We start from the raw sequence: 50863 nt of genomic DNA, 5'->3' as shown, positions 1-50863 counted from the left end.
ATCAGCTTTATCTTGAGCTTTTTCTGATGCAGGACGAGCAGCATCAGCTTTTTCTGCTTCATCGATTTTTGCTTTTAAATCAGCAGGAAGAGAGTTTTTATCACCAGAAGTTGCAGGTGTAGTAGGTCCTTCAACTCCATTCACATCATTTTCTGATGGTAATGCATCTGCAGCATCAGTTGCTTTAATATCACCAGCTTCGATAGCTTTTAATAAATCTTCCTTACCAATAGTAGCTTTAACTTCTTCAATAGCTTTAGCTTTATCTGAAATTTGTGCATTATTGTTAACTTTTTCTACAGCATCTTTCTCGAGTTTTTCTAAAGCAGCTGTTAATTCAGCTTTAGTATCGGCTTGTTTTTTAGCTTCATCTGCTTCTTTTTTAGCTTCTTCTTTAGCTTTAGCATCAGCTTCAGCAGCTTTAGCTTTAGCAGCTTCTAAATCAGCATCAGCAGTTTTTTTAGCTTCAGCAGCTTTAGTTTTAGCAACTTCAGCATCAGCAGCTTCTTTTTTTTCAGCTTCTAGTTTAGTAGCAGCTTCGTTAGCTGCAGTAGTAGTTGTATCTACCTTTGCTTGAGCTTCAGTAACTCTAGCTTCAGCAGTTTTAGCGTCAGCTTCAGCTTGTTTGATTTCTGGACTTGTAACTTCTGATTTAGGAGTTTCAGTAGTTCCAGATGCGTCTGTACTTCCAGATGCAGGTGCAGTTGCTACAGGTTGAGTTTCACTAGTAGTTGTGTCAGAAGCATGAGCTACAGCAGCACCAGTAGTAGCAACACCGATACCAACAAGAACAGAGGCTACACCAACCTTAAATTTACGTAATGAATATTTTCTTTGAGTTGTCATAAAATAAATCCCCTTTTTTCATATATTTTATATAATAATGACTATGTTTTTATAATGTTCAATTTAATCGTGTAGAAAGAACATCCATAGACAATTAGTGTATTCATAATTTCTATTATACTAGAAGGAAAAACAGAAAACAAGGACTTTAGTAACCTATGTAACTTTATAACCGTATAGTAAACCAAAAACTATATAATTATAAAATAAATATAATTATATGAAAAAACGAACATAAATTAGTGAAATATAAAATGAAATCATATTAATACAGTTTTTTATAGTAATAGAGTGCATTGATAAAAATAAAAATATAATGATTAAAAAGAGGATGTAAATGTATAAAAAATAAAATATTAAATTTCTGTTACAAAAATTATGTGAACTATAATTTTCTTTTATTAAGGTGGGAATTTATGTAAATAAAGTAAATAGCAAAACTATATACAGAGAAATTTATGTATTTCTATAAAATTACATAAAATTTATAGATTTATCTATAAAAGAAAGTGATGTTAAAGAAGAAATTCAAGAACAAAGATGTTTGAATCTAAATTTTTGAATTTCTTCTAAACTATATAATTTAATAATTTTCTTCTAATTTTCTAAATTCATCCCTAGTGTGTTGTGGGAGTGAACGACCATAGTCCATCATAAGGACGATGTCTTTAAATGCAGCTTTTGGAATAGCTAGGCGATCTATATCTTCAACTCCAACATTTAGATTTATATCTTCTATATGATTCGCTTTTAGTTTTTCAACGAAATCTGGTTCTGCGACAAAAGGAGAAGATAAACCAATCATATCAGCATGTAAAATTGCAGCTTCACATTTTTCTACAGTGTTGATACCACCTGACGCGATTAAAGGTATTCTTCCATTTAAGTGTTCATAGACTACTTCGTTAATAAGTTTTCCATGATGAGGACCTTCTGCACGCACTGTATTTAGATAAATATTTTGCCCCCAGCTTGCGATTGCCATGTATGATAGTGTCACTCTTTCTAATAACCAGTCGGTAAGTTGATTAAATTCTTCTACAGTATAACCAACTTCTTCACCACGAGTTTCTTCAGGGGTTGCACGATAACCGAAGATAAAATCTGCCGGAGCTTCTTTTTTTATTACTTCGTATACCTCTTCAAAAACTTCAAGGATGAAACGTGAACGGTTTTCTAACGTATCTACTCCGTATTCATCGTGGCGTTCGTTTGAGAAGGTAGAAAAGAATGTTTGAAGTAAAAGACGTTGAGCACTAGATATCTCGATACCATCAAAACCAGCTGCGATTGCACGGCTTGCTGCACGCTTATAGTCTTCTTTTATTTTTTGTATATCTTCTATAGAAAGAGGATGAACGATGTGTTCTACAGGCGAGTTTAATTCCATATAACTTGGGCCGACGGCGCGTTTGTTGGTAGTAACATAGTGATTAGCGAAACGACCAGCATGAGTGAGTTGCAAAATAGCTTTTGCTCCACCAGACTGCATAGCGTTCGCCATTTTTGTTAAACCTGGAATACATGCATCATCATGTACACTAAAACCATATTCAAAAAGTTGTCCCTCAAGATTTATATAAGCAGCACCGGTAATTTGCAAAGGTGCTGTATTTTTTCGTCTTTTAGCGTAAAGAAGATCTTCTTCTGTAATGAAGCCTTCTGCGGTAGATGAGTTTGTAGTCATCGGAGAAAGGACAAAGCGATTCTCAAGTTCTATTCCATTAGCCAATTTGACAGGTGTTAATAATTTTGATTCCATAAAAAATACCTCTTTAAGTAATGTAAATAACATACAACTATACCAGAAAATGTACAACAATAAAAAATAATATAGAAAATAAACTGCTGATATTATCTAAAATTATGTAAATTAAATGCAGATTCAGTAGATTAAGTTACCATAATTTTTTTATAAAAAAAATTCAAAGTAATGGTACTAGGTATGTGTACTTTTGCTGAAAATATGATATAATAAGTTCGTAATTTCAGAAAAGGTTTTCTTATAATTTATTATATCAGATTATTAAGTATATAAAAAGGTAAAAATAAATTGAAGAGTGTAAAATAAAATACTAAAAAGAAGAAACTAGATATTTGAAGTTATATAAAATAAGATAAAATATAAGAGGATAATACTATGAAACTTAGTATTTTAGATTATGCTATTGTAGATGAAGGGAAAACTGCATTAGAAGCTATAGAAGAAAGTACGGAGCTAGCTTGTTTAGCAGAAAGGTTGGGGTATAGTCGTTTTTGGATGGCTGAACATCATCAGGTACCAGCACTTGCGAGCAGTAGCCCAGAACTACTTATGTTGCATCTTTTGCAAAATACAGAAAAAATACAAATAGGTACAGGTGGAATAATGATTCCTCACTATTCACCATATAAAATCAGCGAATGGATAAAACTCCTTAGTGCTTTGTATCCAAATAGGGTGAATTTAGGAATAGGTAATAATCCTGGAACTAAAGTAGTTCAAAAACTGATGAATACGACGCCGATAACACGAGATGAATACAATGAAAGTTGTACAGAATTATTGGAGATGTTAACAGGAACTGAAACATTGGTGCAACCACCAGAAGCGAAGGTTGGTCCAATGTGGCTACTATCAACTAGTGAGAAAAGTGCGAATCTAGCTGCAGAGTTAGGGCAAAACTATGTATATGGTCTATTCTTTAATCAAGCTGTAGATTATATAGAAACAGCAAAGAGATGTTTACAAACTTATCGTACAAAGATGCTTGAACAACAAAAAACACCACAAGATGTAGTTGCGGTATTTATAGCGATAGGGGAAGATGAGCAAGAGGCAAAAGACTTGGTACGTTGTTTAGATGTATGGCTTCTTGGTAAGAAAGAATTTACAGAATTCAATAGATTTCCTAGCATAGAAACAGCAAAAGAGTATGAAATTGCTGAAATTGATAAAGAAAAAGTAGAAAAAAATAGAACACGTTTAGTTTGGGGTACAAAGGATATTGTAGTAGAAAAACTTAGAGATTTAGCTACAGAATTAGAGTTGGAAGAACTTATGTGTATACCTTTAGTACCAACTATAGAAAGAAGAAAAAATATTATTGAGATTTTAGCAAAAGAGCTAATGACCAAAAAGGAGAAAAATTAATGACTTGGAAGGCGATAGAGTTAGAAGAAAACAATGCCGAAAAATTAGCGCAGTTAATAGAAGAAGCTGAGGCGATAGTCATAGGAATAGGAGCTGGAATGTCAGCTGCGGATGGATTCACCTACATAGGAGAAAGATTCACGAGTAACTTTAAAGATTTTGTAGAAAAATATAAATTTTTAGATATGTTACAGGCGAGCCTATTTGATTTCCCTAGTTCACAAGAATATTGGGCGTTTCAAAGTCGTTTTGTTTTGTTGAATTACTTTGATCAACCTATTGGGGCAAGTTACGCAGCCTTAAAAAATATTCTAAAAGATAAAAACTACCATATTATTACGACTAATGCGGATAATGCGTTCGATGTTGCGGGGTATGATATGGATAAAGTCTTCCACATTCAAGGGAAGTACGGGCTTATGCAGTGTAGTAAACATTGCCATGCGAAGACGTATCAAGATGAAGCTTTAATGCGTAGACTAGCTGTGGAACAGGAAAATATGGAAGTTGACTACAGGTCTATTCCACTATGTCCAAAATGTGGAGCTCCGCTTGAAGTTAATAAACGTAATGCTGAAAAAGGAATGGTAGAAGATCCAATCTTTTTTGAACATCTAGATAAGTATAATGAATTTTTAGAAAAAAATCGTGATAAGAAAACATTGTTTATAGAGATAGGGGTAGGGTTTACGACACCTCAGTTTATAAAATATCCATTTTATAGAGAACTTGATAAAAATCCACAGGCGTTGATGATTACTATGAATCAGAAGAAATACCAATTCCCAGAAAGAATTGCTTCAAGGGTATTGTGGTTTAATCAAAATAGCAAAGATTTAACGTTAGAAGTGGAAGAGTTGTTGGAAAAATGGGAGTGACTCAAAAATCGTGATTTCGAGAAACAAGATTTTGTCGAGTTACCTCCGTACAGTTTATTAGATATCTAAAAAACTTTTCTAAAGCGATTTTAGATATCAATAAACAACTGCGTCTATGAGTTTCCATATACACTTTGTTAAAATTTAGGCAATTTGGGTCAGCCCCGTAATAAATTTTCGGGTAGTGCGCATCAAGTGCATAACATAGATTGTGAAAAAATTCGCAATTAGATTTTATAGTATTGCAGATTAAATTATGCTAAGAATGCAATAAAAAATAACATTAGCTAAAAAATACATTAACAAAAATTAACAAATAAAGGAGAATATATTATGTATTTAATAGAACCAATTAGAAACGGAAAATATTTACCAGATGGAGCGCTAGTAATGGCGATGCAAGTTTATGTACTTAACAACATCGATATCGATGAGACTGTAATCTTCCCATATTACTGCGAACCAAAAGTAGAAATTGGATTATTCCAAAATGCTGAAACTGAAGTAAACCACGACTACATGAAAGAAAAAGACATCATCTTAGTACGTCGTGATACAGGTGGTGGTGCTGTGTATGTTGATAACGGTGCTGTTAACGTATGTTTCTTAATGCCTGGGGATACAGATGTATATGGAAACTACAAAAAATTCTACCAACCAGCAGTAGACGTACTTCACAGCTTAGGAGCTACAGAAGTTGAACAAAGAGGACGTAACGACTTAACTGCTCGTGGCAAAAAAGTAAGTGGAGCTGCGATGACATTAGTACGTGGTAAAATTTACGGAGGATATTCATTACTTCTTGATGTAAACTACGAAGCGATGGTTAATGCTTTAACTCCAAACCGTAAAAAAATTGAATCAAAAGGTATTGAATCAGTAAGAGCACGTGTAATGGGTATGCGTGAATTATTAAAACCTGAATACCAAAACGTAACAATCGATGAGTTCAAAAACTTAATCATCTGTGGATTAATGGGAATCGAAGATATTAAAGATGCGAAAAGATATGAACTAACAGATGAAGACTGGGCTGCAATTGAAAAATTAGCGGATGAAAAATATCGTAACTGGGATTGGAACTATGGAAAATCACCACGTTACAACTACAACCGTGATGCCCACCTTGCAATCGGAACAGTTGATTTCAGTTTAGAAGTTGAAGAAGGACGTATCACAAAAGCGAAAATCTATGGAGACTTCTTCGGAAAAGGAAATGTAGCTGATGTAGAAGAGAAATTAATCGGAGTAAGGGTAAAAGAAGAGGACTTACTAGAAGCTCTAGGAAGTATTGATTTAGCATTCTACTTTGGAAATGTAGAAGCGAAAGAATTAGTAGACTTAATCTTAAGCTAGTTTTACAAATTATGTAAAAGAGGTGTGAGTTTATGGAAAAATTATTGACTCCCATAAAACTAGCAAATGGTGTTCAGTTAGAAAATAGGTTCGTGCTGTCGCCGATGACGACTAATTCTTCTACAAAAGATGGAATTATCACAAAAGAAGACTTGGATTATGCATTAAGACGTGCCAAGTCAGCACCGCTACAGGTAACAGGGGCAGCTTATGTCGATGTTGACGGGCAGTTGTTCGAGTTTGGTTTCGGTGCACATAATGATAGCTGTATTCCAGGACTTACTAAGATGGCGGACGCTATGCAAGATGCTGGAGCAAAGGCTATTTTGCAACTGACTTATTCAGGAGCGGGTGCTAATTACTATGGGGTACGCCATAAGGTTTATGGACCAAGTAAGTTAAAGTTGCATCTTCCGTTTGAACATGAGGTAGAAGAGTTGTCTCATGAGATGATAGATGAGATTAAACAAAAATATAAAGATGCGACGAGAAGAGCGATAAAAGCAGGTTTTGCTGGAATAGAAATATCTACAGCGCAAAAGTTAATGTTACAGACGTTTTTCTCAACAGTATCGAATAAACGCCATGATGAATATGGTGTAGATTTATTAGAAAATAGAGCTAGATTCATTCTTGAAGTGTTTGAAGCGGTGTATGAAGTTATAAAAGACGAAGCGCCTGAGGATTTTATTTTAGGATATAGAGCGACACCAGAAGAAACACGTGGTGCGATAATTGGTTATACTGTTGAAGAATTCAATCAACTTACGGATTGGATACTAGAAAGAGTGCCGTTATCTTATATTGCGATAGCGAGCTGGGGGCAAAATATTTATCTAAATAAAGTCCGTGCTGAAGGTCCTAATGAAGGTCGTTTGATTAATGAGGTAGTTCATGAACATCTAGCGGGACGTGTTCCTTTGATGGCGACTGGTGGAATTAATAGTATAGAAAAGAGCCGTGAAGCTATTATGCACGCTGAGATGGTAGGTTTATCTAGCGTCTTTGTGGCTGAACCAGATTTTGTAGCTAAATTCCAAGAAAATCGTGAGGGAGATATTAATCTGGATGTAGGTGTGGATGATATCGAAAGACTAGCGATACCCAAAGCCGCGTTTAAGGATATTGTGCTTATGATGGACTACGGTAAGAGTCTGCCACAACACACGAGAGATGAATTTAGAAAATTAGAAGAAAATTATTAAGAAGCTCTCCAGAGGAGTGAAAGTAGTAATTAAAGAACGAAAGACTATTAAGATGAAGCGGCTACTGTTATATAAGGATAGACTTAAATAATAGTAGTCGTTTATATTATGATGCTTTAGAAAATGAGGAGTGCTTATGTATTTAATAGAGCCGATAAGAAATGGACAATATATTTACGATGGGGCAGTAGCTTTAGCGATACAAGTACATGTTTTGAATAAATTAAACTTAGATGAGGATATAATATTTCCTTATTGTTGCAAACCAAAAGTACAGATTGGTCTTTTCCAAAATGCCGAAAAAGAGATTAATCATGAGTATATGAAAACTCACGGAATTACCCTTGTTAGACGCGATACAGGAGGGGGAACGGTATTTTTAGACGAAGGAGCTGTGAATATCTGCCTTATTATGAATGGTGATAGTAATGTCTATGGTAATTTTAAAAAGTTCTATGAACCTGCGGTAAATATCCTACGTGATCTGGGAGTAAGTAAGGTTGAACAAACAGGACGAAATGACCTTGTTGTTGATGGGAAAAAGGTAAGTGGAGCTGCGATGACTCTTGTTAATGGAAAAATTTACGGGGGATATACGCTACTTCTAGATGTCGATTATGATGCGATGGTCAATGTACTAAGACCTAATCGTAAGAAAATTGAGTCAAAAGGAATAGATTCGGTAAGAAGTAGAGTTATAGGTCTTAGAGAGTATTTAGATGAGGAATATAGAAACTTATCTGTAGTAGATTTTAAAGATTTATACTTATGTCGTTTGTTTGGTTGTGAAAATCTTGAAGATATAAAACGTTACGAACTGACAGAAGATGATTGGCGAGAAATTGATGAGTTGCTTGCTAAAAAATATCAAAACTGGGACTGGAACTACGGGAAATCACCACGCTATAATTACAATAGAGATGCTCGTCTTGGGATTGGGACTGTCGAGTTTAACTTGGAAGTAGAAGCGGGAAGAATTACAAAAGCTAAAATTTACGGAGACTTTTTCGGAAAAGGTAATATCGGTGATATTGAGGAAAAACTAATCGGAGTAAGGGTAAAAGAAGAAGACTTGCTAGAAGTATTAGAAAGTATAGACTTAGCTCATTATTTCGGAAAAGTAGAAGCGCAAGAATTGGTAGATTTGATATTGAGTTAAGAGAATGGTTTAATATATTAAACTAATTGAAAATTAATATCACTTTTATTATTATTTTAGTTGATTTTTAATTTTATTAAATGTATAATGTATCTTTGAGTAAAAATCGATGATGAAATAAGGTCATCGATACTTAGAAAAAATTATAAAATAAAGAAAGAGGTTGTAAAATGAAAAAATTAGCAAAAGCTTTATGGATTGAAAAAAGCGAAGGTGTATATATTATTGGACCAACTGCAGAATTACAAGATGACGTTGGTACTGTAGGATTTGTAGAATTCTCAAAAAAAGACAAATTAGAAAAAGATGATGTTATCTTACGTTTAGAAGCATCAAAAACTGTATTAGACATCAATACTCCATTAGCAGGGGACGTTGTAGAATACAACAAAAAAGCTGAAGAAGAGCCTACAGTTTTAAACTCAGCTGATCCAAAAGAATCTTGGATTGTTAAATTAACAAACGTTGATGAAGCTGAATTCAACAAATTTGTAGAATACAAATAATAACTTTGGTTATACAATAGATTCGAAGTATGAGGGTTTCCTTATACTTCGAATTTTTTGTTTCAGCAAAGATGAGCCCCGATATAACCTTTTAAAATAGCTATTATCTAATAGTTATTAGAAATTACATTTTAGAAAATGAGTTAATAAGAAGATAGTTGAAAAAGCTTAGTCAGTGCTTGAAAAAATGCCTTAAATATAGTAATATAGAATGGTATGTAATAACTTTCTGGCTACATTGTGGCGAGGAAATTTTACTAAAATGGAAAATTTTATAAAAAGAAAGAGAGATTAAAAGACTATGGGTCGTAAATGGAATAATATTAAAGAAAAAAAAGCGGCAAAAGACGCTAATACTAGTAAGATTTATGCTAAGTTTGGACGTGAAATTTACCAAGCTGCAAAAACTGGAGAACCAGATCCAGAAAGTAACAGAAATCTAAAAGTAGTTTTAGAAAGAGCGAAAACTTACCGTGTTCCTAAAAACATTATTGACCGTGCTATTGAAAAAGCAAAAGGTGGAAGTGAAGAAAACTACGATGAATTACGTTATGAAGGTTTCGGTGTAAGTGGAACAATGGTTATCATCGATACACTTACAAACAACGTTAACCGTACAGCAGCTGAAGTACGTACAGCATTAGGAAAAAACGGAGGTAACTTAGGTGTTACTGGTTCTGTTAACTACATGTTCGACAACACTGCAGTTATCGGTGTTGAAGGTAAGAGTGCAGACGAATTATTAGAAATCCTTATGGAAGCTGATATCGATGCTCGTGATATTATCGAAGAAGATGAGTTAACATTAGTATATGGTGAACCAGAAAACTTCCACGAAATCCAAGAAGCTCTTAAAGCAGCTGGAATCGAAGAATTTGAAGTTGCTGAAATTTCAATGATTCCTCAAAATGAAGTAACATTAAGCGAAGAAGATAAAGCTAAATTCGAAAGAATGTTAGAAATGCTTGATGATTGTGAAGATGTTCAACAAGTATACCACAACGTTGACTTAGAAGCCTAGGTGAACTATGGTTAAGAAAATTAAAAAAAATAGTTCATACAGCTATAATGATAGAAATATAAAACCAACACTAAGCGATGCTTCAGCGCCGGTTGAAACACCATTATTAGATGTTTATGGAGAAGAAGCTTCACCTGTAAAACGTCTAATTGCTTATTTAATCGACTTAGCAATCTACTTACCGATAGCGATTATTTTCCAATATTCTACTGTGAACTTACGTGCACAAGGTGGAGCGGAAAACGAAAGAAATGCATTATATATGACACTTTCAATAGTTATTTTCGCAGTTCTATTATATGGATACCTTCCACATAAATGGCAAGGGCAAACTATCGGGAAAAAACTTCTTAAAGTACGAATAGTGCCTACAGATAACAAAAAAATTGAATTTTCTAGATATTTAATTAGAGAATTCTTAATTAAAGTTACTATTGGATGGGGTGCAGTACCAGTTTCTGCAATATTCTGGTTATATGAGAAATATGTGCTTAAACGTAAGAACCCAATAATGCTATACGATAAACTTCTGAATATGCGAGTTGTCGCGGCTACAGAACAACCAAAAGTAGAAAAAGTAAAAGAAGATAAAGAAAAATAATGAATAAGAACTAGTTGTTTGAGGGCTACTATAGTCTAAAAGCGGCTAGTTTTTTGTTTTTATGTTAGATTTAACGTTCGTTTTGATAGTTATTTTATGTTTTCTGTTTTATATTTTCGAAAAAAGTGTTAAAATATAAATGGTAAATTTATATTTTAGAGTGGAGAAAAAATGTTAAAAATAGACAGACATAGTTATATCTTAAATGAATTAAAAAACAAACATTTAGTACGTGTTAGCAATCTTGCTCATGACATGAATGTTACAGAGATGACAATTCGTCGTGACTTGCAGGAGTTGGAAGATTATGGGCATCTTACTAGAATACATGGTGGAGCGAAATTAAAACCGAAAAACTTCTATCAAGAGGATAATTATAACAAGAAAATCTCTGTAAATGTTGAAGAGAAAAAACAAATCGCTAGGAAAGTATCAGAGCTTATAAAAGATAATGAGACTATTTTTATAGGACCAGGTAGTACTACGAGTTATTTAGCGGAGTATCTTCAAGATAGAGATATCAATATTGTGACGAATTCATTAACAGTATTCGAACAGTTTAAAGACAATCCATCTTGTGATCTTATTTTTATCGGAGGAAGATACCGTCAAAAAACAAAAGGATTTATCGGGTTCTTCACGCAAGATGCGCTTAGTAAAATAAGTGTAAATAAGGCGTTTGTTGGGGTGAATGGAATAGATTTAGAGAAGGTTACTATCTCTGATGAAGAAGAAGGACGTTGTAATGAAACGATTCTTAATAATGCAACTGAACGTTATGTTCTTGCAGACCACAGCAAATTTTCAACACACGCATTTTATACATTTTTCCAACTAAAAGACCTTACTGCAATTATCAGTGACGATGTTCTTGATGAAAATATTAAAGATCAATATAAAAAAGAAGTAGATATAATATAAAAAGATAAATTCAGGACTAAGTTTTAAGTCCTGAATTTTTTCATGTTTAATTATGAGGTTTACGTAATTTCAACATATATTTTACTTTACAAAGAAACATATCTCAAACATCAAAAAACCTAGATTTAGAAAATTCTAAATCTAGGTTTTTGTTGTTTGAATTATGATTTGAAGATAGAAGTTTTAAAGCTATTTGTTTGTTGAAGAAGTTTTTTGTATATTTTCTCTTTAAGAGCAACGGTGTTGTCAGATTTAACTGATCCATTTTTAAGAGTAGCTTTATCTTTTTCAACAGCTGCAGCAAATGCATTCTTCAAGTCTTCATAACTACTGTATGTAGTACCGTCAATTGTAACAGGGTTAAATCCTGCTTTAGCTTTATCTACAACTTCTTTGAAGTATGCTTTCTTCCAAGCTTCTAGAGAAGTGAACTTACCATCAGAAATTTTCTTGATGATGAAGTCATCACCTAAAGTAGCATTACCAGCTTGTTTAGACTCATTTTTCAGCATGTTAGAAGCATAGTTTAAGAATCCTTTTTCGTATCCGTAGTAACCCCAAATTCTAAATGTGTTATGTTTGAATGACATAGAACCAGGAGCACCTTCACTTGTGTTACCTCCGTAGATACCTGCAGTGATAGGTACAGTTACGTAGGCAGTTCCAAATCCAGTTGGATCATATATAGCATTACCTGGACCGTGTTTAGTCATGAAGTTGTGATCTACTAAGTCGTCAACAGAGTTTAATGCATAACCTTTTTCTTCTTCGTTAAGATCTCTAACTTCATCGTATTGGTTCTTCGTATTAGCCCCACGTAATTTCTTAGCAACTTTCTTGAACCAAGCGTTGTTTAATTCTTTGCTTCCTTTACCAAGTACGGCTTCTCCTTCAAGATAGTCAAGAAGCATTAGAGTATCGTTGAAACCTTTCATGTAATGATCGATTTCTTCTCGAGATGCAAGATCATTTGGATTAGTGTTATACCATTGATTTCCATCATTTGGACGTTCATATGCCATGTTTAGTCCTAACGCTTTAAAGTCACCATTTGGACTTGTTTCAGCAGGAGATTGTAACATACCTTGTGCGAATGCTTCTAAGTCAGTTCCTTCACGGTGTCTTGAACCACCTAAGTAAACCATACGGTCATTTACGTGAGTAGTTTCGTGAGTAAATGCGGAGATACCGAAGTCACTAATCATACTAGTAACCATGAAGAATACTGAATCATCTTTATAAGGGTTACCATAAACACGAGCGACGGCTCCCATACGCCAGTCTGTTGCGTGATAACGATCTGTTGGTCCGTACAATTCACGAATAGGAGCAACATCTTTACCACTAGCAGTGTGACCGTATTTGTCAGTACCTTCTGGATAGTTTTGGTTATCTAATACTGGTGTTGGTACCATGTTGTTGCTCTTAAGTAGTTGATTACGAACTTTATCTAATGATAAACGAGACCAGAAGTCTAGGTAATTTTGTTGAGCTTTTGCTACTTTATCGATTTCTTTCTTGAATGCCTCACGCTCTGCTGCTGTGTTCTTACCGTATTTCTCGAATGAACTGTAAGCCATAGTGTTATACGTTGAGATTAAGAACATATGAGCATCTTTTAGGTTTAATAGTGGAAGGATCATCTTACCGTGAACATCATTATTTAATCCTTCATAAGCTCTGTGTTTCTTATCTGCAAATGCAGGATTTGTAGTTGTTGGTTCAACAACATATACATTATCTTTAGTTGCTTTTATGAACCAATCGTTTAAGTCTGTGTCACTTGTGAATAGTTCCATATTGTATTTTAAGAATGCATTTAGGTCACCTTTACCAGTAGCGCCGGCGATAACTTCGCGGTATGCATCTTGAGTACGGTTACCTTTTACATTGTTTTCTTTAGAACCAATATTGATAATTCTATCTAAGACACTAACATTCTTACCATAGAAGTCAGGTTTGAATAACATTAACTCTTTAATGTTAAAGTCATCGAATTTAACTCCATAGTAGCGGTTTAAGTAAGCTAAACCAAGAAGAACTGCAGCCTTATTGTCATCAATTTTCTTAATTAATGCACGTTTAGCAGCTTCATCGGTGTTAAGTTGGTGATCTTCATTTTGAACTAATTTAGTTACGAATTTATTAAGATTTTCTTTAACGTATGCGAAGCTTTCTTCTAAGTAAAGGTTCTTAACTGCGTTAACTTTTCCATCGCCATTTCTTCCGAACAATTTGTAAACAGCATCAGATTGTAATTCAACAGGGCTTAATTTAGCTACGATATCATTAACTAATCCGCTGCGATCTTTATCAACGATATTAGGAGTATAAACAATTTCTCCAAGTTCAGCAATACTGTATTCTTTAACTTGTTTCACTTGAGATTCTTTAGGTGAAATGTTAAAGATTTCTTTTGTCTTATCAGCGTAGTGAACGATAATACGGTTGGCATCAGCAAGTTCAGTTACGAATTCATTATCTTTCATTGCAGTGACAGATAATACTTCTTTAGTTAATAGATTTGATCCAGCTGGGATTTTGTTACCTTGGTTAACAATCCACTCTTTATTGTAGAATGGTTGAAGTTTTTCAATGTTACGGTAAGCAAGTTCGCGAGATGCGTCGTAGTCATCGATGTTTTTGTATTGATCATCTTTGTTTACAATGTTATTAAGTTTGTCTTCGACAGTTTTTGTGCTTGTGAATTCATGAGCGGTAATTCCCATCTTAGCGATTTTTGCATTAGCTTCTTCTTGAGAAACACCTTTCCATTTGTTAGAACGTGGATAAGATTTCGCACCTTCACTCACGTCGTTAACTGTAACGTTATCGTTTTTAACCCAGTTAGCACCGAAATAATCATCTTCTTGAATATCTTTTGAACCATAAAGGATTTCTCCGCCGTTTTTAACTTTCATCATAGTTACGTTGTTTTCAACAAGTCCCCATGACCAGTTAGAGTGAAGTAGTCCTCCTGTTTCAACAGGCTCTTTAAGATCGATTGTTCCTTTGGCAACAGAGTTTTTCAGACGACCACGTTTACCAACGTCATTCGGATTTCCACCGTGATCTAATTTGGCAACAAGTCCACCGACTTTAGCTTTGTTACCTGTAATATCAGCTTCGACATAAGAATTGTCTGTGTTACTTCTCCAGCTTTCACTTACAAGTCCACCAGCCCACCAGTTTTTATTACCTTGGATATGGATTTTACCGATGAATGCAACGTTAGTCATATCTGCTTCATCCATTTTGTTAACCATACCAGTTACATCATTAGCACCAGTTACATTACCAGTTACTTTAATGTTTTCAATAGTTGCTTTCTTAACAGTATTAGCTAATGGGGCAACTTTATCAGTTTCAGGCATATTAATATTAACATTTTCAAGTAGTACATTTTTAACTGTACCACCCTCAATATTAGAGAATAGAGGTCTAGAAATATTGTGAATTGCGAATTTATTACCGTCTGTACTTGTTAATGTACCTTTGAATAAGTTAGTTACATATGATTTTCCAGCTGGGTTAACGTTCGCTGCATTCATATCGCTACCAAGTTTAAATGTACCAGTAGGGTTAGCTTGCATAGCTTTTACAAGTTCGTTGAAGTCATAGTATACATCACCTTCGTGTGCTTTTGGTTTAGCGAAGTAGTGAGTATATGTCTCGCTAAGTTTATTTTCACCGTTACGTTGAACTAAATCAGGTGCTGTTGCAGTAACTTTGTATAGAGTCTTACCTTCTATAGTAACTTCTTCAATCTTATCAACAGATAGTCTTGTTACTTTGTTATCGTGAGTTGTAACTTTTAAGTAATATGGAGTTACATCGCCTGGAACAGATGATAAGAAACTACTGTCAGTTTCGTTACCTTCGGAATCAACGCTAATTAAGCTTGTTTCTTTAATGTTTTTAATTTCAACTTTTTTAAGATCTAATTGAATTGGTTGATCTTCTAAAGTTTCAGTTTCTTCACCGTTACCTCTATCGTAAACCATAGTTGTTGATAGAGTATACTTTTGGAAGTATTTTAGATTATCTAATAATGCATTTAGATTATCTTCTGTTAGATTTACAGTCTTAACAACTGCTCCGTCTTTTTTCAGAGTAGCTGTAATTGATTTAATTTTTGTCTTAGTTGGATTTTCCAGAGAATACTTAGCAACTACTTCTTTATCTAATACTTTCTTGTCAGTATCTACAAATTTTAGTATTGGTTTTTCAGTTAATGGAACTAAGTTTTTGATAGCTTCTTCTAATCTTTCAGTAGCTGCATTTACTTTGCTTTGAGTAGTAGCTTTATCTGCGTTTACAGTGTTTGCTGCTGCAAGTGCTTCTTCTAAAGCTTTCCATGTTTGAGTAGTGTATTCTTCTTTACGTTTGCTGTTAGCTGTATTAATAGCATTTTGTAATGCAGTTTTATCAACAGCAAGAGCTTTTATAGCGTCTTGAAGAGCTTTAGTAGCTGCATCTATTTCACTTTGTTTAGGAAGTGGAGTAGTTTGGTTGTTGATTTCTTTAGCTTTAATTTCAGCATTTTTGAATTCATTCCAAGTTGTAGGGCTATAGTCAGCTTCTTGTTTAGTAGCTGCATCTTTAGTTTGTTCTTGTAATTTTGTTTTGTCAACATTTAATGCGTCGATAGCGGCTTTAAGTTTTTTAGCGGCTTCATCGATTTGAGCTTGTGTGGCAGTTGCGTTATCTTCTACAGCTTGAGCTGCTTTTTTAGCTTCTTCTAATGTAGACCAAGTTTCAGGACTGAAGTCTGTAGAGACTTTAGAGTTAGCATCTGCTAGTTGTTTTTCAAGTTCAGTCTTATCTGTGTTTAATCCTGCGATAGCTGCTTTAAGTTTTTCATTGATGTGATCAACTTCGCTTTGTTTTGCTGCTGGATTGTTTGTAACTTTTTCAGCTTCAGCTAATACAGATTGAAGATTAGCCCAAGTTGCATCACTGTAGTGATCTTTAGTTTTTGATTTAGCATCTGCGATAGTGTTGTTTAAGTCTGTTTTGTCAATATTAAGAGCATCAATAGCTGCTTTAAGTTTCGCAGTTTCACTATCTACCTCAGGTTGTTTAACACTATCAGAAGAGTAGACGTTTTGTGCAGCTTCTAAAATTGGTTTAAGAGCGTTGTAGCTTGCTGCAGAATAATCAGAAGGAATAAGAGCAAGAGTTCTATCGATTTGAGCTTTTAGTGCAGTTTTATCTACTTTTTCTTCTGGTTTAGTTTCCTCAGGTTTTGGAGTTTCCGGCTGAGGAGTAGGTTTAGTTTCCTCAGGTTTTGGAGTTTCCGGTTGAGGAGTAGGTTTAGTCTCCTCAGGTTTTGGAGCTTCAGGAAGTTCAGGTTGAGTTAAAGCTTGCCCTTCTTTACCAGTTTCTTGAGTTCCTTTAACTGCTACAGGCTTTGGAGCTTCTGGTTTATTTTGGTTAACTTCGACTGGAGTAGGTGCAACTTCCTCTTTAGTACCAACAGCAATTACTCTATTTACAGGTTGTTTTGTAATTGAAGTTTTGATAACTTTGCTAGATTGTTTACCATCAATAGTAGTTACTTCGCTGAATACGATTTGTTCACCGTTAACTCCTTCTTGAACAACTTTAGTTTGTCCTTTAGGTAAAGTAGCATCAGGTTGCTCGATAGTTTGGAAAGGAACAACTTCAGTAGTTGATTTAAGTTCAGGTTTGTTTTCAACTGGTGCTTTAGGTCCTTCATCAGGAGTTATTTTGTGGTCTACTGCAGGTGCTGGAGCAGGTTGTGTTGGTTCAACTGTTGGTTGTGTTGGTTTTGGAAGAAGCTTTTCTTCACCTTGTGGTAAAGCGCCTAAATCACTAAGTGTGAAGTAACCAACATAGCGATAACCATCGATATTAATTACACCATTCGCAAGTTCTGCAGAATTAGCCACTGTTGTTTGTGTGTTGTATTGCACTAATTCTTTGTTTTCAAAGGCAAATGATTGATAAGGTATAACGATGCTTTGTCCCATAGCCCCGATTAACACAATGCTAAGAACTTTGTTTCTGTGTTTTTTTGACATTAAAAGAACCACTAATACTGCGGTACCGATTCCAAGTCCTGCTACAGGAAGTGAACTTTGTCCAGTATTTGGTAATGATTTTAATTCTGTAGGTTTAGCGGAAGTTTGTGCTTCTTTTTTATAAACCATGTAGTATGTTTCGTTGTTTTTTACATCGTTCGGAATACTTCTTTTAATTAAAGCTTTCTCGGTTTCGGTCAATTCATTTTCAGCTAGATAAGTATATTTAACACTTGTGCTGTTTTCGTTGGCAAGTGCTTCACTTGGTGCATAACTTCCAAAAAATAAAGCCCCGATAACGACCGGTGCTGCACCAAGAGATAATTTTCTAATTGAAAACTTTAAAATTTTATTATTATTTTCATTTTTCAATCGCATGAAATTATTTTCTCCTATATATTTTTTTATTACTTCTTAAATTTTATCAAAAAACCAAGTTTAAAGCAATTAATAGACCTCGGAAAATAGTATGTAAAGTGTATTAATTTTATATTTCTATAACAACTTTAGTATAAAAATATTAGATATTTGTATGATAATAATACAAATATAACACTAAAACATAACTGTACTAATACTATAAGGTAGTAAGTGGTAAAATATAAATATAATTAATTTTATTTTTTAAGAAATTATTTAGGAGTGGTATCTTTCTCGGGTGTTGATGTGGAGGGGTTAGATTGAGATAGATTTGTCTTATCCTGAAAATTTTATAATAGTAATTTAGTTTAATTAGTTTCGGAATTGTTGAAATAGTTGCAAGGATAAAGAATCTATGATATAATATTTACATAAGTTGTATTAGTACAGTTTAAAATATGTAAACTTTTGAATAAATTTTTAAAATAAAATCAGAAAGGACGATTTTTATGGGTGAGGATACAACCAAGAAAAAGAAAATCAAACAAAATTCAGTGGTAAAAAAAGCAATAAGCCTAGAGACATTTGTCTTCTTAGCTATATTTTTCCTAATATTTGGTCTGATGGCTAGAAAAATGGGAACACCACTTATGTTTAAAACGATGATGGCAACAGCCCATGATTTACTGCTTAATACAGTATTTTTCATTATGGCAATGGCGGTTATCGCAGGTGCTATAAGTGCACTTCTATCAGAATTTGGTGCGATAGCATTAATCAATAAAATATTTGCACCTCTTATGAAACCACTTTGGGGAATGCCTGGGGCGAGTGTTACAGGTGCAGTAGCTACGTATTTATCAGATAACCCAGCTATTATTCCATTTGCAAAAGATAAAAGATTTACATCTTTCTTTAAAAAATATCAAGTGCCAGCCTTATGTAACTTAGGAACAGCTTTTGGTATGGGGCTTATCGTAACGATGTTTATGATGGGGCAAGGAGAAGGATTTATTAAAGCAGCAATCATCGGTAATGTTGGAGCAATCCTAGGTAGTATTATAAGTGTTCGTTTAATGTTAATAGAGACTAGAAAATACTACGGAGATGAAGCAGATGAGCCAGCAATTGAAATGGGTGAGGCAGATGAAGCATCGGATAAGGTAAGAATAATACGTGATGGAAATATGTTCCAACGAGTATTAGATACTGTTTTAGAAGGTGGCAAAACAGGGGTAGAAATGGGTCTAGCAATCATTCCAGGTGTACTTATAGTTTGTACTTTCGTAATGATGTTAACATTCAAAATGCCAGCAGGAGGATACACAGGTGCTGCATATGAAGGTGTAGGATTCTTACCTTGGTTAGGAGAAAAACTAACATTCATTCTAGAACCACTATTTGGATTCCACTCAGCAGAAGCAATTGCCTTCCCGATTACAGCTTTAGGAGCGGTAGGTGGAGCAATTTCATTAGTCCCAGAATTCCTGAAAAGTGGACTAATTGGAGCAAATGACATTGCGGTATTCACGGCGATGGGGATGTGTTGGAGTGGATACTTAAGTACTCACATCGGTATGATGGATGCTCTTGGAGTACGCAAATTATCTTCAAAAGCAATCGTATCACATACGATAGGTGGTCTTGCCGCTGGAGTTATAGCTCACTACTTATTCTTGTTATTAGGATAAAAAAGTAAACGATAAATGATTAAATTAAGACGTAACTTTTGTAGTTGCGTCTTTTTTAAAATCTGATGATTTATTATTTTTATTTCGTGTAATCTTGAATACAGGTAATGTAGATAGTATAATTAAACTATAAATAGTTTTTATTAGATAAATATACAAAAGGGGAAACTCGTATGGAAAGATTCAAGAGTGTTAATTTTTATTATACCTTAGGTATAATGTTGATTATTTCGTTAGTAGCAAAATATCTTGCTCAAGTTCCTGCGTTAAAGTTGTTTGGACATTTGGTAATAGCACTTGTTATAGGTATGTTACTACAAACAGCAAAAGGATTAAAAGAGCAGGTTAAGGCGGATATTCCATTTATAAGTAATAAATTTTTACGACTTGGAATAATTTTATTAGGATTCAAGTTAGCGTTAGATAGACTTCTATCAGAAGGAAAAAAGACGTTGATTGTAGCGTTCTTTATCGTGTTATTCATGGTGACTTTAACCTACTTTATGTGTCGAGTTTTCAAGGTGGATCATGAGCTTGCGTTACTTTCTTCATGTGGTTGCGGTATTTGTGGTGCTGCGGCAGTTATGGGGGTAAGTGGTCAACTTCGAGCGAAAACAGATAACAGCGTACTTGCGGTTGCGGTTGTTGCGATACTAGGTACAGTGTTTACCTTAATAGAAGTAACCTTACAACCACATCTAGGACTCGATGCTTATAACTACGGAGTATTTACAGGAGGAAGTCTTCATGAAATAGCTCACGCAGTTGCGGCAGGAGGAGCAGGTGGACAAGTGGCACTTGATGCTGCGATTCTTACTAAACTATCACGTGTTCTTATGCTTATTGTAGTAGCGGGTGTATTGATTGTGGTTAACAAAAAAACTCAAGATGAAACAAAAGGAAAAGTTCCGATGCCGTACTTTATTTTAGGGTTCATTTTTATGAGTATTTTAGGAAGTTATGTTACTTTCTTAAAACCGTTAGCTCCGTTTTTTGTAGATGCAGCGTATGTATTCTTAGGTATGGCGATGGCGGCTTTAGGAATGAGCGTTAACTTCAAAGTTATTAAGGAACGCGGTGTGAGAGTATTTACGGCTTGCTTCTTGTCATCAGTGATATTGATGATAGTTAGTTATTTAGTGGCGAGATTTATCTTCTAACAGAAAAGCGAAGATTATTATATAAAATATACAGAGGAGAACAATTATGACGATTACAAAATTATTAGGGATAAAGTATCCAGTATTTCAGGGAGCTATGGCTCAAATAGCTAGACACGAACTTGTTTCGTCGGTATCAAATGCGGGAGCGTTAGGTATTTTAGCTTCAGGAGGAGTAAGTCCAGAAGAACTTCGTAAAGAAATTCAACAGTGTAAAAAACTTACAGATAAACCTTTCGGTGTCAACCTTATGCTTATGATGCACAATATAGATGAAATAATCGATGTTGTTATCGAAGAAGGGGTAAAAATTGTTACAACAGGAGCAGGTACTCCGAGAAAATACATGCCGCGCTTAAAAGAGGCAGGAATAAAAGTAATTCCTGTAATTCCTTCGGTAAAAGCTGCGGTGAAAATGGAAGAATTAGGTTGTGATGCGATTGTTGTAGAAGGGATGGAAGCAGGAGGACACGTAGGAACTAGTACTACGATGGCATTGCTACCACAGGTGACTGCTGCGGTAAAAATTCCCGTTATTGCAGCTGGAGGAATTGCGGATGGTCGCGGTATGGCAGCTGCATATTGTTTAGGAGCAAGTGGAGTTCAGATGGGAACTATATTCTTAGCTTCTGAAGAGTGTCCGATTTCTACAGAGTATAAAAACATGATTTTAGAAGCGGTTGACACATCGACTACCTTAACAGGAGAAAAGTTTGGAGCACCTGTTCGTGGTATTAAAAATGAACTTACGAAAAGATATCATGAATTAGAAGAAAAATCTTCAACACTTATGGAGTTAGAAGAATTAACTCTAGGTTCACTAAGAAGAGCGGTTTATGATGGTGACGTAGAAAATGGTTCTGTTATGGCAGGACAAATCGCAGGTTTAGTGAATGGAGTTCGACCGGTTAAAAGTATAATAGAAGAAACTATAGCGGAAGCAAAAGAAGTTTTACAAAGAACAGAAATATAATGATAGAAGAACAACTTAGGTTATTTATAGCCTGAGTTGTTTTTTTATGTACAATTGGGCATGAGTTTGATGCATGTGATAGTGTTTAGAGGATGTAATCAAGATATTATAGGATAAATTAAAATGAAATTTTAGTTTTTAGATAAGTGTTATATTTAGTGTAATTTTATTTATTTTCAAAAGTGATAGTACGAACGGATGTATGAATTTTATATTAATGACAATTTAAAATTTAAAAAGAAGAAAAATAGAGTAAAATTTACATGCTTTAACCATGTTTCAATTGACTATAATGGGTGTTTATTATATTATAGTTATATATTTATTTAATTATTTTATAGGAGGGGTTTTATGATAGACCAAAGATATAGAAAAGTTAGTTTTGGTACTGCAGTTACAGACTTCTTTAAAGGTTCTGTAGATTACACAGGATTTACATCAAGAGCTGGTCACTGGTTTCCTGTAGGACTAATCTATCTTATTTTCGCTGGTGTGTACACAGGTATTTTTGCTAGTGTATACAAAAAATATAATTCAATAGGATTCTTTAAAAATGTAATTGGTTTTTCAGATGCAGCTGAATTATACTTAAGAAATAATAGTGAATTCGCTTCGTTATTATACATCATTACAGCATTATTTATTTTATTACACATTCCAATCGCAGCAAGTTTTTGTAGAAGATTAAGAGATGTAGGTTTCACAACTCTATTTGCTTCAATTCTAATTGCATTATACGTAATTTTAGCATACTTCTATGTAGCATTAATTACACCTGTATATGTTATTATTTTCTTCTTTATTTTAATGTCATTACCAGCGAATAAAGTTGAAACGAATAATAATGATGAGTTTTCTAAGTTTTTATTTAGGCAATCATTCCAAGCACAACAATATTACGCACAATTCAACAATCAACAGTATGATCAATTTGGAAATCCAATTCCAAATCAACCAAACTTTAACAATGATATGAATCAAGGATTCAATCCGCAAGGACAAGGACAACCAGGATTCAATCCAAATGCGCCACAAGGACAACCAGGATTTAATCCAAATGCACCGCAAGGGCGTCCAAACCCAGAATTCCAAGGGCAACCACAAGGATTCAATCCACAAGGACAACCAGGATTCAATCCAAATGCACCGCAAGGGCGTCCAAATCCAGGGTTCCAAGGACAACCGCCACAAGGATTTAATCCACAAGGACAACCAGGATTCAATCCAAATGCACCGCAAGGGCGTCCAAATCCAGGGTTCCAAGGACAACCGCCACAAGGATTTAACCCACAAGGACAACCAGGATTTAATCCAAATGCACCACAAGGACACCAAAATCCAGGGTTCCAAGGACAACCGCCACAAGGGTTTAATCCACAGGGACAACCTCAACAAAATGTAAATCCAAATGCACCGCAAGGAGAGCAAAATCAGGGTTTTAATCCAGTTGGGGAACAAGAACAACAAGCTCCAGAAGTAAAACAGGAAGAGGTTGTTGTTGAAGAGCGAAATGCAGAAGTAACACCACAAGTAGAAGCTACTCCAGTAGTAGAAGTAACACCACAAGTGGAAGATGCTCCAGCAGTAGAAGAAGTACCGCAAGTAGGAGATACTAAAGAAGTAAAAGTTGAAGCTGCAGGTGGAGCTAGAAGCAGAAGACTTCAAAAGCTGAACAAAGCTGAAGAAGAAGCTGTATTCAAAAAAAGAAGATAAAAAAATGACCTAATAGATCAAAATTAAGAGGTTCAGGTAGAAATACTCGAACCTCTTTTGTATTGGGTTAATATAGCTAGATTCAGAACTATAACTATAGGTATTTCATTTTTTGATAATTTTACTACTCTAAAGTATAATACTCACGAGTAGTAAAATTCAATTACAGAAATTTTGAAAGTTAATTATCGATTGAGCGGAACAATAATATTAAATTGCTCATCATTGCACAGGAAAAAATCCTCGGTGATAATTTCAAAAATCGATTTGAACTATGCTGGCTAATGTTTTATGAAAAATTTTTAGAAATCACTCTGAAAACAGAGAAACGCTCATCATTTAGAAAAACAATCAAATACAAAAATAAAAACACTCATTTTAATCATTTATTTTGATTATTTATGAGTGTTTTTGCTTGATTTTGATTGAATAGCTATATTATATTAGATATAATAATCATGGGAGTTAGGAGAAGAGAAATTGGTAAACGAAAGATGGAATAAAATTTTAGATTTGTTAGATGAAAAAGGTTCGTTGAACCTAAAGGAGTTGATGGAACATTGTAATGTTTCGGAAGCTACGATAAGACGAGATCTTACAAACCTAGAAGATAAAAATTTATTGTATAGAACTCACGGTGGTGCGATGAAACGCTCAGCAGCACGTGGTAGCGAAGAAAGTGTTGAAGCTAAACGTGAAGAATATCTTCAGGAGAAAAGAGCGGTTGCAAAGTACCTTTGTGATAATATCTTACAGTCAGGGCAGACGATTTATCTGGATGCAGGGACATCGACATATGAGATGATCGAACACCTTCGAGACAGAAGGATAACTGTTGTGACGAATTCAACATATCATTTACCTAAACTTATTAATAACAAAATTCATATAATAATATTAGGTGGGACATTGAAACATTCTACACAGGCGGTGATAGGATATTCAGCCGTTGAACAATTAAAGAAATACAGTTTTGACATGTGTTTTGTCGGCTGTAACGGAATAGATGAAAGTTTCGGTGTGACGACCGCAGAAGAAAATGAAGCTTTTATAAAAACGATAGCGATACAAGGTAGTAAGAAGAAATATATTCTCGCTGATAAATCGAAATTCGGTCATAGAAAATTCCAAAAATTTGCCGAACTAGATGACATAATTATAGTATCGTATGAAGTTCCAGAAGAATATAAGAAATTTAAAAATATAATAGAAGTAAAAAGTATGAAGGAGGACTAAAAGTGTATTATACAATTACTTTAAATCCAGCTGTTGACATGTTGATAACGGCGGAAAATTTCGCACTTGGAAAACTAAATAGAACACAAGAAGCGAAGTATGTAGTAGGTGGAAAAGGTATTAATATCTCAATTTTACTAAACAACGTTGGTGTTGATAGTAAGGCGTGGGGATTTGTCGCTGGATTCACGGGATATTTTATAAAATCAGAACTAGATAACCTAGGTGTAAAACATGATTTTGTAGAAACGCGCGGAGCGACTAGAATCAACATGAAATTAACTACAGAAACTGAGACTGAAATTAACGGTCAAAGTAGTAGTGTAAATCTAGATAACGTGAGCGACTTCTTTACTAAATTAGAAGTACTGACGAAAGAAGATGTAGTATTCTTATCAGGTAATGTTATCGCGGGAATGGGTGTAGAAGACTTTAAAGCAATCGCTAAGAGAGTATCGGCATCAGGAGCAACGTTAGTTGTAGATAGTAATAAGGAGTTAGTACTAGATACACTTCAGTACAAACCATTCGTAGTTAAACCAAATGAATTCGAACTTGGAGAAATGTTCGGGATGACTCTAAATGGTATCGAAGAAATCCTACAATATGCTGAAAAATTACAAGAGCGTGGTGCGAAAAATGTCCTTGTTTCACGTGGAGCAGATGGAGCGTTACTATTAACTGAAGACAAAGAAGTATTCGAAGTAAACGTAGCTAAAGGTAAGATAGTATCAACTGTTGCGGCAGGAGATAGTATGCTTGCGATGTTCGTTGCCAAATACAATGAAACAAAAGACTACCAAGAAGCTTTGCGCTATGCATCAGCAGCAGGTGGTGCAACATCATTCTCAGTAGGAGTAGGAAGTAAGAAATTAATAGAAGAATTACTACCACAGATTGATGTAAAAAAATTAAAATAAAATTCTAATAGGCAATGCCGGGAAAATTAGAAATCAATCCCTCAAACGAAATAAAAACAAATTGTTTGAAGAAAAATAAAATATTTCCTCGGAAATATGAAATTAACAAAGGAGAAAGAAATGAAATTAACAGATGTTCTAAATTATGACTTAGTTCAATTCGGATTCAGCGCAACTGATAAAAAAGAAGCTCTGGATAAACTAACAAGCATGTTAGTAGAAAAAAATATTATCGCAAGTAAAGAAAATTTCTTAAACGCATTACTAGCTCGTGAAGCTCAATCAACTACAGGAGTAGGAGAAAACGTAGCTATCCCTCATGCTAAAAGTGCAGATTTCGATAAAGCTATGATCGTTTATGCGAAAAGTGAAGAAGGTGTTGAGTGGGAGAGTTTCGACGGACAACCTGCAAAACACATCTTTATGATCTGTGCGCCAGACGGAGGAGCAGATGAGCACCTTAAAGCTCTAGCTTCATTATCACAAGCTCTTATGGATGCAGATGTAAAAGCAGGACTAGATGCTGCTACAACTAAATCAGACGTAGAAAAAGTATTCGCAGATTTCGTAGCGAAAACAGAAGCTCCAAAAGAAGAAGAAAAACAAGCAGCTCCAAGTGGAGAAAAACCATACATTATCGCGGTAACAGCTTGTCCAACAGGTATTGCCCACACATTTATGGCTGCAGAAAAAATCAAAGAAACAGCTAAGGCGATGGGACTAGATGTTAAAGTAGAAACAAACGGTCAAATCGGTGTAGAAAACAAACTTACAAAAGAAGATATCGAAAGAGCAACGGGAATCATCGTTGCAGCTGATAAAAAAGTAGAAGTTGCGCGTTTTGATGGACGTCCAACAATTATGACAAAAGTAGCTGATGGAATTAACAAACCAGAAGAACTTATCCAAACAATCCTAGATGGAAAAGCTCCTATCTACAAACACGACGGAGCAGCAGAAGATTCAGAAGATTCTTCAGCGAATGAAAGTATTGGACGTCGTGCTTACAAACACCTAATGGAAGGTGTAAGTAACATGCTACCATTCGTAGTAGCTGGTGGTATTCTTATCGCATTATCATTCATCTGGGGTATTAACTCATTTGATCCGAAAGACCCATCTTACAACAAAGTTGCAGAAGTATTATTCTACTTCGGTAAGATTTCATTTAGTATGATGTTACCAATCCTAGCTGGATTCATCGGACGCTCTATCGCTGACCGTCCTGGATTCATCGTTGGTATGATCGGTGGTATTTTAGCAGATCCAAGTATTTTAGGTCTGAAGAGTGATTTATTAGCGTACACTCCTTCAGGATTCTTAGGAGCATTAGTAGCCGGGTTCTTAGCTGGTGGAATAATCCACGTACTAAAATTGCGTTCAGCTGGATGCCTCGTTCATTAGATGGTATTAAACCAATCTTCCTATTCCCTATCTTAGGATCACTAATTATGGGATTATTAATGATTTTCCTAATTAACGCACCGATGGCAAGTGTTATGGAAGGATTAAAACACTTTATTGAAAGTCTTAACGGAAGCGGTAAATTCATCCTTGGATTCGTAGTAGCTGCGATGATGGCTATCGACATGGGAGGTCCAATTAACAAAGCTGCTTATGTAACAGGTACAGCTCTATTAACATCTGCAGGAGCAGCAGGAAGTGATGTAATGGCTGCGGTTATGATCGGTGGTATGGTACCGCCATTAGCAATCGCCGTATCAGCAACAATCAACAAAAATATCTGGCCAAAAGCTCAACGTAGTGGAGCATTAGTAAACTACGTAATGGGATTATCATTCATTACAGAAGGAGCTATCCCGTTTGCTGCAAGTAACCCAGCACGCGTTATTCCACCGTTATTCATCTCAAGTGGTATCGCTGGAGCGCTAAGTATGACTTTTGGTGCTGTATCAAAAGCTCCTCACGGAGGAATTTTCGCTATCGCAGCGGGTGCGGTAAGTAACCCACTTATGTACTTATTAGCTTTAGTAATCGGAGCAGTATTAGGTGCATTACTATTAATCGCATCACTAAGCTTCGGTAAAAAGATAGTAAAATAATTTTTAGTAAGACATAATATTATAAGAAAATATCTAAAATAATAAAGCTGTTGAAGTTTCGAGATTTAGTTCTCGAGACTTTGGCGGCTTATTTTTATGGATTTTAGAAGAGTTCTAAATAGGAAAAGGCTACTATTTGTTACTGTGATTTTTGAGTAAGAAATTATTCAAAATATATAGACTTTTTATAAGAAACTTTTAGATAATATATTTTGTATTGTTAAAATGTGTTTTCGTTAGAAAACAAAGGTAGTTTGGAGTATAATGAAGGTAAAGAGTTATCAGGGATTATGAAAAATTAAATTAATTATGAAAAAAATAATAAATAGGGAGGTTTCCGAAAATGGAAAACATAAGACATAAAAACACACGACCAATGATGGATTTAATGGCGAAAAAATATTTAGCGATACAGAAATAACCGCGGAATTTATTCGTGATATTTTAGAATTACCAGTCGAAAGTGTAAAAATATTAGAAGGAACGCAGATACACGTAACAACTGGTAAAATTTTACCAAATTTCACGACACAGGTAGATGTACTTGCGGAATTAAATGATAAAACACAAGTTGTCATAGAAATTCAAGTAGCTATGCAGGTTGATTTTTATAAAAAGATTGTGGAATAGAGTCAGTTAAGAGAAAGATTAATATAAAAAAGTTCTAAATTAATAATTAGGCGCAGTGGTTTATTGACATCCAAATTCGCTTTAAAAGCTTTTTGGATGTCTAATAACCTGTGCGGGGGCAACTCGACAAAATCGATTTCTATGAAATCACGATTTTTGAGTTGCTCCCAGGTATCTCAAAACTTAGACGAGTATAAAAAAGAAGGGATAGAGACACATTATCTATCTCAAGAATTAATACCCGTCTACGCTGTAGCGATAACAGAAGAAAATTACTTCGAAGATGACAGAGCGATTCACAATTTTAGTTTAAGAGATAGTGAAACAAAAGAAGAACTAAAAGTTAGAGTAAAAGGAATAGAGGAGAAAAGAAATCTAGTACAAATAGCATTCTTAGAGTTAAAAAAATACAAGCCAGAGATGAAAGCAAGTTATAATAAAGTGCGTTGGATGGAATTATTTGGTAACAAACCATTTACACACCAACCAGGGAAGATAATAACGAAGGCGGACAGAATACTAGATGTAAAAGAGTGGAATAAGGAGGATAAAGCTATGTTTGATGAATACATAAGAGCTTGGGATGGTTGGAATGCTCATTTAGCATATGTGAAAGAAGCGAAAGAACAGGCGTTAGAACAAGGAATTGAACAGGGACTTCAACAAGGACTTCAACAAGGGCTTCAACGAGGACGAGAAGAAGGTATCGAAGAGGGGAGATTAGGTACACTGATAGATTTAGTAAAAAAAGGTGTAATAACAAAAGAGTATGCGTGTGAAGAACTAGGAGTGTCTGAGAAAGAATTCGAAAAATACCTATAGTTTAAATGGTAAAATAATGCTTAAACCAAGTTGCAATATCACCGTAAACTTCAAAAGAAACTATTGAAAATTCATTCAGAATATAACGTAAGAACAAAGGACAGGAAGTAAAATTGTTACTATCTGTCCTTTTGAATTATAGATAATTAAGTTTCAGTCATGAAAATACTGTATAGTTTTGAATAATGTCTCGATCTTTAAAAGTTAGATGAAAGAAATAGCTTTTTGAGATTGATATTTTTTGCGAATAACCTTAAATAGTGTTTAAAAAGCATTGAAAATATAGTAAAACTAAAATTAGGGATAGATAATAGTAAATAAATGAGAAGTAATTTATTGTAAATGTTTAAAAATTAAGTGTTGAATTTTTAATATATTTTTGGAACATATAATTTATAAAAGTAGATGATGTTTCAAAATTCATTTTTAAAAAGTGTAATAAAGATTTCTATCACTATAGGATTTCTTGAAAGGAAAAATTTCTAAAAAATATTTTAATTGCTTAATAAAAGTAGGTGTAAATAGTTGACATGAACCATATAAAGTTTTATAATTTAGAAGAAAAGTTTTATAATTTAGAAGATAAATTATAAAACTATCAGCAAGTTTTTATATAAGTAATTTAAAAATAATTGTAGGATTATAAAATACAATATTTTGTGTAGAGAATTTTGTAATAAAAGTAATTTTTATATAACGAAAATTCTCTCGAGGAAAGAGGTGTTTTTAGCTAAAATTATACAATGAACATGAGAAAAGTGAGGAAAGATTAATGTTTAAGAACGAGAGGAAAGAAAAGTTTTCATTAAGAAAGTATAAAGATGGACGCACTGATTCGAAACTAATCGGAGCAACATTATTAGTAGGTATGGGATTGTTAGCTAGTGGTGGAACAGCTTTAGCTAATGTAAGTTCAAACGGTACAGACACAGCAACAGTAGTAAGTGACACTTCAAAAGTAGCCTCTACATCAGCTACAATATTCACAGATGATACAACTTCTAAAACTGTAAAAGTGGATGCTGTATTAGGAAAAGATATAGCTGAACCAACAAAAGCGAATCATAACACAGGTGATGTAGACGGTAATGACACAGTAAACTTCAAAACAGAAGCAACTGTAAATTATAAACTAGAATCTGATAAATCTGAATTAATTCCAACAGAAACCGTAAAAGTAGGAGAAGGAACAGTAACAACTCCTTATGATAAAAAAGGAATTGCTTACGATACAGACGGTAAAGACTACCGTAAATCAACTGTATCCAAAACAGGAGATGCTGTTACAGAAGCTACTGGTAAAAAAGAAACAGTAGAAGCAAATAACAAAGTTTATGAATACGTACGTTCTGAAGTAGAGGGTGCTGATAAAGCAACTTACGATAAAACAAGCTTCAACAACATCGAAGCAAGAGTATCACCAGAAGGAATGCACAATAAACTAGGAGAAATCGACTATACAAAAACAACAGGAAAGGTTTACCTAGTTGAAGAAACTGCCGATGGACAATACGGAAAATTCGTAGAAGCTAACGGAGTAACGAGCGATGAAGACGCAGTAGCTAAATGGAAAGCTGGTCAAGAAAATGCTAAAGACTTCACTAAAGAGAATGTAACCCTTCAAGAAGGAGATACAATTCTTGTGATGGATAAAGATACTTATGCGGTGGGTGATAGTAAGAAAGTAACAACTACCAAAAAATATAGTACGCAATCGTTTGAGTTAGAATTGCCTTCGAATGAAGAAGAAACGAAAGTTAATTCCTTAGAGACTTACTTGTTAAATCCTAAAGAGATTACAGCTACTGAATTTTATAAAGCAGGTGCTGATGGAGTGTTTGGAACTGCAGATGATGTGGCAATAAGCAATGTAACAGAAATTTATAAACTAGGCAATGATTATGAAGGTTATAATAAAAATGATTTCTTTAAAGCAATAAAAAAAGCGGATGCAGAGTTAGTGAATGCTACACCAGTTGATATCCTAAAAAATGACTATCATTATTATTACTATCAATTATTAAAATTTGCTAAAGAAAAAGCTAAAGAGTTTGAAGATAGCAAAGGTTTGAAGGAAGTTGAAGCAGCTACAGAAAAATTGAATAAATTGGTAGAAGCTCAAGCTTTAGATTATGCAAATAATGGATATGATATAGGTTATATCAGAAAAGCAGATGGTGGAATCGAATATGGTTATCATCCTTCACAACTGAACTATGATACGACAGAAAAATACTCTAGTAGAGCTATTGAAAAAGCAATTGGTGATTTCACAGTCAAACAAGAGAAGTCAACTAAACAACGCGACGGAAATATTTTAAAAACTACAACGATTATAGATGAATATAAATATCTGTCGGATGATGACAACTTTTATACTGCAACTTTTGGATTATATAGAACAACTAAAATTAAATATGACGTAGTTGCTACGAAAGAAGAAATTACGCAGAATCTTATTGAAACAATTCCAAGTGATCAGGAAATTGCTGAATTAACTAAAAAAGGAACGATAAGTATTGCAGAAGACGGGACAGTTACAGTAGCATCACCCGAAGAGCTTGTGGAATTTAAGGTCTATAAGGATTTTACGGAAGAAGAAATAAAAGAAAAAGATGGGCTTTATGAGAATGAAGGTGGTAACTTCTTTAGTGCTAAAGAAATAACAGCTAATAATACAACTACCTTCACAACAAAAGAAGTTATCACACCAATTCGCGCTTATAAAGTAATGAGTGAAGCAAAACCAGTTGTAACTCACTACTATAACTTGAAGATTACAAGAGAAGAAGCAGGAACTGCAACAGCTACTAAACAAGGTAGTGTTGTTATCAAGTATGTCACAACTGATGGAAAACCATTAAAATCAGAAACTGATAAAGAAAATGTAACTTTAGAAACAAAAACGATTGTAAGCTTATATTCAGGTGAAACAAAAGTAGATGAACGTACAGATGTTGCAACTGTAGAGCAAAACTACGATACAACTCCAAAACAATATCCAACATTAGTAGATGCTGATACTGGATTCACATATGAGTATGTAGGTCTAAAACAAGATTCTCCAGCTGCTAGTGGTAAAGTCGTAGAAGGAAGAACAGAGGTTGTTTACGAATACCGTCTAGTAAGTGAAGAAGAGAAAACTCCATCTAAATCAGAAGTTACAAAAACAGGTTCTGTTGATGTGAAACACGTTGTGATCAACGAAGATGGAACGTTAAAAACATTAAAAGAAACAGAAGTAGTGAAGAATAATGTTCCTCTAGAGTATGAAGACACTTATGTAACTTACTCAAAAGGAGTAAAAGTATCTGAACGTAAAGAAAAACGCACAGTTACGGAAAGATATGATACTACTGATAAACAATACTCAACGCTAAAAGATGAAGCTACAGGTTTAGTTTATAAATATGTAGGATTAACATCTGACTCAGCTCCAGCAACTGGTGATGTAACTGAGGGTGAAAAACACGTAATTTACAGCTACACACTTGATAAACAAGAAGAAACAACACCATCTAAAGTAGTTGAGACTAAAGGTTCTGTAGTTGTTAAATTCGTAGATGCTAATGGTAATGAAATCAAAGATGCTGAAAATGTAGTAACAGATGCTGTTGTTAAAACAACGAAAACTTATGCTACTAAGTCAGGTGATGTAGTTCTATCAACTCGTGATGAAGTTACAAATCACGATGTAGATTACAGTACTGAAAGCAATAAAGTACAAACAATCATCACAGCAGGTGGTAAGAAATATACGTTCTATCGTGTATTACCAGTAGATACTAAATTCAATAACGTAACAGAAGAAACTGGTAAGGTGAAAGAAGGAACAACAACGGTTGTTTATCAATACGATGAAATTATCCCAGTTGATCCAAATAAACCGAATAATAATACTCCAAATACTCCGAACCCAGGAGACGGAACACCAAATGATCCAAACAAACCAACTCCTCCGAAACCAGGAGATGGAACACCAAATGATCCAACAAAACCAAATGACAATACTCCGAACACTCCAAAACCAGGAGACAAGATTCCAAACGATCCACAAAATCGTACATATGAACAGTTAGGAGTATTAAAAGAAGTAAAACGTAATATCACTTATGTTTACGAAAATGGACCGAAAGCAGGACAAGAAGCAAGTACACCTGTTAATCAAAATGCACGCTTCACAAGAACTGCAGAAATCAACAGTAGAACTGGTGAAGTAGTATACACAAGCGAATGGACTAAAGAACAAAAACTTGCTGAAGTAGTATCACCAAAAATTGATAAATACTCTGTAGACAAAGAAAAAGTAGCGGAATTATCAGTAACGCACGAATCTACTGATAGTAGTGAAGTTGTTAAATATCGTGAGAATCCAGATACTATTGACCACGATGCAGATAAAGACAAAAAAGGAACGGTAATTGTTAAATTCGTTGATGAACAAGGAAACGAAATAGCTACGCCAGTAACTGTAAAAGAAAATGCTATTGTAGAAAAAGCAACAACTAAAGTTTATGCAGATCGTGATGCAGAAACAACATACACAGTAACAAATGAAGAATATAGCACAGTAGGAAATCGTAAAGAAACAATAGAATTTAATGGTAAGAAATATGTTTACCAACGAGTACTACCAGTGTCAACAACTCTAGGAAACTCAGATAAAGAATCAGGAAAAGTTCCAGAAGGAACAACAACGGTTATTTATCAATATGCAGAAGAAGTAGATCCATTCATTCCACCGTTACCACCAACAGTGGAAGTACCGGGATTTGAAGGAAAAGTAGATGACGCTGAAAAAGATAAAAAAGGAACAGTAATCGTTAAATTTGTAGATGTTAATGAAAACACCCTTGCATCAGATGTCCTTGCAAAAGATAACGTAGTAGTAGAAAAAGCAAGTACTACAATCGCAGGAGACAAGGCAGAGACTACATACACTGCGACAGGTGAAGAGTATGCAGTAACAGCACCTCAAACAATCGAAGTGGATGGAGTGACATTCAAACTAAGACGTGTTCTTCCAGCTTCTGACAAGTTCAATAATACTGTAGAAGAAAAAGGATTGGTTAAAGAAGGGGTTACTACCATTGTTTACCAATATGTAATGCAAATAGGAGCTCCATCGGTAGAAAAACCAGAACACGAAGGTGGAGTAGTACCGTTAGATCCGCCAACAGTGGATAAACCAGAATATGAAGGTGGAATAGTACCGTTAGATCCACCAACAGTGGATAAACCAGAATATGAAGGTGGAATAGTACCATTAGATCCACCAACGGTAGATAAGCCGGAATATGAAGGTGGAATAGTACCGTTAGATCCACCAACGGTGGATAAACCAGAGCTAGATATCCCAGAAGAACCAGCTCCAGCACCGCAGCCTGAAACAAAACCGGAACCAAAAACACCTGGAAAAGAGAATATCCCAGGTCAACCAGGAGCATCAGCGCAGGTGAAACGTTTAGCAAACACAGGTAGCGAAACAAATAATATGGCGGCTGTAGGATTCGCAGCATTAGTTGCGGGAATAGCTCTTGCAGTGAGAAAACGTCAAAGAGAAGAATAATTCTTTGTAAAAACTGAAAATTAATGATGGAAACGACTGAAATATCAATATTTACATTGGTATTTCGGTCGTTTTGTACAATCTGAGGATTTCGACTCTTTGTTAAGTTCGGAGCATGGGAAAAGATCGCTCTAGAAATCTAGGTGGAATTCTGCTGCTTAGATTTTTTAAAAACAATTGAGTTTTTAGAGAGAGACGATTTATTAAATCTGAGACGCTGATGAGCTTTATTAGAAGTTAAGTGAAAGTTGATTAAGTACATAAGTTCTCGATTAACATAGCTAATATTAGTTTGACTACCATATTTTTGCATGATAAAATTATTTATGATTATTACGTAGTGTAGAGGTAGTTAAAAAGAAAAGAGAGGAGTGTGTTTATGAATATAATTTTTTGTACATCACCGTTTCAAGTTTTAATAGCTAAAGAGATTGCGAGGACAACTGGAGAACAATTTATAGGAATCTATCAAAGAATGTCCAATGATGATAGGCAAAAAATATACGCTGAGAAAATGTCTGAATTTTGCGAAGATACTCTATTTATAGAAGATGAAAGCTGGGGGCGTGAACTTAGAAAAAAACTAGAGAATGTTAAGGTAGAAAAGTTCTATCTTGCTAGTTTAGATAATCCGATTGCTTTAGGTATATTCATTTTTGCACCTATGCAGCTTTACACTTTTGATGACGGTAGTACGTCGTTAATAACGCCAAACATGTATACTGTAAATTCAAGTAGAGTAGTATCACACAACGGCATGACCTTAGAAAATGTTATAGAATTGTCACAAGGACATTATACAATATTTGATACAAATACAATTTTTCCAACTTCAAAACTTATAAAAATGAATTTCAATGTAGAACCGGATGATTTTAAGCGGGCTAATAACGGGAAAACAGTTAAAGTGTTTTTAGGACAGCTCTTAGGTTCTTCTATAGATGATAAAGACATTAAACTTACAGAAAAATTGACTAACAAAGCTGTAATCAATTTGGGAGATATCTTATATTATCCTCATCCGCGAGTTCCTTTGAATATAGAAAATGCTACTACAGTAGCTACCAAATTTTGCTTTGAAGAAGAAGTTTACAGATTGTTGGCTGAATACGAATTTGTTGAAGTATATGGTTTTTACTCTACGTCATTCGTTTTGATAAAAGATATTCCAGGTGTTAGTGTGAAAAGTTTTAGAACATTCTTAACAACGAACGAAGCGCAGATATTTAGTGATTTAGGGATAGAGTGTATAGATTTATCTTCGTCAGACACTGCTGTAGATATTATTATGCCGGTTTATAATAGTGAGGAAACGGTGGCTGTAGCTATAGAATCAGTACTGAATCAAACTCACAACAACTATAGATTAATTATTGTAGATGATGGCTCGACTGATGAGACAGAAGCTGTATGCAAAAAATATTTAGAAGATAATAAAGTGATATATCATAAAATTGAACATGGAGGAATTTCAAAAGCCCTTAATGCAGGTATTTCTCTCGTAACTGCCAAATATATCGCAAGACAAGACTCTGATGATGAATGGATGCCGTGGCATTTGGATTTTCTTCTTAATGAGATAGACTCAAATCCGAAGTTGGATATAATTAGTTCGAAAGTTATAGAAGATGAGAATAAGATTCCTGGAGGTATAAGAAGGAATAACTTTAATACTCTATCGGGAGAAAAATTATGGTTAATTTTAGCCTATAGGAATGTTTTCAATCATTCTACTGTCATTTTCAAAAAAGAAGCTTACGAAGAAGCGGGAAGATATGATTCAGAATTTGATGGATTTGAAGATTGGCATTTGTGGGCTCGTATGGTAACGAAAGATAATGCTTTGGTGCTAAATACGGTAACAGCATATTATAGGCTGTCTGATTCATATAGAAAAATGATGATTTTTAGAAATAGGTTGGCAAGGAGTCGCGGATTAAAATTAGAAGATGTGATGAGGTAATAGATGACAAAAGTATTTACGATAAAAGAAGGCGTGCCGTTTAATATATATGGATTTGAGAGAAGTCAATTGGCACGTCAGGATATTTTTAAACAAATAGGTGTTGATCAGCAGTTAGTTGTTACGAATTTATCTATTTTTGTACCTAACTTTGTGGAAACTCTTAAAGACTTGGGATTTGAAAATTTTTATCATGTTATTTTCGAAAAATCCGATATAGCACGAGACGAACCTAGTGTCGATAAAAGTTTTACTGAGACATTGGAAGACATATCAAAAGTAGAATATACTAAAGAAGGCTTCGTAGGTCTTGTTCATTACAAAAATGGAAATATAGAATGCTACACTTCGCAACTATTATATAGATATATTCCGAAAACTAATGAATTTACCCTTTATGGTAAAAATGGGGTGGTGCTGGAAGGTAATGTTTCGGAAAGTTACCATAAATATTATGTAAAGAAAACAGGAGAATTTTTGTCGCAGTGGCAGCTCGTGAGTGAATACTTGGTAGAAAATTCAACGGTAGATGATAGGTTCATTATAGATATGGTTAATGAATACCCGCTGCAACTTAGAAAATTTTTCCAAAATACAGGAAGAGAATTATTTGCGTATACGCATTATAATATATTAGCTCCATTCATGAAATTTGTATTGCAAGGGTGGTGTACTAACCTTGTGGCGAGTCCAGTCTTGGAAAGTAGACTCGGAAGTAATCAGGTAAAATTTTTACCACCGATGTATGTAGAAGAAGTTGAAGAAAAAGTATATACAAGAGTAAAAGACTGGTGCATAGTTGGGAATATGACGATAGTAAAAAAATGTGAATTAGCGATAGAAGCGTTTAGAGAAACGCCGGGTAGTACGCTAACTATCTATGGAAATCTACCAAAAGGATACAAAGAAGAAAATCTGCCGGAAAATGTTAAATTCGCAGGTTTTATACCAAAAGTTCCATATGAAAAGCATGAAGGATATATTTCTTGCTCACTTAGTGAGTGTTTTGCTAATGCAGCGGTAGAAGCATCATCAAGAGGGTTGGTCTGCCTACTTTCGAATGTGGACTTAGCACATAAATATTATGCAAGTATCTGCGATAATACAAGAACATTTAATTCATTAGAAGAATTAGTGGAATTACTTGAAAAATATCAAAAAGAAGATGAATATACATCTTCGATATTTGCAAGAGAGTATTTGAAAAGTAATCTTGTAGAAGATTATAAGAGAGTTCTGAAACTATAATAAAAATAGCTATAAGAAAGAAATATTCTAGTTTTATTGAATGGTTTTATAAAGAAAACTATCTGATGTAACTTAGTATTCTGAAAACAGTTCATAATCAGAAAATGATGGAAAATGTAATTTTAATATTTCAAAAAGAAAAAAATATTATTGAAAAATATAAAGATGTCCTTGGAAGTTATTATCTTGGGATATCTTTTTTCAAAAAATAAATAAAATTAATTTTATGTGAACTAATTAATGGATAAAATGGTCTATAGTAAGAGATTGATTGAATTAAAGCGATTGATATGATAAAATTATAATGATATTTTGTTATCTAAAAATTATTAGTAATTTTTCATGTGTCTTTTATAGAAAGAAAAAGTACGAATTTAAAGGGAAAAATAATATTATCAGAGAAATAGTATCGTAATAGAGGTAAGGTATATGTTGAAAAATAGTAAGAAAGAGAAATTTTCATTAAGAAAATACAAAAATGGTCGAACTGACTCTAAATTAATAGGAGCTGTGGTAATACTGGGACTTTCTATGCTTGTTGGTGGTGGAACTGCTTTTGCGAATGTGACTTCAGGAGATAGAAGTGAAACAACAGTTGTAACGGGAGCAGATAATGAGCGTGTTACAGACAAAATATCAGCTAGTAATAAAACAACTTTTACAGATGATAAAAATCCCACTAAGAAAGTGACCGTAGATGCTGTTATTGGAAAAGTAACTTTCTTACCAAAAGTAAATGAACATTTTGGGGATCCTGATGGGACAGACAGAGTTAATTTTTCAAAAAAAGCTACGGTTAACTATTTATTAGAAGAAGATCGTTCTAAAATAACAGAATCTAAAATTTATGAAGAAAAAGGAAATGTTTATACAAACTATGATAAAAAAGGCATTTCATACGATACAGATGGTAAAGCTTATAGAGGATCGGGGATAGAAAGAACTGGTAGTGGAATTAATGAAAACACAGGTAGAGAGTTCCAGCTTGAAGCTAATAACAAAGCGTATAGTTTGGTGCGTTCAGAAGTAGTAGATAAAGAAAAAGCCGTTTATGAAAAAACTCGTTTTAATAATATAGATGTTTCTGTGTCTCCTGAAGGAATGCATAATTATTTGGGAGAAATTAATTACGGTAAAATTACAGGAAAAGTCTACTTAGTAGAAGAAACAACTGACGGACATTACGGGAAGTATGTAGAAGCATCGAACATCAACAGTGATGAAGAAGCGGTGAACGCGTGGAAAAATGGGCAAGCAACTGCTAAAGATTTCACGAAAGAGAATGTAACTCTTAAAGAAGGTGATACAGTTCTTGTGATGGATAGAGATACATATGCTCATGGTAGTGGTACAAGAACTGTTAATACGATTAATTATAGAAGAGAAATAGTTCCTGCAACACCAGAGTACAATAAAACTGAACCGTATGTCAGAGAAGAAGGGATTCAGGGATATCCATCTTATGCGTTTTGGGACCAACCTTTAACTGGAGAGTATCCAACAATAGGAGAGGATAAAATCTTCGGAACAGCAGATGACGGTAAAGTTACGTTTAATAATGAAACTAGTTTATTTTATTCTAATAGTTCAAAAGATTTTCCACCTGGAATAACTAGTTCAAAAGTCCATGACTTTAAAAAAGAATCTTTAAGAGAAATTCTTGAGGTTATGCATTCTGAAGTATATGGTATATTAGAATATTTCAATCAAAATGCAAAAAGTGATGAGGAAAAACAAGATTTAAAAACGAGAAAAGCTAAGCTTGATGAGAATATCGCAAATACGATAGAGATGATTAAACAAAACAATATTGATATAGCGATAGAATCAGACCGTGGGATTATGTTTTTCCAGCAAAATAAAGAAGCTCTTAAAAATTTAAGAAAGCAAATTGAAGATGGGCAACATGTATTAGATGATTTATCTGTTTACGTGGATTCTACTCAAAGAATTGTTGATCAGTATGATAATCATACTGATGTGACAGAAACGAAGAAAAATTATTTAAAATTTGGGTTTGATAGAGGTATACAAAAAGGTTATATACTATCATATCATAAAGATGCCGAACCGGAACACTATAGCGATTGGGAAAAAGTTAATCCTGAGATTGAGAGTAGAGAAGACTCTGTGTATGCGAATAAAGGTGTTGTAACTATTTCTGATGATTTGAGTAAAATAAAAGTTGTGAATGCAGATTCAACTACTAAAGAGACGGAGTTTGCTAAACAAGTGGTAACAACAAGAGAAGAAACAGATTATGTTGTTACGGAGATTATCGCACCTGTTCGTGCATATAAAGTAATGGGTGAAGGTGCACCTGTCGTAAATCATTATTATAGAATGGTAACAAGTCGTGCTATGATTCCGTCACATGTTCGTGATGAAAAAGTAGGGACACTGACGGTTCAATATGTATCGAATACTGGAGAAAAATTGAGAAGTGATGTAGTTTACGAAGTACCTTATGAGATTAGAAAAATATATGATGTTGTTTCAGGGAAGACGAAAGTAGGAGAAGAAAGTGTTGTTGAAAAATTAACGCCCGTTTATGATACGACTCCAGAGAGATTAGATACAATTATAGCGGATAAAACAGGGTTTACTTATGGATTTGATGGACTTGCTTTAGATTCTGCACCTGAAACAAGTGTATTCGATAAACCTCAAGTGATTGTTAAATATGTTTATCGCTTAGTAAGCAAAGAAGAACCAAACCCTGTAGAAAAAGAGGTAAAAGGTTCTGTAGTTGTTAAGTATGTGGATGCTGAAGGAAATGAAATAAAACCGGCAGAAACTCTAGTAAAAGATGCAATTCTAAGAACAACTTACACATATACTACAAAATCAGGGGATAAGGTTGTCTCGACTCGAGACGAAGTAAGAGATTGGTCGATACCAGATTACAATGCTAAAGATAAATGGTTGGAAAAAATCACAGCATTGGACGGTAAAAACTATAATTATCACGGAATCTATGCTGTTTCTGATAAATTCAATAATACGACAGCAGAAACGGGAAAAGTAGTGGAAGGAATAACTACCATTGTCTACCAATATGATCTTGTAAAACCAAGCTGGGAAGTGCCGACAGATTCACCGATAAGAGAAGTACCGGAGTATGAAGGAGGAGTGTCGCCGATAGAACCACCGATAAGAGAAGTACCGGAGTACGAGGGAGGAGCATCGGTAGTAGCTCCTCCAATATTGGATCTTCCAGAGTATAAGGGAGGGGCATCGGTAGTAGCCCCGCCGATATTGGATCTTCCAGAGTATAAGGGAGGGGCATCGGTAGTAGCCCCGCCGATATTGGATCTTCCAGAGTATAAAGGGGGAGCATCGTTGATACTTCCACCAGTATTAGAAGTGCCAGAATATAGGGGAGGATTGCAGGGAGCGGCAACTTCATCACTTGGCGCTGTAGAATTACCTACAGTAACTGTAGGTAGATCTGGTGATATTCCTAATCCTAGATACCAACTGCAAGGTTTACCGACGATTGAAAGGTTAGAGGAGAGTGTTGAGCAACTTGGGATGAAAAATATAAAAAAATCAGAAGCATTACCTAATACAGGCAGTGGGACATCTAACACGGTTTCTCTTGGGTTTATGATTATGCTATCAGGAATAGCGATGGCGGTGAAAAAACGTCAAAAATAGATGTGTAAAGATTATTCTTTAAAAAATAAAGTAAATAGATTACTTAGAAAGAATTTATATATTATTGTGGATGCATTTCGCGTTGTGCGAGATGTATCCTTTTTGTAATTTATACGAAGGAGTTTTTTTGTTTAGATTTAATTAAGAAAAGTTAAAATCAGAATATGAAAAATTGAGTTCTAAGCTTATGTCTATCTATTACTTTGGAAAAAATATATAAAACGTGTTGATTATAGCGATTCAGTTATTTTCAGAAACCTATGGTTGCTGAATGATGAGAAATTACAGAAATAAACAAAAACACAACTAACAAATTTAAGTTAAATAAATTACAAAAATTACAAAAATATAAAAATATAATATGTCTTGGAGATATTTTTTATCGTTAGTGTTATAGATGGTGAAGGTTCATAGATTATGTTAATATAACGTTTTAGACGATGATTAAAGAGGGATTTAAATAATTCTTTAAGTTTGTGAATGTAAATATTATTTTATTTAAAAGGTAAGGATTTGCTTTTATGGTAATATATAGGTAGAAAACATGAAAATAATTGATAATAATACGATTTTATATTATAATTATAGTATCTTATAATATGCTGAAATGATAGTCTTTATCAAATGTAAATGACATTTGAAAAATAATGATGACGATTTAAATAAAGTGTAAAAATATTTATAGATAAAATTAAAAAAATATTAAGTTTAATTTTTCTTGTTTTTATAAAAAAATAAGGCAGTTTTTTAAGTCAGTTTAAGGTCTATTTTGTAAGATGATACAATACAGTTATTATGGTTTTTATTCAAAATAAATTATTGTGAAAAAAAGCAAAGGAGAAATACATGTTTAGTAAAAATAATACAAAAATGAATAGTAGACGTGAATGCGAAAAGTACAATCAGTACGGAATTAAAAAATTCAATGCTGGTGCTGCTTCAGTATTAATCGCGTCTGGGTTCTTCTTTCTTGGAGGAGCTGCACAAGCTGCAGATTTAGCTTCTAAGCAAGAGTCTAACGTAGAAAACGTTACTGGAAATGACAAAGTATCGTCTGACTCGGATAAAAAGTCAGAAGAAGCCCCGTCAACAGTAGCAAATACAACAACTGCTAAAGAAGAAACTCCGAAAACGGAAGTGAAAGTAGAAAAAGCAGTAGTAAACAAATCTAAACTACAAGAGAAAATTGATAAGTTAAACGACTTATTCGTTACTCTTGCAGGACGTGACCTATCAGAAACTCAACAAAAATTAACAGTTGATGCTGCAAAAGAACTTAATAAGGCAAAAGACCTTATCGTAGTTGAAAATGCAACTCAAGCTCAAGTAGATGCTCAAACGGTCGCGTTAGAAAACTCAATAAGTTTCCTTAACAAGTCTCTAGAAGCGACAAAAGCTGAAGAAAACAAATCGGAAGTTAAAAAAGAAGACAAGAAATCTGACAAAGAAGTAGCTAAAGAAAACCTGGAAAAAACAGTTTCAGAAGCGAAAGTAATTAACCAAACGGCAAAATTATTCTCAGAGAAAGCTGGAGCAGTAACAGCAGAAGCTAAAAAAGAAATTAAAGCTGTAGTAGATGCTGCAGAAAAACAAATTGCGAAAGCTCTAGAAGTATTCAACTCTGATTCATCTACAAAACAAGATTCAGAAAAAGAACGTAAAGAATTAGAAAGAGCTATCGAAGCTGTTTATGCTACGATGAAACGTGCAGGACACAAAGGTGAAATCGAGGGATTATTAGATGGTACTACTGGTACAACAACTGGTGCTAGAAATAATCCGCCAGCAGAATTAACGCCAGTAGTTAATGCGGAAGACTTGACTGATTCTGAAGTTGCAGCGATTATTAAACAAATCCGTACATCGAACCCAGGATTAACAAATGAAGATGTTGTTACAGTTAACAAAACAAGAGGATCGCAAGCGGCTGGTTTTACAACTATTACTTATGCAGATGGTTCAGGATCTGTAACATTTGAACCAGGGCAAGTAATGGTTGCATCTGCAGGGATTAAGAATCTTGAACAATTATCAAGTTCTATTAACTGGTTCAACTTTGCGTCAGCAACAATCACTTATAGAGATGGTACAGTAGCTTCTCCGGTGCGATACTACGAGAACACAACTGCCACACCAGACGGAAGATTGTATAAACAATTAGATGCGAATACTGGTACAACAGGACGTACATTAGAGGGGTACTTCTCAATGTACCGCGATGTAACATTAGGAAGAAATTACACAGTTGATGGAGTTCTTTACGCTAAAGGAACTAAATTAAAATCAACAGATGATGCATTCTTAAAAATGGGTATCGCTAAGTATGAACAACATATTTATTATAGTGGTGGTAAGCAAGGGGAAACAAATGTAAGAGTTCCGAATGCTGGTAACCCTACAACATATACAACTAAGAAATTAGGGGAAATTTACGAAGTATTACAAGTGGGGATGAAATTCGACGTACCTACTCGTGTTGAAGGATATCGATTAAGTGCCACTGTTTCTAAACTAGCTCCGAAAGAAGTAGCTACAGATCCTCAAAAAGGACAAGGAAATAGATTAAGATATTATACAAATGGTGTGAATGGTAAAAACACTACAGATACAACTGCTGTCTATGATATTGTTGATGCTCCAGACGGTGGTGGACGTGGTGTTGATGTCCTATTAACAACACAAGATAAAACGAACAGTTATCTTCGTAAAGCTGGGATTGAAACAACTTACCGTGAAAGAAGAGAAGGAGACTCTGAAACAAACCCAACAGGAACGAAACGTGAAGGATTAACAGCGTTTAGTTCATCACGTGACCATGCGAACTTTGGGGTTTCATTATACTTAGAAGCGACTTATAATGGACAACTTGTTCCAGTAAATGCCGTTGTGGCGGACGCCGATGAATCAGGTCTTCGTGAGTATTCTCAATTCGAAACAGACGGTGGAGCTTGGGAAAAACTTATGGAAATCCATTGGGACAACCGTAGACTAGATAATAACGGAGATGCTATTGTCGATGGTAATGGAACATCAATCCTAGTAGATAAGAATGGAAAAGCTTATGTTGATAGTGCAGGGAATCCAATGTTTATTAATAAATATTGGCAAACTACTAGAGAAGATGTTGTAACAAACGGCATAACTGAGGCTAAATATTACTTAACTACTGCATCAGGAGCGAAAGTTCTTGTATCAGAAAAAGATAATCTTCCGGTATTAGATGCGGAGGGGAATCCTACCATTTTAGATTCTACTGGAACACGAATGACTACTACAAAAGATGGAATGTTCCAAGATGGATACATTGGTAAAGATGATAACAATCAAAATGTATTTAAAATAGGTAGCACTAATGGTATCAAAGTTCGTCAAGTGTTAGATGCTGAAGGACGTCCAATCTTACGAGGTGGTACAATGCCTGGTTTAGCAGCGTTTATCCTACCAAGTGGTGTTAAAACAACTTCATTAGAAGTAGTTAATGGTAAGAAGAAACTTTTCGATACTACAGATGGAAGACATGTTGAAATTACACGAGATTTCTATGGTAACTCTATCTTATGGACTGATGGTTCGGTAGATGCAAGGGTTTCTGCTACAGATACATTAAAATTCTCAAACCCTAATAAGAAACCTGTTAAATTAACAACAGCAGGTGATATTGGAGACATGAGAGATGCAGGATATAATCCATCTGAATGGGTAAGTCCATCAGCTTACGGTAATAAAACATTTGGTTCATTCTCTACAGCTGTTGGAGATGGATATAGATTACCAATCGGACTGACAGAAGGTGTAAGTAACTTATCATTCTATGGTAACTCAACAAGTTCTGTGTCAGGATTTATTGGATTTGTCGTAACAGATGGTGGAGATGCTCCGAAATCTTATGGAAGTGCTAAACACATAATCGGTAACTTTAATAAAGTAGAAAATAACCAAGAGGTTACAGCAACACAACCTTATTTAGGTGATCAACCAGGTGATCCAGACTTCCGTTCAACTGCAAATGAAAAATCAGGAGACTGGGTACTTGATGACCTTGTAATGACAAACAAATATGTTGAAAAAGAACTTGGTGCGGGAGAAACAGATCCTACTAAACAAGTAAAAGTAACGAACCAAAAAGGTGATACAGGTACATTTATTGTTACAGATAGTGGAAATGCTGTAATTAGAAAAGAAGATGGTACGCAAGTAGCTGTAAACCAAGGTGATGTACTTACAACACCAGATCCAGTAACTAACTTACCAATGATTGGTATTTACAATTCAACTACTAAAAAACTTGGTGTTGGAGCAATCCCTGATGAAGGTGAAGCACAATTACTTGATCCAGATGCAGTAGATAATACTGGTAAGAAAATTAAAGGTGAATATACGCTTCGTCAAGCAAGTGATACTGAATATGTTCTTTACGGAGTTAAAGCTAACCCTGGTGTAAATAATAAAGAAGCATATTTACGTGGATGGGTAGATTTTAACGGAAATGGTAAGTTCGATGTGGATGAAGCATCAGAATTAATCAAAGTAACTCCAGGTCAAAAAACATATGATGTTAAATTCAAAAATGTAGCTCAATTATTAGATACTTCTATAGATAAAGCAGGGGTGCGTTTACGTATCGCATTAGAAGAGCAAGATATCCGTGAATCTACAGGACTTGCTGGTTCTGGTGAGGTAGAGGACTTCCAAACATTCGTAACTCACTTCCCTCGTGGAACAAGACATGAAACTAAAGATTACCAAGGACAAGAACAAACTATTAAAGTTCCAACTAATGCGATGTTTATCGCAAATGGTAAATCAAAAGACTCAGGATACAAAAACTGGGCTCAAATCAACAACGTTGAATTATCACCAAAAATCGTATTAACAGATAAAATTGTTAACCCTAATACTGTAACAACATTAGATCCTAATGCAGAAAAAGATAAGACAGATTTAGGAACAAAAGGAATAATCTCTAGCTTACGTAAAAATTCTGACGGATCAATTTATACTAATGCTGAAGGAAAAGTATTCATTGATAAGAAGGACTCAACAGTATTATCAGGGAAATTAGTACAAGTTAAAGATAAGAATAATAAAGTATTAGGAACTGCATTAGAAGTAGTTAACCCTAATAATAACAAAACTGAATATCTAATGTCTGAATATATAGAATATGATAGTGTTGGTAATAAAGTCGGAACATATAAAATTAACCCAGCTACAGCAGGTGGTAATAAAGAGGTTACAGGAGGTTTCTATGAAACTACTGTAACATTCAAGCCTGAAATAGGATATGTAGGAAGAGCCAAAGGTATTGCAATTCGTGCATGGGATGATAACAACAACTCAACAGGTTGGGAAGCGTCAACTCAAACAATTGAGGCATCAGCAGCTTCTACAACATTAGCAGATAAAGATAAAATTAGTGGAAATGTTAACAACGGTGTTAATAATTACAAGTCTATGGATACGGTTTATGTACCTACAGTAATTGATATTAAACCTGTTGGTAAAGATGAAACTACGATTGATGAACAAGGTAAGAAACAATCAGCAACTCCAAGAATTCCAGACCACGGTACAGTAGAATCTATTAATAACGAGCACATCGATGAAGCGAAAATTGATAAAGCGCACGTATTAATAGACAAAACAAAACCTATCACATTCTCAGAGGTTAAAAATATTCCTGGTAAACTATATGAAGTAGATACACCAGTAGATAAAGAAACAACTTTAACTTATGAAGATGGTGGAACAGAAACATTCAAACCAGCAGATAAAGTTCCTGCAGGAACTGAAATTGCTAAACATGGAGCGATTACTATTACTGGTTCAGGTGGAGTAACAGTAAGTGGTGTTCGTATTGGAGAAGAAGGTACAACGAATTCTCCAAGAAAAGTTCCAGCGGGTTCTGTTTTAGAGGGAGCGCTACCAACAGCTCCGTCACCAGTAACAGTACTTAGAAATGGTGTTGAAGTAACAGTAAATACTGGAGAAAAATTACAAGTAGGAGATCAACTGGTAACTCCTCTACCAATAGTAAATGGAGCACAAATTACTACATGGAAAGTTACGTTACAAAAAGGAGATGTAATACCTAAATCATATTCTACTTTAAAACCTAGACTAGTTGATGAAACAAGTGTTGATAAGCTAATTGGTAATAAAGGAGATTCTGTAACAGTAGATAATACATCTTATGTTAACTACAACAACATTATCCCTAAAGGAACTAGAACAGTAGGGAAAACAGTACCTTTAACAAACCTTACTCTTCCAAAAGCAACACACGTTAACCCAACTACAGGTGAAGTAACAACGGTAGAACGTAGATATACGACAATCGACATCGAAAATGGAATTATCGAAATTGAAAACGAAGGAACATATAAATTAGTTCCTAAGAAAACTACAAATGAAAAAGGTGAAACAGTTTACGAAGATGCAACAGTTGTCTTCACTCCACACCCAAGTTTCGTAGGTGTAGGTACAGGTGTAACGATTAAACAACCTGATGTCGACTACGATAATCCAGATGCAACTGATAGCGTAAGAAGACGTTACGGAACTGACTACGGTTATGCAACATATACACCAACAGTAACTCCTAACTTAACAGCGACTATCACACGTAAAATTCACTATGTTTACGAAGGTGATGCATCTACAGCTCCTGAAGATAAAACACCAATCTTAACAATCGATGGTAAACCAGTTACAAACGAACAAACATTAACATATAACCGTGACTACATTGTTATGTCTCAAGATGGACAAACTGAAAAAGACATCACAGTAGCTACAGAGATGACTCTAGAAAGTCCAATCACAGTTGATCGTTATGTGCGTAAAGCTACAGGAGAAGTAGTAAAAGAGGCAACTCAAGTTACTCAACTTAAACCAGGAGATGTTGTTAAAGCTGGAACACAATTACCAGCTGGAACAGTAATCGTTGGTGCATGGAAGTCTATTAACCCGGAAAATGATCACTTCACGAATATCATTTCTCCTACATTAAAAGGTTACACAGCAGAAGTGCAATTACCAGAAACAGAATATACTAAGAGTGAGAAGAATGGAGTACAATCACATGTACGTTCATCTAACCAAACTCCAGTAGGGGTATACACACCAACAATTAAAGATGGTAAAGTGAACACTCAAGACGTAGGTTCATATGAACCAATGGTATCAGCAGTACGTGCAGACAACAAAGATGATTTCGATGTTTATGTATACTATAAAGCTGATAAACAAGTAGCTCGTGTTGTATATATCGATATGGATGCTGCCAGCAATGCAGACCAAGGTGTATTAGAAACACACACAGGTTCAACATTAGAAGCTAATAAATCAGCGACAGATACAATCACAAAAGATGAAACACTTTACGGTGATTCAGCAACTCGTATCAAATACTCAACAGCGGCAACTATTGCGAAATATGAGGCTATGGGATACGAATTAAAACGTGATGGATTTACAAATGATGATGATGGAAATCGTATCGTTGGTGGACGTAAATTCGACGAAGAGTCAGTAGCAGACTCAGAAAATGCAGGTGAAAAAGCACAGAACCAAACATTCTATGTATTCTTAGGACACAAACGTGACACAGGAGCTAAGACAGAAAGAGCGGATGTAACACGTACAATCAACTATAAATACAAAAAAGATGGTTCTAAAGCAGCAGAATCTGTAACAGAAACATTGAACTTCACACGTAATATCACTATCGATATGGCATTAGCAGCAGTAGTCTTCCCAGAAGATACAGCTACATTCAATGCAGAAAATACAAAAGCTACTCCTGAAGAAAAACAAGCAGCGCAAGCTAAGTATGCTGAGGTAGAAAAACAATACAACGCAGCAGCAGAAAAAGTTAAAGAAGATGCAACAACAGCGCAAGCATTAGCAACAGCAGATAAGGATGTTACAACAACTGAAAAAGCATTAGCAGATGCTAAGAAAGCAAACAATTCATTAGTTATTACAAGTGAATCTACACAAGCTCAGAAAGATGCTAAAGCGGCAGCAGAAGCAGCTTTACAAGCAGCGCAAACAGCTTACGATAATGCATTAGCAGCTCGTAATACAGCTAGAACAAACTACCTAGCAGCAGCTAACTCAGATTTAGTTAAAGCAGTAGTTACAACTCAACAAGCTCTAGAAGCAGAAAATGCTAAAGTAGCAGCAGCTAAAGCAGAATACGAAGCTAAAGTGAAAGACAATAGTGCAACGGATGCTGATAAAAATGCAGCGTTAACTAAGTTTACAGATGCCTTAGCAGTGGCAAAAACAGCAGCAGCAAATGCAACAGCAGCGCAAAAAGCATTTACAGATGCTAAAGATGAAAAAGAAGCATTAAATGATGCTAAAGTAGCAGAAGCAGTTAAGAACAAAGCAATTCAAGACCGTGCTAACACTACTCAAGCAGCTAAGGAAGCAGCTCGTCAAGCATACTATGATGCAATAATTGCTAAAGTTAAAGAGGAATCTAAGAAAGAAACTCCAGATAAGAATAAGGTAGCAGCTGTAAGCTTTGGAGAGTGGAAAGCTCTAGGAAGTACAGCAACTAACTTACCAGCAAACGAACAATTATCTGAAGCTGAGAAACAATCTGACAATGCGTTCAACAATGTTACATCACCAACTATCACTGGTTACTTAGCAGATAAAGTAGCGATTGATAAAACTGATGCAATTGATCCATTAGCGGATGATTACGAAGTAAATGTATTCTATGAGCAAGGTGAACAACGTGCAACAGTTAAGTTTGTAGAAGTAGACGCTAATAACCCAGATACTGTAATTACACCAGGTGTAGCAGAAGACTTAGTGGAAATTGGTAAAACAGGTGATAATTTTGCAACTCTTAATACAGCAGCAGTAAAAGCAGCTATTAAGAAATTAGAAGATAAAGGTTATATACTAGTATCTGATGGATTCGAAAATCCAGGAACTGGTGTAAGCAATACAACATTCGATAACGATCCTAAGAAAGATCAAGAATTTGTTGTTAAAGTTAAAGCTAAAGTAGTTGATATTCCATCATTTGATCCAACTAAACCAACAAGTAACGACAATCCGAAACCAACTCCAGGTGTAACACCAATCGATCCAAGTAATCCATCAGGACCAAAATGGACTGAAGACTTAATCAAAGCTGTAAATGTTCAAGAAGAAGT

The 50863-nt window shown here is 34.7% G+C and carries 24 protein-coding genes and 1 pseudogene; 22 read left to right on the top strand and 3 right to left on the bottom strand.

Annotated elements, in window-relative coordinates; translation table 11 throughout:
• On the bottom strand, positions 1-846 hold an 846-nt coding region (locus tag RYK99_RS02965; protein WP_314989983.1), incomplete at its 3' end, for a YSIRK-type signal peptide-containing protein.
• Positions 847-1429: 583 nt separating this feature from the next.
• Entirely contained in the window at positions 1430-2608 is a 1179-nt protein-coding gene (locus RYK99_RS02960; RefSeq protein WP_314989981.1) for an NADH-dependent flavin oxidoreductase, read from the bottom strand.
• A 378-nt stretch (positions 2609-2986) separates the two neighbouring features.
• Between RYK99_RS02960 and RYK99_RS02955 the strand changes: the two genes are divergently transcribed.
• The 9 genes from RYK99_RS02955 to RYK99_RS02915 all read left to right on the top strand — a co-directional run bounded on the left by RYK99_RS02955 (position 2987) and on the right by RYK99_RS02915 (position 11626).
• Positions 2987-3979, top strand: coding sequence for an MsnO8 family LLM class oxidoreductase (locus RYK99_RS02955; RefSeq protein ID WP_314989979.1), 993 nt, complete (start codon positions 2987-2989; stop codon positions 3977-3979).
• A complete protein-coding gene (locus RYK99_RS02950; protein WP_314989977.1) occupies positions 3979-4857 on the top strand; it encodes an NAD-dependent deacetylase in 879 nt (292 codons plus the stop codon). The genes RYK99_RS02955 and RYK99_RS02950 overlap by 1 nt, the downstream gene beginning before the upstream one ends.
• Positions 4858-5190: 333 nt before the next feature.
• The gene (locus RYK99_RS02945; RefSeq protein WP_314989975.1) at positions 5191-6213 is read left to right on the top strand and encodes a lipoate--protein ligase; all 1023 of its coding nucleotides are present in this window, start codon (positions 5191-5193) and stop codon (positions 6211-6213) included.
• 32 nt (positions 6214-6245) lie between these two features.
• Complete coding sequence (locus tag RYK99_RS02940) at positions 6246-7418, top strand: NADH-dependent flavin oxidoreductase (RefSeq protein ID WP_314989973.1); 1173 nt, start codon at positions 6246-6248, stop codon at positions 7416-7418.
• 136 nt (positions 7419-7554) lie between these two features.
• Positions 7555-8577 carry a lipoate--protein ligase gene (locus RYK99_RS02935; RefSeq protein ID WP_314989971.1) on the top strand — a complete coding sequence of 341 codons (1023 nt, stop codon included), beginning with the start codon at positions 7555-7557 and terminating at the stop codon, positions 8575-8577.
• Between the two features lie 170 nt (positions 8578-8747).
• A complete protein-coding gene (locus RYK99_RS02930; protein WP_314989969.1) occupies positions 8748-9083 on the top strand; it encodes a glycine cleavage system protein H in 336 nt (111 codons plus the stop codon).
• Between the two features lie 301 nt (positions 9084-9384).
• Complete coding sequence (locus tag RYK99_RS02925; RefSeq protein WP_003144482.1) at positions 9385-10104, top strand: YebC/PmpR family DNA-binding transcriptional regulator; 720 nt, start codon at positions 9385-9387, stop codon at positions 10102-10104.
• Between the two features lie 7 nt (positions 10105-10111).
• Positions 10112-10705: an RDD family protein gene (locus RYK99_RS02920; RefSeq protein WP_314989967.1), complete on the top strand. Its 594-nt coding sequence runs from the start codon at positions 10112-10114 to the stop codon at positions 10703-10705.
• 171 nt (positions 10706-10876) lie between these two features.
• A complete protein-coding gene (locus RYK99_RS02915; protein ID WP_314989965.1) occupies positions 10877-11626 on the top strand; it encodes a DeoR/GlpR family DNA-binding transcription regulator in 750 nt (249 codons plus the stop codon).
• Positions 11627-11787: 161 nt separating this feature from the next.
• Here the strand turns inward: RYK99_RS02915 and RYK99_RS02910 are convergent, their stop codons facing one another.
• The gene (locus RYK99_RS02910) at positions 11788-18051 is read right to left on the bottom strand and encodes a ZmpA/ZmpB/ZmpC family metallo-endopeptidase (RefSeq protein WP_314989964.1); all 6264 of its coding nucleotides are present in this window, start codon (positions 18049-18051) and stop codon (positions 11788-11790) included.
• A gap of 491 nt (positions 18052-18542) precedes the next feature.
• On the opposite strand from RYK99_RS02910, the gene RYK99_RS02905 reads away from it, so the two are divergent.
• From RYK99_RS02905 to RYK99_RS02845, 13 genes and pseudogenes are all read left to right on the top strand, one after another.
• The gene (locus RYK99_RS02905) at positions 18543-19724 is read left to right on the top strand and encodes a hypothetical protein (protein ID WP_314989962.1); all 1182 of its coding nucleotides are present in this window, start codon (positions 18543-18545) and stop codon (positions 19722-19724) included.
• A 173-nt stretch (positions 19725-19897) separates the two neighbouring features.
• Positions 19898-20884 carry a putative sulfate exporter family transporter gene (locus RYK99_RS02900; protein WP_314989960.1) on the top strand — a complete coding sequence of 329 codons (987 nt, stop codon included), beginning with the start codon at positions 19898-19900 and terminating at the stop codon, positions 20882-20884.
• A gap of 46 nt (positions 20885-20930) precedes the next feature.
• Positions 20931-21857 carry a nitronate monooxygenase gene (locus RYK99_RS02895; RefSeq protein ID WP_314989958.1) on the top strand — a complete coding sequence of 309 codons (927 nt, stop codon included), beginning with the start codon at positions 20931-20933 and terminating at the stop codon, positions 21855-21857.
• 351 nt (positions 21858-22208) lie between these two features.
• A complete protein-coding gene (locus tag RYK99_RS02890) occupies positions 22209-23570 on the top strand; it encodes a hypothetical protein (protein ID WP_314989957.1) in 1362 nt (453 codons plus the stop codon).
• A gap of 480 nt (positions 23571-24050) precedes the next feature.
• Positions 24051-24806: a DeoR/GlpR family DNA-binding transcription regulator gene (locus RYK99_RS02885; RefSeq protein ID WP_314989955.1), complete on the top strand. Its 756-nt coding sequence runs from the start codon at positions 24051-24053 to the stop codon at positions 24804-24806.
• Positions 24807-24808: 2 nt separating this feature from the next.
• Positions 24809-25726, top strand: coding sequence for a 1-phosphofructokinase (gene pfkB, locus RYK99_RS02880; protein ID WP_314989953.1), 918 nt, complete (start codon positions 24809-24811; stop codon positions 25724-25726).
• A gap of 120 nt (positions 25727-25846) precedes the next feature.
• Positions 25847-27789 (top strand): annotated as a pseudogene (locus tag RYK99_RS02875) (fructose-specific PTS transporter subunit EIIC).
• Between the two features lie 771 nt (positions 27790-28560).
• Positions 28561-29241: a hypothetical protein gene (locus RYK99_RS02870; protein ID WP_314989951.1), complete on the top strand. Its 681-nt coding sequence runs from the start codon at positions 28561-28563 to the stop codon at positions 29239-29241.
• Between the two features lie 772 nt (positions 29242-30013).
• Complete coding sequence (locus tag RYK99_RS02865; RefSeq protein ID WP_314989949.1) at positions 30014-34810, top strand: SIALI-17 repeat-containing surface protein; 4797 nt, start codon at positions 30014-30016, stop codon at positions 34808-34810.
• 379 nt (positions 34811-35189) lie between these two features.
• Positions 35190-36773 carry a glycosyltransferase family 52 gene (locus tag RYK99_RS02860; protein ID WP_314989947.1) on the top strand — a complete coding sequence of 528 codons (1584 nt, stop codon included), beginning with the start codon at positions 35190-35192 and terminating at the stop codon, positions 36771-36773.
• 3 nt (positions 36774-36776) lie between these two features.
• Positions 36777-38021: a glycosyltransferase family 4 protein gene (locus RYK99_RS02855; RefSeq protein ID WP_314989945.1), complete on the top strand. Its 1245-nt coding sequence runs from the start codon at positions 36777-36779 to the stop codon at positions 38019-38021.
• A 429-nt stretch (positions 38022-38450) separates the two neighbouring features.
• A complete protein-coding gene (locus RYK99_RS02850) occupies positions 38451-41681 on the top strand; it encodes an SIALI-17 repeat-containing surface protein (RefSeq protein ID WP_314989943.1) in 3231 nt (1076 codons plus the stop codon).
• Positions 41682-42527: 846 nt separating this feature from the next.
• Positions 42528-50863: GEVED domain-containing protein (locus RYK99_RS02845; protein ID WP_314989941.1), on the top strand; the 8336-nt coding region annotated here is incomplete at its 3' end.

It is taken from the genome of uncultured Gemella sp. (assembly GCF_963537375.1).
Taxonomy (GTDB): domain Bacteria; phylum Bacillota; class Bacilli; order Staphylococcales; family Gemellaceae; genus Gemella.
Note: the sequence above shows the minus strand (reverse complement) of the source record. Positions and strands in the feature narration are given on the sequence as shown.

What these genes read in the sequence shown, in the direction of transcription:
- RYK99_RS02960 (WP_314989981.1), bottom strand. Translation starts at nt 2,608, where the DNA reads ATGGAATCAAAATTATTAACACCTGTCAAATTGGCTAATGGAATAGAA.
- RYK99_RS02955 (WP_314989979.1), top strand. Translation starts at nt 2,987, where the DNA reads ATGAAACTTAGTATTTTAGATTATGCTATTGTAGATGAAGGGAAAACT.
- RYK99_RS02950 (WP_314989977.1), top strand. Translation starts at nt 3,979, where the DNA reads ATGACTTGGAAGGCGATAGAGTTAGAAGAAAACAATGCCGAAAAATTA.
- RYK99_RS02945 (WP_314989975.1), top strand. Translation starts at nt 5,191, where the DNA reads ATGTATTTAATAGAACCAATTAGAAACGGAAAATATTTACCAGATGGA.
- RYK99_RS02940 (WP_314989973.1), top strand. Translation starts at nt 6,246, where the DNA reads ATGGAAAAATTATTGACTCCCATAAAACTAGCAAATGGTGTTCAGTTA.
- RYK99_RS02935 (WP_314989971.1), top strand. Translation starts at nt 7,555, where the DNA reads ATGTATTTAATAGAGCCGATAAGAAATGGACAATATATTTACGATGGG.
- RYK99_RS02930 (WP_314989969.1), top strand. Translation starts at nt 8,748, where the DNA reads ATGAAAAAATTAGCAAAAGCTTTATGGATTGAAAAAAGCGAAGGTGTA.
- RYK99_RS02925 (WP_003144482.1), top strand. Translation starts at nt 9,385, where the DNA reads ATGGGTCGTAAATGGAATAATATTAAAGAAAAAAAAGCGGCAAAAGAC.
- RYK99_RS02920 (WP_314989967.1), top strand. Translation starts at nt 10,112, where the DNA reads ATGGTTAAGAAAATTAAAAAAAATAGTTCATACAGCTATAATGATAGA.
- RYK99_RS02915 (WP_314989965.1), top strand. Translation starts at nt 10,877, where the DNA reads ATGTTAAAAATAGACAGACATAGTTATATCTTAAATGAATTAAAAAAC.
- RYK99_RS02910 (WP_314989964.1), bottom strand. Translation starts at nt 18,051, where the DNA reads ATGCGATTGAAAAATGAAAATAATAATAAAATTTTAAAGTTTTCAATT.
- RYK99_RS02905 (WP_314989962.1), top strand. Translation starts at nt 18,543, where the DNA reads ATGGGTGAGGATACAACCAAGAAAAAGAAAATCAAACAAAATTCAGTG.
- RYK99_RS02900 (WP_314989960.1), top strand. Translation starts at nt 19,898, where the DNA reads ATGGAAAGATTCAAGAGTGTTAATTTTTATTATACCTTAGGTATAATG.
- RYK99_RS02895 (WP_314989958.1), top strand. Translation starts at nt 20,931, where the DNA reads ATGACGATTACAAAATTATTAGGGATAAAGTATCCAGTATTTCAGGGA.
- RYK99_RS02890 (WP_314989957.1), top strand. Translation starts at nt 22,209, where the DNA reads ATGATAGACCAAAGATATAGAAAAGTTAGTTTTGGTACTGCAGTTACA.
- RYK99_RS02870 (WP_314989951.1), top strand. Translation starts at nt 28,561, where the DNA reads ATGAAATCACGATTTTTGAGTTGCTCCCAGGTATCTCAAAACTTAGAC.
- RYK99_RS02865 (WP_314989949.1), top strand. Translation starts at nt 30,014, where the DNA reads ATGTTTAAGAACGAGAGGAAAGAAAAGTTTTCATTAAGAAAGTATAAA.
- RYK99_RS02860 (WP_314989947.1), top strand. Translation starts at nt 35,190, where the DNA reads ATGAATATAATTTTTTGTACATCACCGTTTCAAGTTTTAATAGCTAAA.
- RYK99_RS02855 (WP_314989945.1), top strand. Translation starts at nt 36,777, where the DNA reads ATGACAAAAGTATTTACGATAAAAGAAGGCGTGCCGTTTAATATATAT.
- RYK99_RS02850 (WP_314989943.1), top strand. Translation starts at nt 38,451, where the DNA reads ATGTTGAAAAATAGTAAGAAAGAGAAATTTTCATTAAGAAAATACAAA.